The 57,671-nt window shown below is 45.0% G+C and carries 38 protein-coding genes, 2 tRNA genes and 1 pseudogene (2 of these 41 cut by a window edge); 27 read left to right on the forward strand and 14 right to left on the reverse strand.

Annotation, left to right across the window (positions count from 1 at the left end; translation table 11 throughout):
* The 4 genes from QUA90_RS02055 to QUA90_RS02070 form a co-directional block, all read left to right on the forward strand.
* Window positions 1-1,071, forward strand: the 3' portion of a protein-coding gene (locus tag QUA90_RS02055) for a Gfo/Idh/MocA family oxidoreductase (protein WP_333386197.1). Its footprint begins 69 nt before the window's first position; the window shows 1,071 of its 1,140 coding nt (coding positions 70-1,140); its start codon lies beyond the left edge, outside the window; its stop codon occupies window positions 1,069-1,071.
* 108 nt (window positions 1,072-1,179) lie between these two features.
* Complete coding sequence (locus QUA90_RS02060) at window positions 1,180-3,018, forward strand: CHAT domain-containing protein (RefSeq protein ID WP_333386194.1); 1,839 nt, start codon at window positions 1,180-1,182, stop codon at window positions 3,016-3,018.
* 166 nt (window positions 3,019-3,184) lie between these two features.
* Window positions 3,185-3,766, forward strand: coding sequence for a hypothetical protein (locus tag QUA90_RS02065; protein WP_333082234.1), 582 nt, complete (start codon window positions 3,185-3,187; stop codon window positions 3,764-3,766).
* Window positions 3,767-4,555: 789 nt separating this feature from the next.
* Window positions 4,556-7,057 (forward strand): glycosyltransferase family 2 protein, encoded by a 2,502-nt coding sequence (locus QUA90_RS02070; RefSeq protein WP_333443649.1) that lies wholly within the window; start codon window positions 4,556-4,558, stop codon window positions 7,055-7,057.
* 44 nt (window positions 7,058-7,101) lie between these two features.
* On the opposite strand, the pseudogene QUA90_RS02075 reads toward QUA90_RS02070, so the two are convergent.
* Together QUA90_RS02075 and QUA90_RS02080 are read right to left on the reverse strand one after the other, a co-directional pair.
* A pseudogene (locus QUA90_RS02075) lies at window positions 7,102-8,207 on the reverse strand (IS630 family transposase).
* Window positions 8,208-8,672: 465 nt separating this feature from the next.
* Window positions 8,673-9,026, reverse strand: coding sequence for an IS630 transposase-related protein (locus QUA90_RS02080; RefSeq protein WP_333326771.1), 354 nt, complete (start codon window positions 9,024-9,026; stop codon window positions 8,673-8,675).
* Between the two features lie 283 nt (window positions 9,027-9,309).
* Here QUA90_RS02080 and QUA90_RS02085 point away from each other — a divergent pair, with 283 nt between their 5' ends.
* The 7 genes from QUA90_RS02085 to QUA90_RS02115 all read left to right on the forward strand — a co-directional run bounded on the left by QUA90_RS02085 (window position 9,310) and on the right by QUA90_RS02115 (window position 23,281).
* Window positions 9,310-13,158 carry a glycosyltransferase gene (locus QUA90_RS02085; RefSeq protein ID WP_333443650.1) on the forward strand — a complete coding sequence of 1,283 codons (3,849 nt, stop codon included), beginning with the start codon at window positions 9,310-9,312 and terminating at the stop codon, window positions 13,156-13,158.
* Between the two features lie 295 nt (window positions 13,159-13,453).
* On the forward strand, window positions 13,454-14,203 hold the full coding sequence (locus tag QUA90_RS02090) for a peptidylprolyl isomerase (RefSeq protein ID WP_333158023.1): 750 nt from the start codon (window positions 13,454-13,456) through the stop codon (window positions 14,201-14,203).
* A gap of 132 nt (window positions 14,204-14,335) precedes the next feature.
* Window positions 14,336-17,353: a peptidase domain-containing ABC transporter gene (locus tag QUA90_RS02095; RefSeq protein WP_333326775.1), complete on the forward strand. Its 3,018-nt coding sequence runs from the start codon at window positions 14,336-14,338 to the stop codon at window positions 17,351-17,353.
* A 58-nt stretch (window positions 17,354-17,411) separates the two neighbouring features.
* Window positions 17,412-19,412, forward strand: coding sequence for a chromosome partitioning protein ParA (locus tag QUA90_RS02100; RefSeq protein ID WP_333443653.1), 2,001 nt, complete (start codon window positions 17,412-17,414; stop codon window positions 19,410-19,412).
* Between the two features lie 229 nt (window positions 19,413-19,641).
* Entirely contained in the window at window positions 19,642-21,459 is a 1,818-nt protein-coding gene (locus QUA90_RS02105) for a hypothetical protein (RefSeq protein ID WP_333443655.1), read from the forward strand.
* Window positions 21,460-21,462: 3 nt separating this feature from the next.
* The gene (locus QUA90_RS02110; RefSeq protein ID WP_333443657.1) at window positions 21,463-22,224 is read left to right on the forward strand and encodes a glycosyltransferase family 2 protein; all 762 of its coding nucleotides are present in this window, start codon (window positions 21,463-21,465) and stop codon (window positions 22,222-22,224) included.
* On the forward strand, window positions 22,217-23,281 hold the full coding sequence (locus QUA90_RS02115; RefSeq protein ID WP_333443659.1) for an NAD-dependent epimerase/dehydratase family protein: 1,065 nt from the start codon (window positions 22,217-22,219) through the stop codon (window positions 23,279-23,281). The genes QUA90_RS02110 and QUA90_RS02115 overlap by 8 nt, the downstream gene beginning before the upstream one ends.
* A gap of 84 nt (window positions 23,282-23,365) precedes the next feature.
* Here the strand turns inward: QUA90_RS02115 and QUA90_RS02120 are convergent, their stop codons facing one another.
* Window positions 23,366-24,055 carry a methyltransferase domain-containing protein gene (locus QUA90_RS02120; protein ID WP_333443661.1) on the reverse strand — a complete coding sequence of 230 codons (690 nt, stop codon included), beginning with the start codon at window positions 24,053-24,055 and terminating at the stop codon, window positions 23,366-23,368.
* A gap of 49 nt (window positions 24,056-24,104) precedes the next feature.
* Between QUA90_RS02120 and rfbC the strand changes: the two genes are divergently transcribed.
* The 4 genes from rfbC to QUA90_RS02140 all read left to right on the forward strand — a co-directional run bounded on the left by rfbC (window position 24,105) and on the right by QUA90_RS02140 (window position 28,598).
* Window positions 24,105-24,650, forward strand: a complete 546-nt coding sequence (rfbC, locus tag QUA90_RS02125) for a dTDP-4-dehydrorhamnose 3,5-epimerase (protein WP_333230962.1) — start codon at window positions 24,105-24,107, stop codon at window positions 24,648-24,650.
* 2 nt (window positions 24,651-24,652) lie between these two features.
* Window positions 24,653-25,525, forward strand: a complete 873-nt coding sequence (rfbD, locus tag QUA90_RS02130) for a dTDP-4-dehydrorhamnose reductase (protein ID WP_333443664.1) — start codon at window positions 24,653-24,655, stop codon at window positions 25,523-25,525.
* 197 nt (window positions 25,526-25,722) lie between these two features.
* Window positions 25,723-27,531 carry a hypothetical protein gene (locus QUA90_RS02135; RefSeq protein WP_333443666.1) on the forward strand — a complete coding sequence of 603 codons (1,809 nt, stop codon included), beginning with the start codon at window positions 25,723-25,725 and terminating at the stop codon, window positions 27,529-27,531.
* A 92-nt stretch (window positions 27,532-27,623) separates the two neighbouring features.
* A complete protein-coding gene (locus QUA90_RS02140) occupies window positions 27,624-28,598 on the forward strand; it encodes a glycosyltransferase family 2 protein (RefSeq protein ID WP_333443668.1) in 975 nt (324 codons plus the stop codon).
* 126 nt (window positions 28,599-28,724) lie between these two features.
* Here the strand turns inward: QUA90_RS02140 and QUA90_RS02145 are convergent, their stop codons facing one another.
* The 5 genes from QUA90_RS02145 to smc form a co-directional block, all read right to left on the reverse strand.
* Complete coding sequence (locus tag QUA90_RS02145; protein ID WP_333443670.1) at window positions 28,725-30,557, reverse strand: DUF6798 domain-containing protein; 1,833 nt, start codon at window positions 30,555-30,557, stop codon at window positions 28,725-28,727.
* Between the two features lie 12 nt (window positions 30,558-30,569).
* The gene (locus QUA90_RS02150; protein WP_333443672.1) at window positions 30,570-32,750 is read right to left on the reverse strand and encodes a hypothetical protein; all 2,181 of its coding nucleotides are present in this window, start codon (window positions 32,748-32,750) and stop codon (window positions 30,570-30,572) included.
* An 81-nt stretch (window positions 32,751-32,831) separates the two neighbouring features.
* Window positions 32,832-33,854, reverse strand: a complete 1,023-nt coding sequence (locus QUA90_RS02155; protein ID WP_333327719.1) for an SGNH/GDSL hydrolase family protein — start codon at window positions 33,852-33,854, stop codon at window positions 32,832-32,834.
* A 289-nt stretch (window positions 33,855-34,143) separates the two neighbouring features.
* Window positions 34,144-35,169 (reverse strand): PRC-barrel domain-containing protein, encoded by a 1,026-nt coding sequence (locus QUA90_RS02160; protein ID WP_333327722.1) that lies wholly within the window; start codon window positions 35,167-35,169, stop codon window positions 34,144-34,146.
* Window positions 35,170-35,237: 68 nt separating this feature from the next.
* Window positions 35,238-39,125 carry a chromosome segregation protein SMC gene (gene smc, locus QUA90_RS02165; protein ID WP_333443674.1) on the reverse strand — a complete coding sequence of 1,296 codons (3,888 nt, stop codon included), beginning with the start codon at window positions 39,123-39,125 and terminating at the stop codon, window positions 35,238-35,240.
* A gap of 365 nt (window positions 39,126-39,490) precedes the next feature.
* On the opposite strand from smc, the gene murA reads away from it, so the two are divergent.
* From murA to QUA90_RS02215, 10 genes are all read left to right on the forward strand, one after another.
* The gene (murA, locus tag QUA90_RS02170) at window positions 39,491-40,909 is read left to right on the forward strand and encodes a UDP-N-acetylglucosamine 1-carboxyvinyltransferase (protein WP_333443676.1); all 1,419 of its coding nucleotides are present in this window, start codon (window positions 39,491-39,493) and stop codon (window positions 40,907-40,909) included.
* Between the two features lie 136 nt (window positions 40,910-41,045).
* A complete protein-coding gene (locus QUA90_RS02175) occupies window positions 41,046-41,915 on the forward strand; it encodes a M48 family metallopeptidase (protein ID WP_333327732.1) in 870 nt (289 codons plus the stop codon).
* Window positions 41,894-41,975 (forward strand) — tRNA-Leu (locus tag QUA90_RS02180). Before QUA90_RS02175 ends, QUA90_RS02180 begins: the two co-directional genes overlap by 22 nt.
* A gap of 198 nt (window positions 41,976-42,173) precedes the next feature.
* Window positions 42,174-42,392: a hypothetical protein gene (locus tag QUA90_RS02185; protein WP_333327735.1), complete on the forward strand. Its 219-nt coding sequence runs from the start codon at window positions 42,174-42,176 to the stop codon at window positions 42,390-42,392.
* A 584-nt stretch (window positions 42,393-42,976) separates the two neighbouring features.
* A tRNA-Leu gene (locus QUA90_RS02190) sits at window positions 42,977-43,058 on the forward strand.
* 247 nt (window positions 43,059-43,305) lie between these two features.
* A complete protein-coding gene (locus tag QUA90_RS02195; protein WP_333443678.1) occupies window positions 43,306-46,626 on the forward strand; it encodes a hypothetical protein in 3,321 nt (1,106 codons plus the stop codon).
* 295 nt (window positions 46,627-46,921) lie between these two features.
* Window positions 46,922-47,797, forward strand: a complete 876-nt coding sequence (locus tag QUA90_RS02200) for a DMT family transporter (protein WP_333327882.1) — start codon at window positions 46,922-46,924, stop codon at window positions 47,795-47,797.
* A gap of 352 nt (window positions 47,798-48,149) precedes the next feature.
* Window positions 48,150-49,823 carry a methyltransferase domain-containing protein gene (locus QUA90_RS02205; RefSeq protein WP_333443681.1) on the forward strand — a complete coding sequence of 558 codons (1,674 nt, stop codon included), beginning with the start codon at window positions 48,150-48,152 and terminating at the stop codon, window positions 49,821-49,823.
* Between the two features lie 76 nt (window positions 49,824-49,899).
* On the forward strand, window positions 49,900-50,769 hold the full coding sequence (locus QUA90_RS02210) for a calcium-binding protein (protein ID WP_333327744.1): 870 nt from the start codon (window positions 49,900-49,902) through the stop codon (window positions 50,767-50,769).
* A gap of 40 nt (window positions 50,770-50,809) precedes the next feature.
* On the forward strand, window positions 50,810-51,637 hold the full coding sequence (locus QUA90_RS02215) for a Uma2 family endonuclease (protein WP_333443683.1): 828 nt from the start codon (window positions 50,810-50,812) through the stop codon (window positions 51,635-51,637).
* A gap of 12 nt (window positions 51,638-51,649) precedes the next feature.
* On the opposite strand, the gene QUA90_RS02220 is transcribed toward QUA90_RS02215, so the two are convergent.
* The 3 genes from QUA90_RS02220 to QUA90_RS02230 all read right to left on the reverse strand — a co-directional run bounded on the left by QUA90_RS02220 (window position 51,650) and on the right by QUA90_RS02230 (window position 53,786).
* Entirely contained in the window at window positions 51,650-52,456 is an 807-nt protein-coding gene (locus QUA90_RS02220; protein WP_333388835.1) for an MOSC domain-containing protein, read from the reverse strand.
* Between the two features lie 115 nt (window positions 52,457-52,571).
* Entirely contained in the window at window positions 52,572-52,871 is a 300-nt protein-coding gene (locus tag QUA90_RS02225) for a putative quinol monooxygenase (RefSeq protein WP_190656699.1), read from the reverse strand.
* A gap of 237 nt (window positions 52,872-53,108) precedes the next feature.
* Window positions 53,109-53,786 carry a hypothetical protein gene (locus QUA90_RS02230; protein ID WP_333081268.1) on the reverse strand — a complete coding sequence of 226 codons (678 nt, stop codon included), beginning with the start codon at window positions 53,784-53,786 and terminating at the stop codon, window positions 53,109-53,111.
* 142 nt (window positions 53,787-53,928) lie between these two features.
* Between QUA90_RS02230 and QUA90_RS02235 the strand changes: the two genes are divergently transcribed.
* Window positions 53,929-54,408 carry a hypothetical protein gene (locus QUA90_RS02235; protein ID WP_333388836.1) on the forward strand — a complete coding sequence of 160 codons (480 nt, stop codon included), beginning with the start codon at window positions 53,929-53,931 and terminating at the stop codon, window positions 54,406-54,408.
* A gap of 118 nt (window positions 54,409-54,526) precedes the next feature.
* Here the strand turns inward: QUA90_RS02235 and QUA90_RS02240 are convergent, their stop codons facing one another.
* Window positions 54,527-55,030, reverse strand: coding sequence for a hypothetical protein (locus tag QUA90_RS02240; protein ID WP_333388837.1), 504 nt, complete (start codon window positions 55,028-55,030; stop codon window positions 54,527-54,529).
* Between the two features lie 445 nt (window positions 55,031-55,475).
* On the opposite strand from QUA90_RS02240, the gene aroA reads away from it, so the two are divergent.
* On the forward strand, window positions 55,476-56,831 hold the full coding sequence (gene aroA, locus QUA90_RS02245) for a 3-phosphoshikimate 1-carboxyvinyltransferase (RefSeq protein WP_333443685.1): 1,356 nt from the start codon (window positions 55,476-55,478) through the stop codon (window positions 56,829-56,831).
* 113 nt (window positions 56,832-56,944) lie between these two features.
* Here aroA and QUA90_RS02250 read toward each other — a convergent pair whose 3' ends face one another.
* Window positions 56,945-57,382 carry a CAAD domain-containing protein gene (locus QUA90_RS02250; protein WP_333230982.1) on the reverse strand — a complete coding sequence of 146 codons (438 nt, stop codon included), beginning with the start codon at window positions 57,380-57,382 and terminating at the stop codon, window positions 56,945-56,947.
* Window positions 57,383-57,578: 196 nt separating this feature from the next.
* Window positions 57,579-57,671 carry the final stretch of a 2-hydroxyacid dehydrogenase gene (locus QUA90_RS02255; protein WP_333327766.1) on the reverse strand. Its footprint extends 915 nt past the window's final position, so 93 of the gene's 1,008 nt are visible here — the last part of the coding sequence; its start codon lies beyond the right edge, outside the window — the gene reads right to left on this strand; its stop codon occupies window positions 57,579-57,581.

The following is a 57,671-nucleotide window of genomic DNA, read 5'->3' on the forward strand; positions in this document are numbered from 1 at the left end:
GCCCATCACCGGACAGAGGTTGTGGCTGTTTATCACCGGAATTTAGACAAAGCAAAGGATCTCGCCTCTACCCACAATATCCCCTACGCTTGCGACTCGATCGCCGATATAGTAGCCATCCCAGAAGTGGCGGGCGTCAGCATTTCCACGCCGCCATTTTTGCATTTTGAAATGGCAAAAACCGTTTTGGAAGCAGGCAAGCATTTATTATTAGAAAAACCCACAGCCCTGACAGCAAATGAAGCCAGGGAACTTTACCGATTGGCAAACAACGAATCTCCAACCGATTTTAAAAATGGTGGTTCGAGAGCAATTGCCACAATGGACTTTGAGTTTCGCTTCATCCCCGCATGGCAAATGCTAGCAGAATTATTGGCAGCAGAATATGTGGGAGAGAAGCGTTTAATTAAGATTGATTGGCTGGTGTCGAGCCGCGCTGATGCTAATCGCCCCTGGAATTGGTACGCGCAAAAAGATCTAGGCGGCGGAGTTTTGGGCGCGACTGGTTCTCACGTTTTTGATTATATTAGCTGGCTGTTCGGCCCGCCCCAAAGGCTTTCTGGGCATTTGATTACAGGAATTTCGCGGCGGCCCGATCCGAATGATTCAGGAAATTTAAAATTAGTTGATGCAGATGATTCGTGCGCGTTGATGTTGGAATTAGCCGGGGGAACTCCTTGTCAAGTTTGTTTGAGTTCTGTTACTTATCAAGGGCGGGGACACTGGGTGGAAATATACGGAAGTAAGGGTACGTTGGTGTTAGGAAGCGACAACCAGCAAGATTACGTCCACGGATTTCGCTTGTGGGGTTCCCAAGGTGGAGAACCTTTAGCTGAAATCAAAATTCCTCAAAGATTGGAGTTTCCTCAAGTATATCCAGACGGGAGAATTGCACCGTTTATTCGAGTAGTAGATAGGTGGGTAGAAGCAATAGATGCCGGTAAATCTTTGATACCGTCCCTCAGAGAAGGGGTTTACTCACAGTTGTTGATGGATTTGACCCAGGAGTCGAATGCTACGGGAACTTGGGTAGATTTACCTAATATAGATAAATTTTTGGGCACTAAGTAAAAGTAAAAACTGCCAAAGCAATCTCACGCACTCGATCGCACCCCAAACCCGATAAACTACAAATAGAGAAACTCAATCCCACCCTATATCCAGAGTCGGTAGTTGTGAATGGCGCGCCCTGAAAGTCCTTGCCTCAGTATAGCGATCGCTCGCCTGAGAACCGCTGGGGCAAACCATTTTGCCACTTGGGTTCTACAAGCTCCTTATCCCAGCGGGTACGTTCACCACGACTGTATGTGGCCCGATACCCTCTCCCAATCTTGGAAAGCTTGGCAGGAAATGTTTTCGCCCTCCGGGACAATTCACGAATTGCCCCTAAATCCTGATGGAAGTTTCGTCTCGCCGGAAAACAACCAGAATATACTGGCAGAAACTGAACAACGAAGTCCTCAGTCGCTCCACCTCGCTCCAGCGACGCCCTCTGTTCCGCTCCACCTCGGTCAACAGGGGTGGGGCGACAAAGGGGATCAGCATCCGCCTCGGCCACCGGCAAGCTACAGCAGCCGCCTGATGCAGCATTTGGGGATTAATCTTTGGCAGTGGCTGTTTGAAGGGCCGATTCAGGGTAGTCTCCAGGAAAGTAAAGGTATCGCGATCGGGCAAAATCTACCTCTGCGAGTGCGCGTAGACTTGCGCGAACCGTATTTAATTGCTTTACCTTGGGAAATTATGCAGCCTCAAGCCGGTCAACCGGCAATTTCTCTGTCGCAGCAACTGCTGTTCAGCCGAACTACCAGCAATGTTGAACCTTTGCCACCCCTGCAGCCTGCGGAGTCGCTCAACATTTTGCTAGTTTTGGGACAAGCAGAACCCGGCGGCGGTGCTAATTCTCAATTTTCCAAGAGTAATAACGGTCATTTGCAGTTGGGAGAAGAAGCACTCGCCCTAGCTGGCGTTCTGGAAAGTGCTTTTCAAACCGACGACAGCGACAAATATTTTGACATCAGCGTTCCGACTCGCGTCGATACTCTGATCGAACCTACTCCGGCGGAACTCATTTCTCGGCTGGAAACGCAAGCTTACAACATTCTGTTTTACGCAGGCCACGGGATACCGGGCCCCGACGGCGGTTTGCTGTTTTTGGGGCCGGAAACGGCGATTAATGGCACTGAACTGGCTCAGGTTTTAGTTCGGTGCCGCGTGACTCTGGCGGTGTTTAATGCCTGCTGGGGAGCTCAGCCGGCGGTGGAGAGGCTGCACTCAACTAACGGTCAGCAACAGGCGATCGCCCGCAGCAGTTTGGCTGAGGTACTGATTCATCACGGGGTGCCTGCGGTGTTGGGGATGCGGGACTCGATCGCCGATCGCGAGGCCCGGAGTTTTATCCAAACTTTTGCCCAAGCTTTGGCCGGACGGATGTCGATCGATCGGGCAGTCGCCGTCGCCAGACAGCAGTTATTGACCCTCTACAAGTTCAATCAACCGGCTTGGACGCTGCCTGTGCTTTATATGCACCCTGAGTTTGACGGTCAGCTAACTGAGCCGGTAGATGACCTCAAAACAGAATTGCCTTTAAATTCTTCTACTTGGTTGGGACGGTTGCCGTCTTGTGCTTATTTGCGGGGGCGCGATCGACCAAATGCCAAATCCACCGAATCGATTAATCAGGTTTGGCCGATTCGCGCAGGTATGGTTCGAGTCGGACGCTGGGAAGAAAATGACGTAGTGATTCGAGAACAGTGGGTTTCTCAAAAACACGCCGAGATTTTCTGCCGGAACACTATCGGAGATAGCCGGGAAGAACCTAGCTACTTCCTGCGCGATTTTTCTCGCTACGGGACTCTAGTTTTGGGATCTGAGGGATGGCAGAGAGTTCACCACCAAGAATTTCTGCTACGCAGCGGGACTCAGCTAAAATTTGGCAGTTCTCAAGGTCAGATTTTTGAGTTCACTATTGAGGTTCCTAAAACTTCGGGGTACAGTGAGACTGATTGCGGAACGAATTAAGGTGCGGGTGTAGCTAATGAAGGCAAGCGGCTACTGGCACAGCAAAGTTCTGGGCGTTGAGTGTCCAGTCTGAATTTAAAAGAGTTACTCACCACTGATGGCTCGCAACTAGCTCTTGGCACAGTCCCCCTTCTGTCTTTTCCTTTTCCCACCTAGGTATTACATCATGGCTACCCAATCTACTGATTCTGAATATTTTCGCGACTCACAAACTCAAGCCCAGATGGAACTTCTCGCCACAATTGTTCAGACTGATGTTGCTTATCCCTGGAATCCTGCACAGCTTGAATCCGAATCTTATTTAGCTGCCCTAGAGCAGGAATTTGCGCTATCTGATTCCTTCAGCGACAGCGATATTGCCCTGAAGTCGCAAGTTTTATTCTCGCAATTAGAACAAGTTTGGCTGACGACTGCTCTGCAAAAGTCTTTGCGCGAGAAATTTGCTCGCGTTCCTCAAGATTTTCTGGCCAGCATCGCTCAAAGCGTGCAAAACGCCACTGTTAAGTATCAATCTTTAGCTGACCAAATGGTAGAGTGCGTCTTAGATATTTTGCCTCAGTGGGCTGAGGAAGATTTGCAGGTGTTGGCACGTCCTTTGGCTTATGCCATGCGAGATGTTGATTCGGAAGGGGGGGAATTAGTCATGGCTACTACAAGACCCTGGGCTCAATTGTCGGAAATAGAACAAGCCAGAGTTAGTTTGGCTGTCGCCCGCTATGCAATCTCGCAATTAGAAATGGCTGATTAGTTTTTGGATGGCTAAATTTTTGTGCTGCGATCGCGGTAATTTTTTTAAATTAATATAAAATTAATCTACCTTTAGTTAGATGTCAAATTCATCTAATTGCTAAACTTTCTGGATTGCTATAGTTTGATATAGCAATCCTATTTGATTTGTAGACAAGATATAGCCTTGCTCAGTAACATGAGGTCCACGCTTGATAAGCGGGCATAGACCTCCGGGGGCATAGGCCTCCGTGGGCATAGGGCATACCTCACCAAGATTGAGAACTGCTGTAATTTTTTTTGAACTATAGCAAGCGCGCCCGACGTTTATGACCCAGATGTGGCAGTATTTTCAATCAGCTTTTTATGGGCGGCGTCGCAGAAACGGCCCACAAGAATTATTTTTTATTATGGAATAGGCCCGAAAGCCTGTTGCCGACATTGCTGAAATCCTTGCCGAAGATTGCTTCTGATATCTTTTCCGGTTGAGTGGGAATGATAAAGTCAAGGTCAATAATTCCACATTCCCCCACTCCCCACTCCCCATCATTCCAGTGTTACCGGAATCCATATGACTTCTCTCCTGGGTAACTCAAACCTTCTTCCTTCTTCCTTCTGCTATATTTTGCCAGGTTTGGACTCGCTAAGCAGTTTGGCAACAGCAAGCAAGATGAATTATCATACAATGGTCAGAATGTTAAAAAATGTAAATATACTAATGGGGGTGTGTCGGAATTTTCCACAGAATTAAAAAGTGGACAGCAGCAAACCCTTACTGTTGCATGCACGATCGGGACTTTAAAATTATTTTATGACAACTTCAAGATTTGATCTTCAAGACTTGAAACGCCGCTTTGGGCGGATTTCGCGGGTGCCGATGGCAACGCTAGTCGTGTTGGGGGTGGTTGCTTTCGCAGGTGCGATCGCCGCAGCCTGGTTTGGCCGTGAAGGTACAGTCAGCGGTATTTTTGCCACAATCAACACTTGGCAGCAAAACCCGCCTGTGTGGCTGCAAGTGCCTGCTACGAGCAAGATGTATTTGTTAGTGCCGACTATCGTGCTTGTCTCCGTTGCTTTAGCTGCAATTAAAATTTCGCCTCAACCGCAGAAATGGTCGCGCGCTGTGGTAGTTGCAATTGTTCTGGCTTTAACCATTCGCTACGTTTTATGGCGATCACTCGCTACTCTAAATTTGACCGATCCCCTCAACGGTATCTTTAGTTTGGGGCTGTTTTTCCTAGAAATGTTACTGGTTTTCAACACCAGTATTCAACTGTATTTAATGCTGAGAATGAAAGACCGGCGTCGAGAAGCCGATCGCATGGCAGTTGCAGTTGAAGCTGGAAACTTCACCCCGCCAGTAGATATTTTCATCCCAACCTACAATGAACCGGCTTTCATTTTACGGCGCAGTGTAATCGGCTGTCAAGCATTAGATTATCCCAACAAAAAAGTATATTTGCTTGACGATACTAAGCGGTCTGAAATCAAGTTGCTGGCAAAAGAACTGGGATGCGAGTATATAACCAGACCAGATAATATTCACGCCAAAGCTGGAAACATTAATCATGCCACAGCCCTTACAAATGGAGAACTAATTGTAGTTTTCGATGCGGATTTTATTCCCACTAAAAACTTTTTAACTCGCACAGTTGGATTTTTTCAAAATCCCGAAATCGCCCTCGTTCAAACACCGCAAAGCTTTTACAATCACGACCCCATCTCTCGTAATTTAGGTTTAGAAAATGTGCTGGCGCCGGAAGAAGAAATCTTTTATCGGCAAATTGAAATCATCAAAGACAGCGCCGACAGCGTGGTTTGTTGCGGTACATCTTTTGTTGTGAGGCGGACTGCTTTAGAAGCAGCGGGAGGATTGGTCACAGATTCAATCTGCGAAGATTATTTTACCGGAATTCGGCTGTCAGCAACCGGATATCAATTAGTTTATTTAGATGAAAAATTGAGTGCTGGTTTGGCGGCTGAAAATATAGAAGCTCATCTAAATCAAAGGCTACGCTGGGCGCGAGGCACTCTTCAGGCATTTTTTATTGATTCCAATCCTTTAACAATTCGCGGTCTCAGATTCGTACAAAGGCTGTCTCATTTAGAAGGATTGCTGCACTGGTTTACCAGTTTAACCAAGGTTTTATATCTGTTGATACCTGTAGCTTATTCATTTTTCGGCATAATTCCTTTGCGGGCAAGTGCGCGGGAATTACTGTACTTTTTCCTGCCTTACTATTTGGTGCAACTTACTGTGTTTTCTTGGCTGAACCGCAGATCTGGATCGGCTTTGCTTTCCGATGTTTATTCGTTCGTCCAGTGTATTCCTTTAGCGGTGACGGTGGTGAGTTCCATGCTGAATCCCTTTGGGAAAGGGTTTCAGGTGACGCCAAAAGGAATGGCGAGCGATCGCTTTCGTTTTAACTGGAATTTGGGATGGCCTTTGATTGTATTGTTCGCAGCTACAGCAGTCAGTTTGTGGCACAATTTAAACATTAATTTAGTTAAAAATGTTGACACCGTACAGTCAATATCCGAAAGTGCACAGTTGTCAAAAGGAATGAGTTTGGGGTGGATTTGGAGCGGTTACAACCTGCTGATGATCGGGATTGCATTGCTGATTTTGGTGGATATTCCTAAGCCGGACATTTACGAATGGTTCAATTTACGCAGGGTTGTACAATTGAATATTGGCGGTAAAAGTTTTTGGGGTATAACCACTGTAATTTCGGAAAGTGGCGCGGAAGTTGCTTTGACGCAGTGGCCAAGTTTTGCGGTGAAAAATAAAGGCAGTAAAGAAAGTTTTACAGCAGCAGAGATGTCGCAAAAATATGCCTTTGAGACAAGTTTATCCCAGGGGAAAATGAAACCACTCTCTCCCAGTGCGGCAGTCAAACCAAGGAGCTCGGTAGCGCCGTCTGTTGTTGAGTTGGGCACAGAGCGTCGTTTAGCCAAAGGTTTAATTGATTGCGATTCTGCGACTCTGGAAATCATGGAAGAGAACTGTTTTATTCCTGTGGCTAAGATTGAGTTGGTGAGCGATAAATCTCAGTTGGAGTCAAGTTTTCGGGATGGAAAAGAGTGCAGTTTTGTGGAATTTCCAACTGTGCGAATTGCGTTCGATCGCCTGAACATTAGCCAGCACCGCTGTTTGATCGAAATGCTGTACTGTCGGCCGGGCCAGTGGCAGCGCCAGGAAACTCCCGGAGAATGGCGAGCGCTGTGGCTATTGTTGAGAATTGCTTTGAAACCGAGAGCTGTTTTTGAGAGGAATAGGTCAGTTAGACCGATCGCAGTTTCGCAACTTTAGCCATATCTCGCTGTTATAGCGATCGCAAATCATTCGTAAATTAATTAAGGGTTCGATCGAGCAGCAGTTCCATTGAGTGTTGGTTCAAAAATACCAAATTTGTGTAACTTGAGAAAGTCAAAGCTTTGTGACTGTATGGTAAAATTGAAAAACCATTTAACCAAGGCATTCATAACTGAGCCGATTCCCAAATTTTCTCACCCAAGTCTTGGCATGAAGCCAAATATCTTCGACTGGATTCTGCTGCCTAGCATTAGGAGCAAACAGGACACAAGTTAAAGGCCATTCATCCCGCTCTTTACCTTGATTAATTTCTTCTAGGTAAGCTTTCATTTCTTTATATTTGTGATAGCTGGCTCCATCCCCAATAATCAAATGTCTGGCTTCGGGATTTAAAGATTGTAAGTCTTTTAAGTAAGCCACTGTATTCTCAGAATTTGCCGTTGCATATTCTCGCAGAACAAACTGTTTTGTTAAATAATTTACTGCGTCATAATAAGTTTGTTTTTCTATCTGATTCACGCCTTGGTATTTCTATTCTCTCGTTGCGCCTTCTCCAAAGATAACCACAGACATCTTCCCACAATAGATGACACTCATCAATCAAATACACCACAAGCTTTCTCGCTTCTATAGCTGAGCGGTGTTCTTCCAGAATTTCACAGATTTCTTGGTGCTTTTTTTTGACGAGTTCTTCATCACGTTTTGGATTCTTTTTTTGAAATTTTTTCCAGCTAATTCCCGCTGAATTAAAAAGTTGGTAGTAGCTAGTTTTTGATTGAAATTCAATCTGATATCGCTCGGCTATATAATTTGACAATTCGGATAAATCCCACTGGTTTTTATTGGTTAACCATTGGATGACTTCCGCTCGTTCTTCAGGCTTAAGTTGTCCCCGCGAACCCTAATGATTTAAGCGCAACCCTTCAATTCCATGCAACGCATAATTGATTTTCCACTTACTGATAAATGGAGATGATACTCCCAATATCTTTTGAAGAGTTTCGCGGGGAACCCCTTCAATTAACATGCGGATAGAAGCAGCTTTTTTAAGTTCTCTTGGGTCGGGATTGCTGGCAATAAAATTTTCGAGTTACAATAAAGCTTGGACTTCATGCTCCACTTTTTGTGCCGATTTCTTTTGAGACATCTCAACTCCTACTGAGATTTACGTCCTCATTATTATACATGATTTGTGATTTACAATTCATTTGCGATCGCTATATATCCTGATTAAAACATCACAGTATGAATATTGGGGTAACATAAAGTTAGTTATTTTTCTCTAAATTAGCCAATCCATGAAACTCAACTCATCTTTGTTTTATAAAGCGGTTTTGGTGGCAAATTTGCTCCTAGCATCTGTCACCAGTGTGAGTGTCGGTGTTTAAGCCGAAACCAAATACCATCCTGAGAATTATCGCTCTAAATGCAGTTTTTAGGGACAGAATCAACGACAAGCACAAACAATAGGCTGTTCAGTCAAGCAGAATCCCAACAAAATTACAATAGTATCATCTAAAAACACACTCATTGTGTGGGTCGATATGCTTGACTTTTTCCCAATAATCTAACCTTAACTTCATGACTCTTTCTGTTCCGGCTTGGCTACTTCTCACTGTTTTTTTTTACGATTTAATCCCAACTTTTGTAAGGCGTTACACATGGCTGTTCTACCCACCCAATTTCCCGTCTTCTGGGCAAATAACTCACACAATTCTAGTAAGGTTGCATCGGGATGTGCTGCCACTATTTCTCTCAAAGAAGCTGTGGAATTATTCAAATGACTGTATCTCGGTTTCCCCCTGGGTTTCGGCTGTAAATTCCCCTCTATTTTTTGTTGCTTGACCAGTTTTTGAACTAAACTTTTACTGACGGAAAATATCGCTGCTGTTTTTCTGATCGACAGCTTCTGCTCGATATGGGCTGCTACTATTTTTGTTCGCAAATCTACTGAATATGCTTTCATTGGTGTATTTTTTTAATCTATTCTTATTGTACCTCATAACACCCGGAAGTGCTGTATATGGATTTCCTTTGGGAAAGAATGTTCGTGCCACAGTTGCTGTCATTTCTGGAATTGACGAGCAGTCGCGGGGATGAAGAGTCATAATAAATTATTTAATAGGCTGCGTGATTACACAATCATTCTGCCTATTCAGGACGGCGATGCCTGAGGGGTTTCACCCCTCAGACATTCGCCAACAGTCTCAAAAAATCCACACTACACTGTGCTAAATTCATTAGAAACTATGAACCCTAGTCTAGGAATAAACATCGCCGGCTACATTAACGGCGAATTTGGTATAGGAGAAGGTGTCAGAGCTAATATCAGAGCTGCAGAAGCCGCCGGGATGCCCTTCGCCATAAACAATTTTACCCGCAGTCCTCACCGCAAACAAGACACCACATATCAAAACTTTAGCCAAGACAATCCCCATCCCGTAAACTTAATTCAAGTCAACGCCGATCAAGTTGCAGCCTTTATCAAACATACAGGTTCCACCTATTTTGAAAACAAATACAATATCGGCTTTTGGGCCTGGGAACTTCCCGCATTTCCCCCAGAATGGCAGCCAGCATTTAATCACTTTCACGAAATATGGACTTACAGCAACTATTGCGCCGAGGCAATTTCTGCACTTGCGCCAATTCCTGTCATCAAAATCATGCCAAGTATTGATCTTCCCGCACGTTCCCTGAACAGAGAAGCACTGAATTTACCGAAAAATAAATTTATTTTCTTGTTTGTATTCGACTTTTCCAGCCGCATTGAGCGCAAAAATACTTTAGCGACAATTCAAGCATTTAAACAAGCTTTTGGCGAAGATGACCGCCTCTTGTTGATTATCAAATCTTCTAATTCAAACAAACATTTAGAGGAGCAAAATTTATTAAAATCTGCCATAGCTAATTCTTCAAATATCAAACATCTAGACGGGTATTTGTCCAAAAATAAACTTAACGGTTTGCTGTATAATTGCGACTGTTATGTATCCCTGCACCGCTGCGAAGGATTTGGATTAACAATGGCTGAAGCCATGTTTTACGGGAAACCCGTAATTGCCACCGGCTATTCATCAAATACAGAATTTATGAATGTCGGCAATAGCTATTTAGTCAAGTATAAGTTAATCCCAATTGAGCAAGATTGCGGGCCTTACAAAAAAGGCAATGTTTGGGCCGAAGCAGATGTCGAACACGCTGCAGATTTAATGCGGTACGTCTTTAACAATTACCGGGAAGCTCAACAAATGGGAGCGGTGGCGGCAGAAGAAATTAAGACTTTACTCAACCCGCAAGTTACAGGTAATAAAATTAGCAAACGTCTCGAATATATTGCCGAGATTACCGATAACTTTCAAAGCATACCTCTGTCAGGAACAGCCAAAGCGAAGTCGGCAAAAATTAGGGCTAACTTGCCACCATCACAGCAACAAAGTCAATTAAAAGGAGAACTGCCAAAGGAGCAGCCGAAGGTTAGCATTTGCATTCCGACATACAACGGAGAAGCATTTATTGGGGAAGCAATTCAAAGTGCTTTGGCCCAAACATACCCTAACATAGAACTGATTATATCCGATGACGGCTCCACAGACCGCACAATTGCGATCGCCCAATCATTCCAATTACAAACTTCAGTCGATTTCCGCATCGTACTGCACCGCAACTACGGTTTATCACAAAACTGGAACTTTTGCATATCTCAAGCAAAAGGTCAATACATTAAGTTTTTGTTTCAAGACGACTTGCTCGCGCCAGAATGTATTGAGAAAATGGTCGCAATCGCCCAACAAAACCCAGAAATAGGTATGGTTTTTTCCCCGCGCGGCATCACCATAGCTGACGATGAATCTAACCCGATTTTGCGCCTAGCTTCCCAATCAATTAAAGATTTGCATAAAAGTTGGTCGAATTTAAAATCTATTCAGCCCGGAAAAGAATTACTGGCTGATACTAACTGCTTGAGCAACCCCATAAATAAAATTGGCGAACCGAGTACCGTCTTAATTGCCGCGCGAGTTTTTGCAGAAATAGGATTATTTGATTCGGGATTATCTCAGTATGTAGACTTAGATATGTGGTGGCGAATCATGGGAAACTATCACATCGGATTTGTAGACGAAAAACTGTCGTCGCTGCGGATTCATCCCGAACAACAAACTTGGAAAAACTTCGCTGCTGGGGAAAATCATAAGGATGTAGTCAGATTTTACAAAAAACTACTAAATAGTCCTGATTACAGTTTCCTGGAGCAACAAATCAAACAGACAATCCGCCAAAAGTTGGCATTGAGAACCCAGCCGAGTTTATCGGAATTGTCACCACTGCTTGATCAATACAATAAATTTCCCTCAAAACAGCCTCTTCTCGCGCTGCGCCCATACCGCCAACAGCTAGCTGAATATTGGCTGAATTTGCCAGCGGAAAAATTAGAAACTGCTTACTCGAAAGATATGGGTAAAGCTCATAAATTGCTACTAGATAGCGCCCTCAAAAATGAAAGTTTAACTGAGTCAGAACAAAGTTTTGTTCAGCAGTTATCCTCGAAACTTGCTGAAGGAGGAGAAATTGCCGAGAAGATGCAATATCTCCTCGCAGCGATGCTGTACCGCGACGCTTATCAGTTGCCACTTGAATATAACAATGCAGCGATTCCCCAGTGGTTTTTTGACGATTTTCTGAAATTTATATTTCAGTCTCCCGGTTATTTTAAACAAAACTGGGAAGTAGAAAGGTACTCTGAATATTTCCAGCAGTTAATCAAATACGTCGCTGCTAATATCGCTAGTTTTCCCGATTCAGAAGTTTGGCGTTATTTGGGGGATTTTATTGCGAAAAATGTTAGATTCCAACCTTTGTATTTTAGCGAGGTCAATCTACTCCATATATTGAGTCAGCGAGCTGATATTCTGGAATTTCATTTGAAAAATATCGGCTGTCAAATAGAATGGAATTTTCCTCATAGAGAACCTGAAAGAACTAAAATACGAGTTGGCTTTTTGCTTGATAAAATTAGTGATGAATCCGAGACTCGTGCTGCCATTTCGAGTTTTGAATATTTAGACAGAAGCAAATTTGAAATAATCGTGTACTATTTCCAGGTACAAGACGAGCGACTGGGGAAATATTGCGAAAATTGCGCCGACAAACTGGTGCAACTGTCAGAAGATTTGCCCAATCAAGTTCGAGAAATGCGATCGCACGATTTAGATATTCTGCTAATCTGCACCAATACTAGCGACACTTCTCAACCAAGTGCCCTCCTGTGCCTGCACCGACTAGCGCGGGTGCAAATAGCTACCGGTGCATCAACCCCCGCAACCACCGGCACCCGAAATATCGATTATTTCATTGCTGGAGATTTGACATTGCGCGCAGGTGCAGCAGCAGAGTATCGCGAAAAATTAATTAGTTTAGAAGGGTCGGGAGTTTGTTTAAGCTATACTGTAGGATCAGCACCTGGCAGAGTTGAACCGACTCGCAGGAGTTGGGGAGCTACAGACGAATCTGTAGTGTTCATGTCCGGCGCTCCAGCTTTGACAATTATCCCAGAATTGAGAGAAACTTGGGCAAAAATTATTGCTGCCGTACCGAATTCTATTTTAGTTTTGTATCCCTTTAGTTCCCGCAATGGAAACTATCCGACGGTGCCTTTTTACAACCAAATTCGATCGCTCTTTGCCGAGTTTGGGATTGACAAAAAGCGCTTAGTTGTGATTAAGGCGCTGCCATCTCGCGCCGATTGCATAAAATGTCTGGAATTGGCTGATATATATTTAGACTCATATCCATACAGCAGTGCCTGCTCCTTAGCAGAACCTCTGTTGGTGGGGTTGCCTGTAGTGGTAAGAAAAGGGCAAACAACTCGATCGCGACAATCAGCCGCCGTGCTCGAAGAACTGCTACTTCCGGAACTGGTAGCAAACAGCGAGAACTCTTATTTAGAGCTGAGCACAGCACTGGGTACAAACCCAGAACTGCGTCGGCACTACCGCGAGCGAATCCAGCAAAAAATGGCGGCAAACCCCAAATATCTCGACAGTCGCGCTTGCTCGACCCAACTCGAAACACTCTTTGAAAGACTATTCCGAGAGTGAAGGAAGAAGGAAGTTCAGCAACTAAGCAGTGTACGGGATTTAACGGATGGATGTTGAGGGAAGAAGGAAGATGGCAGAAGTAAAGATTTTCCCACTCTCCCACTCTCGCATCCCGCTACCATTGTGAGACCCGCGGGGAACCCCTCGCTAGGCAGAGCGTCAAGAAATAGACAGCAATAGCGCTAGCCCACTGACGGTCTGCTATCATCGGGGAATCGAGGGGTTAGTGGTTGTCGCTCTTTTCCTGCCACAGCTAAATTAAAAGGGGAAGCGCAAGTCAGTTGGAGATAAAAAAATGACAGGACTTTTTCAAATAGGCGATAAATTATTGCAAGCTCAGGATATGCCATCGCTCCTGAAGCGGTATCAGTTGATGCCGCAATTCTTGCGCGGTGTAATAGTAGACCAAGCGATCGCATCCTTTAGTTGCAGCGACGAAGAACGAAAATCCGCCGTCCTTGACTTTCTGGCCCAACACCAACTGACAGCCCCCGAAGCCAAAGAAGCTTGGCTGCGCGGCCAAAATATGACGGAAGAAGAACTTCAAGAGATGGCCGTTAGGCCCTTGCTGATCGAAAAATTTAAGCAAGCCACTTGGAGACCTAAAGTAGATAATTATTTTTTAACCCGCAAAGCCAGCCTAGACCACGTAGTCTATTCCCTGGTACGCACCAAAAATCCAGCATTAGCAAACGAACTTTACTTTCGCATCCTCGAAGGGGAACAAACCTTTGCTGAAGTGGCCCGCGACTATTCCGAAGGGCCCGAGTCCAAGTCAGGTGGCTTGTTGGGCCCAGTACCCCTGAGCCAGCCCCACCCGGCAATCAGCAAACTTTTGTCCGTCAGCCAGCCAAATCAACTCTGGACGCCGCGTCCTCTGGCAGAATGGATGGTAATTATTCGACTAGAAAAGTTCATGCCGGCCCAGCTCGATGAATCGATGCGGCTGCACTTGATTAACGAACTCTTTGAAAGCTGGCTCGCCGAACAGATATCGCAAATAGGCCCGCTACAGCCCCTCTCCTCCGTGTCTTCAATATCATGACAATCCAGCAATTGGGTCAGGGGCCCCCGGATTTATCCGTGGAGACTTGAAAAAGCGTAGCATCCTGACAAAAACCCCCTGGATTCATCTGTGGATTCAATCTAAAATCTAAAATCTAAAATCTAAAATTGGATGACTTCTTCCGCTGTTTCCCTCTCCCAAATTCAGGATTTCCTAGCTCAAACACCTCCCTTTGACCGACTGTCAGAGACGGCTCTGACAGCCTTGGTGGCTAAATGCCAACTCCTTGGCTACCGGACGGGGCAACCCCTGTTTGAACGGGAAAAAATGCCGACTCAGGTGGCAATTATCTATCAAGGCCAGGCGCGGCTGCTGGGCTTTGACCAGCGCTCGCAGCGCCACGTAAGTTTGCGCTTGGTGCAGTCGAAGGAAATTCTCGGCTGGGCTGGGTTGCTCAGGGGGGTTCCCTGCGAAACAGCGATCGCCTCTACAGATGTGATCGCGATCGTCCTACCTGCCGAAGATTTCCTGAGCGTACTGGAAAAACAGCCGACTTTTGGAGAAGCCTTTCGCGAACACTGTTCGTTGAGCGAAGTATTTGAACTGTTGAGCCTGGAGTTGCAGCGCCAAGCCGACGGCACTTCTAATCTCAAGGAACTCACCCTGCAAGCTTGGCAAGATGCGACAGTTGTCAACGTACCAAACGGCAACAAAAAAACTCAAGACATCGCCAAAGAGCTAGATGCCGATCGAATTTGGCTCGTCAGCAGTGGCGTCTTGGGCGACTTTCCCACCGGCAGCCGCTTCTCTGTGGAGGAAAACGCAGCCAAATCCTTAAAAGTAGAAGGTCGCCTCGGCGCCCGCTTGGTCGGCTTCCGGGAACCCTCAGCATCACCACCAGAGCTAGAAGATCCCCCTATTGGCGGGACAGACACAGGAACAGGAGGCTCAGGGAAAAAGCCACCCATCATTTTTGAGGATGTACCCCCCGCCCCACCTACTCCCCCAGAACCCGCAAGGGACCAACCAAAGGATGCGGGCAGATATCCAGTTTTCCGCGCCAAAGGGCAGATTGACGCTCCGCTAGCTTGCTTCCAGATGTTGAGCAAGTATTTCGGCCTGAAATTTCGTCGAGATATCATCCGCAAAGTTCTAGAAAATCAGTTAAAAACCGCTGGTTCTATCAGTATGCAAGCCTGCGGGGCGATCGCCCAAAGCATCGGCCTCACGCCCCAATTGGCGCAAGTGCCAGCAGAAGCCATCAACCGCATCAAAGCCCCCGTAATGATTAAATGGCAAGATAGCTTTGCCATTATTTACAGCATCACCGAGCAAGAATTGGTGATGGCCACGCCCGAACAGGGGCTGATGCGGAAGCGGATACCTCAGTTTAAAGAAATCTGGGGCGAACAGGGAGAAGTCCTGCTCCTGCAAGCTCCGCAAGTCGAACAAAAAGAGCAGTTCAGCTTCTGGTGGTTTGTGCCGGCGCTGATGGAACACAAGACAGTGTTTTTTGAGGTGTTGCTCGCTTCGTTTTTTGTACAGTTATTTGGTCTTGCCAACCCATTAATCAGCCAAATAATTATTGATAAGGTCTTAGGTCAGCGTAGCATTGACACCTTGGATATTTTGGGTGCATTTCTGTTAGGTGTTGCTCTGTTTGAAGGACTGCTCAACGGTTTGCGTACCTTTTTGTTTATAGATACCTCAAACCGCATCGATGTCAAATTGAGTGCGGAGGTGATCGACCACTTGCTCCGGCTGCCCCAAAATTACTTTGACAACCGGCGCGTCGGAGATTTGGTCTACAAATTCAGCATGATGGGCCAGATTCGGGAATTCATGACGAGTACAGCTCTGACAGTGGTTCTTGATGCGGTATTTTCGGTGGTTTACGTCGCCGTTATGCTCTCCTACAGTGTGCAGCTAACGTTTGTATCTTTGGCAGTGGTACCGATACTGGGGCTGATGATTATTCTAATCAATCCGCTGGTGCTGCGCCTGATCAAACAAAGAAATATGCGTTTTGCTGACTCTCAATCTTATCTAGTAGAAGTAGTCAGCGGGATTCAAACTGTTAAGGCTCAAAATATTGAATTGAAATCCCGATGGGAGTGGTCGAGCCGCTACGCAAAATACATTACAGCCAGTTTTAAAACCATTATCACGGGGACTACGGCCGGTACGATTAGCGGCTTTTTAAACCAGGTGGGTAACTTAGCTCAGTTGTGGGTGGGAGCTTATTTGGTACTGGGAAATGAGATTACTTTGGGTCAGTTGATTGCTTTCCGAATTATTTCCGGGAACGTGACTGGTTCGCTGCTGCGTTTTGTGAGCGTCTGGCAAAGTTTCCAAGAAGTCTCAATGTCGATCGATATGCTTAAGGATGTGGTCGATACGCCGACGGAAACCAGCGATGAAGACCGGAGCAATATCCCGCTGCCGGCAATTCAAGGGCAGGTTACCTATGAGGAGGTTTCCTTCCGATTCCTAGAAAGCGGGGCACTGCAATTAGCTAATGTTAATTTGGAATTTCCTGCTGGCAGTTTTGTGGGAATCGTGGGGGGAAGCGGTTCCGGTAAAAGTACGGCGATGAAGCTGTTGCAGCGTCTTTATCCGCCGTTGTCGGGCCGGATTTTTATTGACGGATACGACATTTCTAAGGTGGAACTGTACTCGCTCCGCAGCCAACTTGGGGTGGTGTTGCAAGATACTTTGCTGTTTAACTGTACTGTGCAGGAAAATATTGCTCTGAGTAATCCCGATGCGAGTACGGATGAGATTGTGCGAGCTGCAAAATTAGCGGTAGCTCACGATTTTATTATGGGCTTACCTGCTGGCTACAATACGGTGGTGGGAGAGCGGGGTTCGTCGCTTTCTGGGGGTCAAAGGCAGCGTTTGGCGATCGCCCGGACGATTTTGCAAAACCCGAAACTGCTGATTTTGGACGAAGCTACAAGCGCTCTCGACTACCATTCCGAACGCCAAGTTTGCAATAACTTAGCAGAAGCTTTTGCCGGCCGCACGGTGTTTTTCATTACTCACCGCCTGACTACCATCCAAAACGCCGATGTAATTATTATGATGGATCAAGGTTCTGTAGTCGAGCGGGGAACTCATAAAGAATTAATGGCTCTTAAAGGGCGTTACTACTGCCTCTTCCAACAACAAGAGTCATCGAATACCTGATCTCTAACAACTCACAACTGATCACTAACGCTTAACAACTGAGAACTAACAAATGGCTATGAAATCGTTAATACTTTCTGAGCAACCAGTCATTCTCGAAAAACCAGCGATTTGGTCGCACTTGTTTTTGTGGATGATCATGCTGATGACCACTTCTGCTGTAGTTTGGGCTTATTTTGCTAGCGTAGAGCAAGCTGTCCCTGCTGTCGGCCAATTGGAACTCAAAGATGGTGCTAGAGACATCCAAGCACCTGCTACGGGCGCTGTGGTGAGACTTCACGTTGAAAATGGCGATCGCGTGGAAAAAAACCAGCCTCTGCTCACTTTCAACCCCATAGCACCCAGTGCCGATTTAACATCGATACAGAAAACTAAAGAAGCTCTGGAAAAGGAAAATAAATTTTACGAAGATGTTGTCAACGGCAAAATTCAAGGCGCTGTTCCTTCTAACCTAGAATCAACAATCAAGGACAGACAGAGCCTCACGGCACAAAATCAAGTGCTGCAAGCTTTGATTGACGAACTGTACCTCAATCGGGGAGCTAGCGGAAATTTTGATGCTGCTCAGCAAGGACTTTATGTTAATTATCGATCGGAATTTCTGTCTCGCGTCGCTGCTGCTCAAGGCCAAGTTCAGGAGTTAGAAAAACAACTGAAGCAAGCTCAGGATGCTGAGAAAGCCGCCGGCGATCAAATGACAGTGGCACAGCAACAATTGGGTTTTGCCCAAAACCAATTAAATTATGCCCAGCAGCAGTTAAGTTCTTCGCAAGAGCAAGTAAAATCCGCCCTGGCTCAGAGAGATTTGGCCCAAGAACAGTTAGCGAAATCCCAACAAGTATTGAAGTCGAATCAAAACATTCTAGGCAGACTCGCCCCCCTGGTAGAGGAAGGAGCCATCGCTGAACTGCAAAAAGAACGTCAAGAGCAAGATGTTTTCAGAGGCCAAAGCGACGTTCTCAAACAGCAAGATCAAATCAAGCAGCGCGAAGGTGAAATCAACTCTCGCAAAGGCGAAATTAACACACGCCTCGGTGAAATCAATACGCGCCGAGGCGAAATTAACGCGCGTCAAGGTGACATCCAAAAAATTAGTGCTGACATACAGCGCCAGCAAGGAGAGCAAGCGCGCATTCAGGAGTCTATCGCCCGCGCCCAAGAACAGTTAAAAAACACCAAGGATTCTTGGGCAAAAGAACTTTACAGCAAAATTGCTGAAAACGAGAAACAAATTGCCAGCAGCGATTCTCAGCTAAGCCGCTTCAAAGTGGAAAACCTGAAAAAGTTGTCCGAGGTGAACGCTCAGCTAGAAAAGGCTCAACAAAACCGCGACACTCAAGTGATGAAGGCTCCGGTATCGGGGGTAATCTTTGATTTGAAGCCTTCTACGAAGGAGAAAGCTAAGTTGGATATGGCGAAAGATCCGATATGCCAATCCATTATTAATACGGTGCTGAAACCGGGCGAACCGCGCCCAGCACGCTGCGAAGAAGCTTATTACGAAGCGCAGCAAACTGAAAAGCTGCTCAAAGTTTTGGATGACGACAACGGTCTGGAAGCAGTTGTTTACCTGGAAAACAGCAATGTGGCTCTGGTATTGGATGCTTTGAGACAGAAGCGGGCAAAATTGGAGCAGTATCACGGCAAGCAATTAGACGGAGAAAAGATTGACTGCGAAATAGGTAAAAGTTGCGTTTGTCCAGAGAAGGAAGTTAACAGAGAGAAACTGGGTTTGACGAAATACCAATGCGTGCCTGTGGAAGTGAATGTAGAAGCTTTCCCAGCGATGGAGTTTGGTACTGCTGAGGGTGAAGTGATAGAGATTAGCAGCGATGCTGAGCCTCCTACTGAACTGCGGAAATACTATGCTTTCAAAACCAAAATTAAGCTCAAAAATCAGAAGTTTGTTTTGAACAAGGACAAGGCAAATGAAGTGGAGGTTAACTTGCAGTCGGGAATGTCCGTGAGTTCTAATATCAATATTGGCAAGCGGACTGTTTTGCAGATGTTTATCAACCGATTTACTGGGAAAATGGATACGTTCAAGACTATTAAGTAGCGAAGAGTTGACTGTTGACGGTTTACTGTTGACGGTTTATTGTCAGTCGAAAAGCTGATGATATCATGTCCGTTCGAGCGACCGCGATTTTTGTCGGGGCGGGTTCAGCAACAATACCTGCGAATAATTGGCAATCTCAAAAACCCGCCCCGACCGGGATGTTATGGTTAATCGCTCGGACATGATATGACGAGAGTTTACAATTCCGATGCTACCGGATTGGATATTAATGAAAAAAATCATATTATTTACTTTATATCTAATTCCTGTCCTCTTATTAATCGGATTTGTAGCGAATTATAGCGTTAATGTTCCCGTTGATGACGAGTGGAGGTTAGCTAGCCTTTTTGAAAAAATAGCTGCGGGAAATGTAACTTTTAACGATTTTTGGGCTTTGCACAGCAACCACCGCATACTTTTCCCTAAAATAATTATTGCGATGCTGGCTTTTGCTTCCCGATGGAATATTAATTATCAGTTGTGTCTCAGCATAGGTTTGGCTGCGATAACTTTTATTGCTATGTACAAGTTATCCTCGATGCAAGTTAAGAATGTCGCGGATGATTTGTGGCATTTAGCTAATATTTTAACTTGTATTTTGCTTTTCTCGCTAGTTCAGCACGAAAACTGGCTTTGGGGATTTCAAGTGGCTTGGTTTTTTGTAAATTTATGTTTTGTAGCTGCGGTTTATGCGCTGGTTTCACATCACAAATTATTGCCTAATATTAGAATCTCTATTGCTGCTGTATTCTGCTTTTTTGCGAGTTTTTCGCTCGCTCAAGGCTTGCTGTCTTGGTTGGCGGCGATTCCGGCTGTGGTGGCTTTGGAGGGAAATGCAGCGCAGAAACGAAAAAGACTTATTGTCTGGATGCTGCTCTTTGTGGCAACTTGTGCTGTTTACTCAATAGATTATCATCCGAGTCGGAAAACAAGTATTATTTCATTGTTGAAAAAGCCGTTTGTGGTGATTGATTACTTTTTAAGTTTGCTGGGTTCGCCAATTGTGCGATCGCCTGGGGTTGCGGCATTTGTAGGATTGGTAATTTTTGCAAGTTTTATATTTTTTGTCGTTTATTTTGGCCAAAAGATGGTATCAAGTTCGGTAGCTTCATCTGTGAGTGCCAACTCAGAAAAGCAACCTCAAGTCCCGGCGATTCCTTCGTCCATCGCAATCACAGATAGGAAGGATATTGCTGAGAATTATCAGGCTTTACCTTGGCTGTCAATAGGTTTTTTTTCGGTTTTATCTGCTCTGTTTATTACCGCTGGAAGGGCTGAATTTGGGGCAATCCAGGCGATCGAATCGTCGAGATATACGACTAATTCGATTTTGCTGTTAATTGCTGTGGTTCAGCTATGGCAATTGTTTGTCCGAGGTAATTATCAAGAAAGAAAAGCAACGTTAAAGAGTAATTATAAATTTATTTATCGGGTAGTAGCAGGGCTGTTAATTGCTACACTTATTTTTAACTCTCAACAGGCGATCGCCAAAACTCGATCGGCAATTATTTACAAACAAGGCGCTCAAGATTGTTTGCAGTTAATTAACTATCTGGAACCCTCTGATTTTTTCAATAATTCACCGGAAAGCTGTTTGAGGGTGCTGAGTAAAAAAACTTGGCTGGTGAGAGAAGGCGCTGCAATAATCGAAAAAATAGGTTGGATAAAGTTCGCGAAAAATGTAGAGTTTATTTCTAATACCGAGAAAGTTTACGGTTATTTAGACAAATCTCAAACTAGCGATAAATCCTTGACTGTTAAGCAAAATGATGCTGTCAAGGCTGCTGGTTGGGCGGTTTTGCCAGAAAAATTGCCACAGCCGAATATTGTACTGCTATCTGTCGGCGATACACAATCTTTTTTTGCTAACGCTTATGTAAATTTGGACAGTCCCGACATCGCTAAGAGTTTAAAATCTGAGTTGTACAACAATGCCAGGTGGGCTGTTGATTTGTCGGATAATAATTTGCCGATCGCCCAAACCGAAATTAAAGCTTGGGTGTATAATCCTCTTGACAACCAGTTTGTCCAGTTGCGCGGAGGATGAGGAGTGAAAATTTCTGTGATAATACCAGCCCACAATGAGGAGGGCTGTTTGTACGGTACTGTGCGGGCGATCGCCCAGACGCTGGATTTAGAAGGCATTCCGCACGAAATTTTGATTGTGAATGACAACAGTGTCGATCGAACTCTTGATATTTGCCAGGAGTTGTCAGAGACTTTTCCCACAGTTAGATATATCAACAATCAACCTCCGAATGGTTTCGGATTTGCTGTGCGCCGGGGATTGGCGGAATTTGACGGAGATGCTGCAGCAATTGTGATGGCGGATGCTTCCGACGATCCGATGGATTTGGTAGCAGGATACCGCAAACTACAAGAAGGATATGATTGCGTTTTTGGTTCCCGCTTTATCAAAGGTGGCTTTATAGTTGATTATCCACTTCACAAGTTAGCAATTAACCGCTTAGCAAACTGGTTTGTCAAAAGTATTTTCGGCTTGCGCTACAGCGATGTCACTAATGCTTTTAAAATTTACCGCAGAGAAGTAATTGAAGGCGTACAACCGATTTTGAGCCATCATTTTAATTTGACAGTGGAACTGCCTTTAAAAGCAATAGTTCGGGGTTTTTCCTATACGGTGATTCCTCTGAGGTGGTACAATCGGACTGCTGGTATTTCTAAGCTGAAAATCAAAGAGATGGGCAGTCGATATTTGTTTATTGTCTTGTATGTCTGGCTGGAAAAACATCTCTCTCGCGGCGACTACCACCGGACTAGAAAGATAGCAAAATTAAAAGTGAATGCCTGAGAGAATTTTAATTGTTGGTGGTGCCGGTTTCATCGGCAGTTGTTTGGCAATTGGCCTGAAGAAACTGCACCCGGAATGGCAAATAATTTGTTTAGATAACCTGCGTCGCCGGGGCTCGGAATTGAATCTGCCTCGGCTTAAAAGTTGCGGTATTCAGTTTGTTTACGGGGATATTCGCACAGCGGCGGATTTAGATCCAGTTGCACTGAAGGCTGACTGCATTATAGATTGCGCTGCGGAGCCTTCTGTGCTGGCTGGTTTTAGTTCGCCTCAGTACGTTTTGCAGACGAATTTACTGGGCACTGTGAATGTTTTGGAGTTGGCAAGACAAACGGGTGCGAGTTTGCTGTTTTTGTCTACGAGTCGGGTTTATCCGATCGCCAGTGTCAAATCTGTTAAGCTGTTAGAGTTGCCGAATAGATTTGCGATCGCCCCTGAGCAAACTTTACCCGGTATATCCGAGTTGGGCATATCAGAAGACTTCCCATTAAAAGGACACCGTTCGCTTTACGGAGCAACTAAATTAGCTTCGGAATTGCTGATTGAGGAATACAGGGAAGCATACAATGTGCCTGCAATTATTAACCGCTGCGGGTTAATTACCGGTGCTTGGCAAATGGGTAAAGTAGATCAGGGAGTTTGCGGTTTGTGGGTGGCGGCTCACTATTTTCAAAAGTCGCTGAGTTATATCGGTTTTGGCGGCAACGGCAAGCAAGTTAGGGATTTGCTGCACGTTGAAGATTTGTTGAGGTTAGTTAATTATCAATTAGAACATTTCGCTGAATTTGACGGCGAAGTTTTTAATGTTGGCGGTGGTTTGAGCAACAGTCTTTCTTTGGTTGAGACAACTGATTTGTGCCAAAAGATTACCGGGAAATCGATTTCAATTAATCCTGTTTTGGAGGAACGCGCGGGGGATATTCCGATTTTTATTACTGATTCTTCTAGGGTGATGGAGAAAACAGGATGGTGGCCTGTTATTGGGCCGGAAGCGGCTTTGCAGGATATTTATGATTGGATTGCTGCTAATGAGGTGGTGTTAAGCTCGATTTTGTAGAGATTTTTTTACCCCAGATGCAGAGGGATAAACACGGATAAACGTAGATGTATCTCTCTGCCCGGATCTGACTGGGAATGCCTGTCATGAGTCTCTGCCTCTATTGTTTTTTTTCGATGCTTTAACAAACATTTGGCCTCCCAAAAATCCCCACAAAAAAGGTAATTTTAAGTAAACTTTTAAAAGCCAGGGCGATGCCGGTCTGCCTTTGGTCGAAAATGGTAAAAATCTCGGTATGATTAAGTCGATTTCAAACCCGACTGTTTGTAAAAGTTCTTGCAGCGATAAGTGGGTAATTGGTAATTGATGGTCGATAAAGTCGTAATACTCTTTGAAAGAATATTTAAAATTTGGTTGGACAACTAAGAGAGAACCCCCTGGCTTAAGTGCCTCAAAGCAAAATGAAATAATTTGGATTAGTTCTTCTTTATTGCGGAGATGTTCAAAAAAGTTAGAGATAAATATGCGGTCAAATTGTTCGCTAAAAGCTAGTTTGTCATCAAAACTTAAAACATCAATGTTCAGCACTTTCACATCAGGATTGGCAAATAAATTGGAATCGGGATTGATATCAATTAAACATTTTTTTTTAGCCAGAATTTGATTTATAAACTCGCAGTAACCGCCGCCAATATCTAAAATGGTAGATTCGGGAGGAACATAATCTTGTAAAAATTCGTCAATTAAAACTTTCCAGAGTGCCACCTTGGCTTGCAGTTGTCGGGAATCAAATCGATTGGCGTACAAGTTTTTGAGATATGCGTCGGCTTTCATAGTAAAATAGCAGAGACTGAGTATTAGTTTATCACTTTCACAGCTAACTATGAATGTTATATCTACCGAAATACCGGAAGTTCTGATAATTGAGCCGAAAATTTTCGGAGACGATCGCGGTTTCTTTTTTGAGAGTTTCAATCACAAAGCTTTTGTTGAACAAACAGGCGTTACCGCAGAATTTGTTCAAGACAATCATTCCAAATCTTCTAAAAATGTGCTGCGGGGTTTGCACTACCAAATTCAGCAGCCTCAAGGCAAATTGCTGCGGGTAGTTGCGGGAGAAATATTTGATGTAGCGGTGGATATTAGAAAAAGTTCGCCGACTTTTGGGCAGTGGGTTGGCTGTTTAGTGAGTGCAGAAAATAAACGGCAATTTTGGGTGCCGGCGGGATTTGCTCACGGTTTTTTAGTGGTTTCCGAGACGGCTGAAGTTTTGTACAAAACTACAGATTATTACGCACCGGCACACGAGCGGTGTATCCTGTGGAATGACCCCGATTTGGCGATCGACTGGCCACTAGATGGTGCCCAACCAATCTTATCAGCTAAAGACCAAGCTGGACAAACGTTGAAAAGAGCTCAAGTGTTTTGATCATGAAAATTTTACTCGCAGGCGGCAGCGGACAGCTAGCTCAAGAATTGCAGCCGATTTTATTATCTTTGGGAGAGGTTATTGCGCTCGATCGCACTCGCCTCGACTTATCCCAACCCGAAAGCATCCGTCAAGCAATGGCTGAAATTCAACCGGATTTAGTCATCAATTCGGGTGCTTACACTGCGGTAGACAAAGCCGAAAGTGAACCAGAATTAGCATATGCAGTCAACGCTATTGCCCCAGGAATTTTTGCCGAAGAATGCGAAAAACAGGGAGCAAGTTTGATTCACTTTTCTACTGATTATGTATTTGACGGCAGCCACGGTTCTGCTTATCTGGAAACAGATTCTACGAATCCACTGGGAACTTACGGCAAGTCGAAATTAGCAGGCGAGGCAGCAATTCTAAAATCGGGAAACCGACATATTATTATTAGAACTGCGTGGGTTTACGGCAACGGTGGCAAAAGTAATTTTGTCAAAACCATGCTGAGGTTGGGAAAGGAAAGGGAAGAAATTCGAGTAGTAGCCGATCAGATCGGAAGTCCTACTTGGACTGGGGATTTAGGCGCGGCGACTTCACAAATTATTCCTCTCCTTGGGCCAGAAACTTTTGGAACATACCAGTACACTAACAGCGGTGTTTGTAGTTGGTACGATTTTGCGATCGCCATTTTTGAGGAAGCAGCACAACTCGGCCTTCCCCTAAAAGTTCAGCGCGTAATTCCCATCACCACCGCCGAATATCCAACACCCGCAAAACGTCCGGCTTTTTCTGTCCTCTCTACGGTAAAAATATCAGCACTTCTAGGCACGTATCCTCCCCACTGGCGGCAAGGACTCAGAAAAATGCTGGCAAGAGAAGTGAAATGAAATAAGATTTACCCATAGAAATAAACCCGGTTTCAGCCCGCCATCTTTGGTTTGACGACTAGACAGACAGGAAGAAACCGGGTTTCTGGTTCTAGAGGAAAAATCAAAACGCGAGGTAGGGTTTTGTTCGTGAGTTACCTGTTATATTCTAAGTTGCTCGCCTTAACCCCCCCCTACCAATTAATAAAAATCTCCCCATGTCTGAATCCATGAAAGTCCAGCAACAATATATTTTAATTTCCGCATCAGTTCTCGGAATTCTAATACCAGCATCATATATTTTGTACTTGATATCGCAAGCGGGAGACTTGTCTAATTTTGATTATTGGTGGATGACATGGAATTTTTATTCAGTAGACGGTTTCTCTACAAATCCTTTTAATTGGATATTTCGGGCGAACGAGCATTTTGTCTTTATTCCTGCAATTATTTATGGCTTGAATATAGTTGTCACCCAAGGTTCAAATATTGGTTTGTGTTTAGTTGCATGGTTCTTGGCTTGGATTCAGTGCCACGTATTAATTGCTCTGCTGCCGTTAAATTTGAGGCGTTTTCCGCTGCAATTTATCTCGCTACTCCTGTGCATTTCTATTTTTAATTTTACTCCGGCGGCTGCTCACAATTGGATGCGGGGATTCAGCGGCGTTCACTGGATAATTGCTAATTTATTTGTGATTTGTTCGATATTTTGTTTGCAATCCTATGTGACAGTTTTGTCAAGTAAGAGGGAGGCGCAACCTCTGGATATTCATTCCCAGGGAGATCCTGGTAACGAGTGGGTAGGGGCGGTGCATCCGCATTTACAAAATAAGTGGGTAATTGGGAGCATTGTTTTTGGCGTTTTAGGCTGTATTAGTTACAGCACTCCTTTAGCTTTGTGGCCGATATTGTGTGCGGCTGCTGTTGTGCTGCGGTTTCCTCGGCAAATAACTTATTTGTATTTCATTGCTTCTATTGGAGTGATTGGCATTTATTTCTTAACTTATAAAACTCCATCTCATCACCCTTCTTTAACAAAAATTAACCCCCTCAAAACTCTCGAATATATTCCCACTTATCTCGGCGGAATATTTAGCGAAAATATTATTGTTGCTTCAATTATTGGTATAATTGGTTTGATTGCAGCGACGGGTTTTGTGGGTTATTGGCTATTTGTAAAAAAGGTCGCTCGCCCGGATTGGCTGCCTTGGCTATCAATCCAACTTTACACGCTGCAAACGGCGTTAATGGCCGCGGTTAGCCGATCGGGATTTGGCGTCGAACAGGCCACCGCTTCCCGCTACGCCACACTCCCAGCTTTGTTTTGGATGAGCACAATTGTGCTGACAGTATTGTGGGTGCGCGAGTTGCAGCCAACACCAAGAATTCAAGGGCGTTGGCTGACACCGCTGTTTGTAGTCGCCACAGTCGCCATTATTTTAATGTACGGGGTGGGAGGCGAAACTGCAATGGCGATCGCCCGCAGAGCAACCTATCAACCGTTAGTAGCATTATCACTGCAATTAGGCATCACCGACGTAACCCTAATTAAAGACCGCGTAGGCAACAAACCGGCAGCTTTTGTCGGGTTAATCGACGCCTTAAAAACTAACAATTTAGTGCCCTTTAACCGAGACATCAAAAAACACAATTTCTGTGCAGCATTAGACACAAAAATAGACCCGAATTTACTGTCAGCGCCCAAAGACGGAGTACCCGGATTTTTTGATACAGCCACCAAACTTGCACCAACAGCCTCCAGAGTAATTGGCTGGGTAGGAGACCCGGAAAACAATGTAAAATGTATTGCCATTCTCAACCAAGAAAATGTCGTTCGAGGTTTCGCCATGTCAGGATTTCCGCGCCCAGATTTAGTTAAATTGTTTGGCCCTTCCTACGAATTCGCAGCTTGGAGAGGATACATTCAAGCATCACCAACAGATAAATTATTGACAGCCTATGCCTCCTTTAAAAACCGCAAAAATTGGGTAGCCTTGCGAAACTCCCAAGTTATCAATAAAAACTAAAAAACCTCTCTTTCTCCTCCTCTGCGCCCTCTGCGCCCTCTGCGGTTAATAAAAAAATCTCATTGACAACACAAATGAAATAGAATATCCCTATGCCAAAACACCTCAGCTTCGTCATCCCAGTTCACAACGAAGAAGCCACCCTAAAATTGCTGTTTGAAAAAATCCAACTTGTCATGTTCCAAACAGGAATTGACAGTTACGAAGTCATCTTCATAGATGACGGTAGCCGCGATTATTCCTGGCAAGAAATCACAGATTTAGCCAGCCAACATCCCAAACTAATTAAAGCGATTAAAATGCGCCGCAACTTTGGCAAATCCGCCGCCCTTTCAGCAGGATTTCGCAATGCAGCAGGGATAATTATCTTTACTCTCGATGCTGACCTTCAGGATGACCCCGCTGAAATTCCCAAATTTTTACATCATTTAGAATCTGGATTTGACTTAGTTTCTGGTTGGCGAAAACAGCGGAACGACCCGCTTTCTAAAACTTTACCTTCCAAGCTATTTAATGCCGTTGCGTGTTTGCTGACTGGGGTGCAAATGCACGATATGAATTGCGGTTTTAAAGCTTATCGTAGGGAAGTTTTGCAGTCGATTAAGTTGTACGGGGAATTGCACCGCTACATTCCAGCTTTAGCAAACAATTTAGGGTTTAAAATTGGCGAAGTAGTTGTGGAACACCATCCGCGAAAGCACGGAAAATCTAATTACGGCTGGGAACGCTATGCGCGGGGATTTATTGATTTGTTGACGGTGTTAGCCACGACGCAATATTTGCACAAACCGGGTCATTTGTTTGGGGGTTTGGGATTGTGTTTTGGGTTGGTGGGAACTGTTTCGCTGAGTTATTTGATAGTTATTTGGTTTCTGAATTTGGCGGGGATGAATTTTGGGCCGATCGGGAATCGACCTTTGTTATTTTTTGGGATTTTGTGTACAATTTTGTCGGTGCAGTTGATTTCTTTGGGGATTTTGGCTGAGTTGATGGCGCGGAATGTGGATGCTGATTATGTGGATAAGCAGATTAGCGAAATTATTGATGATTCGGGTTTTGATATTTAACCGCAGATTAAGGCGGATTAACGCAGATAAACCGGATATTGAAATTGCTGACAGACAAGCCAACTCTGTCTCTGCAAACTAAGATAAAATTATAATTGGGATTTAACAAGTTTTACCAATTACCTATTACCTAATTTTAAACAGTATCCATTTGCCTTCTTGCTCTACTATTTCTCCGTCAATATTTGGATGCCAATCGCTGCGAGTGAGGATATAATCGGCATGATAGTTTCTGGCTACTTTGACTAAATCCGCACTGCTGCGGCGGATGAAAAAGTCATTTCCTCCCCAAATCATTTGCGGGTTTAAGGGAACCCCTAAAACAGCTTCCATGCGATTTTGCCATTCTTGGATGCCTTTTTCGGTAAAGGGGAAGTTCTTGAAGTTGACGACAATCGCTCTTTCGGAAAAAAACTGGAAGCTGGTAACTGAAGGTGGAATTAATACGAGTGAATCGCGGCTGCTACTTTGCGAAAATCGCACAGCTAATTTGCTTAAGTCGTCACTGGAAAGGGCATTGATATTAACTCTTGTTTGAAATACATTTAATATAGATTTGGGCAGAATTCCTGCTACTCCCAAAACTAAGGTGGCGGTAGTTATTAAGGCTAATGTGTGAGTTATAGTCTGTTTTATAGATTTAGCAACGGATGTTTTTTCTAAAATGAATGGGAAGGCGAGGATTGAGAAAAGGACTGGGATGCTAATTATTCGATCGCCCATTATTTCCCATGAATCAGTTACCGGATATATCAAGCTGAAAATTACCGTTCCTACTGCTAAAATCCACAACAATATATTACATCGTTTGGGCAATACGTAATTTTTTGTTTGCCAAACTGATAACCCTAAGAAAATGATGCCCCTAAAAGGCAAAGTTAGTACAGCTAACAGCAACAAGCTAATAGCTCTTTTTTTTTCTCTGTAAAGTTGCTCGACCGTCAAAGCAACAGCAATAAATATAATTAATTGAGCAAAAGGTACGGTTCTAGCTAACTGTAGTTTGGCGATAAAAGCCAAAGGGTAAACTTCGACAAATACGTAATTTAGAAATAGTCCAAAAATTGATGTGCCCACAATTACAGAAAAATTAATCTTGTCTTTTTTTGGCAATAAATCGGAGTTTTTGATGCACAGCAAGCCACCAATTATGAAACATATAAAGTTGAACCAATTCCCGACATCCCAATTTGACGGGAGGATGTGGTGGGGGTTGCGGACTTTGGCGTGAATGTAGACAAACTCGGCGTTGTCGATAGTGTGAGTGCTGGTAGTACCTGTTAATAACATCGGTAAGTAAACGATACTTGCCATTGCTGCTAAAAGTGCGATCGCCAAAATCAATGTTTTAAACTTCCGCTGTTTTACCGATTCAATAAATAAAACGGGAACCATCATTAATCCCGGCAACAAACCAACTAAAAATTGCAGCAAACAACCCAGCCCAAAAAAGAAATATCCAGTCAGCCATTTCTGGCGCAAACTAAAGTAAATTCCCCAGATTGCGAAGGCCATCGCGAAGGTACTGGGGACTGATTTGGTGGAAAATATCAGGGTGTTACCAACATCTGTAAATGAAGCGGCTATACATAAAAAAGCCATCGCTGCGGCCGGCAGTTTAGAATTAGTATAGATATTGATAATTGCGTAGCAAGCTAGGATAAATGAACCAAAGGCTAGGAATTGATAAATAAAGTGTGCTAGAGGAATGCTGGTTCCTAAGTTGGCTAGCAAATAAATGATATAATAATAGTAATATCTCGGATTAAATTTAACCATTTCCTGGACGTAATAATCATTTTTATACAGTTCAGGATTTAACATAAATTGAATAGGGGGAACTTCGGGAAAATTGCCTCCAATGGGGAAAATATAGCCAGTTGCCATCAGGGAGCCGATGATGACAAAAGTATAGAGAGATAGAGTAAAATACCAGTGGGATTTTTGATGTTTTTGCATTGACGGTTCAACTTACCTACTGACAGCCAAATTGTTAATCTCTAGTTGGCATTGGTTTGTTAAATCCTGTTTGCTGCTACTCAATACCTCAAGCAGCAGATAAGTGGGATTTTTGCCCTCAACTAATAGATTTAAGCCGATCGCACTTTTTTGACTATAAGCCATCTCTGCTGAGTCTACTAATTTACCTTGCTTGTCCCACAAAGTCAAGCGCAGGGCAACTCCCGGACATTTTGTGTTAGGTAAATTGAGTTTGCCGGTAACTTTCGCTTTGTCTGAGATGGAACCTAAATACAGGAAAGATGTATCGAGTTTCTTGCTGTTTTTAATTGGATGAGTTACAATATTATATAGGTTGTCGGATTCTTGACGGACTGAATAATTGGCACTTGTGTAGATTGATTGATGCAAACTAATCCAATCTAACTGCGTGCCTGGTCGATCGACTATTTGCCGCTGCATCGCCTCCAGAGTCTTAACTGCCGTTGCTGTATCAGTCGGCCGCATCCTCCGGTAAACGCTGACAGTCACGCCGTTTTCTAGCTGAAACTGTTCCGGTAGCAATTGGAAATCGCGGGCAATTTCCCAGTTTTGAGTAAAGGCATCGTACACAACTTTAACAACATCTTGTTCGTGCGATCGCAAAACTTGTTCGTCACTCGGTAACACCTGCTGAAAAGGTGTAGCAACCACCGCATATTGTGACTGCAACAACTCCGGTAGCGGGTAAGTATCGCGCGAGTCAATTTGCGGCCTCCCGATTGTATTTAATTTCCACCAACCCTCCGGCGGGTTTAATTTCCTGTTGGCTTGTCTGAGTATATTAGCATTGAAATTGTTAGAAGCACCGGCAATATAAATTGGTTCTTCGTTGGGTGCTAATTTTCGCAGAAACTCTACTAATTTTACAACTTCGTCGTAGTCCGATCGCACTAATGGCGGAAAATTACCCACAAACAGTCTTGGTAAATCAATTTTGAGAGGAATTAACCCGACGGCGGCATTTACAACCAGGTACAAACCCGCCACGCCCAGCATCAAATACCGGACTTTTCCCTTGAGTGTCAGCCAAGTTGTCCAGAAAAATGTGGATAGTCCTAAAAGTGCGATCGGTGTAATATGAATTGTATAGTGCAAGTAGCCGTAACGCAACACTAACAGCCATTCAATCAGCGACAAAACCCCAAACAACGAAACAAAAATAGCCGCCGCCGGAACCAGCATTCGGGTGAGAATTCCCGCAGAAAAACCAATCAGTACCAGCAGCCAAGTTCCCAAACCGTAAAAATCCGCATAACGAGTTAAAATATCACTTACAGGCAAACTCCAAGCGACATACAAATTGCGGTAGTCAACCGTCAGAGCACTGCGAGTAAAATCTCCCGCTACCAACATTAAAATACTCAAGCTAGTTACAGCTATCAAGCCCAATTTTACACCGGATTCAAACAAGCATCTGTAGGCAAACGGCGCTGCCGCGTCCTTGTCTTTTGGAGACGACAATGCCGTTTTTTTACGGTATATTAGTACAATAAACTCGATGAAAGCCTGTAAAGTCGCTGCACCCAAAAAGGCGATCGCACTATAAGCAAAATGGCGTCTCAACAGAATCGCCGCCGCCAGCAAAAACCCAATTAACGGGATTTTCCACCAAGATTTCAGCTTAACATCCTGCAAATAAACCCAAATTGCCAAGGCTACAAACACACAGCCGCCAGTATCCAGATATCCCCGCAGAGTCGGTATCCAACTCATCGGAATTAATAAACTCAGCAGCACAGTTGACCAAAACACCCGGCGCGGATAAACTGGAATTAGCTTTGCAGAAATTGCCCCCAGCAACAGGCGAAACGGCAGCACATAAATCAGGGATATACTGAGAATGTAACTCAGCCGAGATTCGCCAAATAAGAGAATAAATGGCACTAACGGCAAAGAGATTAATAGATTTTTTTCCTTAGATAGCGATTCTATAACTCCGCGCCATGCTTTATCGGGCGAGTCTCGAAATAAATTGGCCGTGTTGACTGTAGCGGTGTTGTAGCCCGCGTAATCCCACCAATAAAAAGTATGTTCGCTGGATACATAGATTGATGTTACTGCAACTGTTACAAGAACAAGTAAAAACAGAAAAAAGCCATCAATCAAACTCTTGCGAGGCAATTTAAAAGAAACCAAATCCAATAATCCCATCACTCTCGCAACCCTAAATAACTTATAAACTTCCTCTTTCTCTATTCCTTCGCGCCCTTTGCGCCTTCGCGGTTCATTAACTTACCTTAAAACAGTACCTTGCAAAAAAACTTCCAACTTTTCTGCATATTGCCGATTGGCGATCGCACTTGGATGAAGGTCATGAGGTAAATTATTATTGGCAGGTACTTTCAAATCAACCGAAATATCCGCCGTAGCAATTCCCTCCTGACTTAACTCCGCCAACATCTTAGCAGAACCCGCATTAATTCCTGCCACGACTAACTTAACGCCATTAGCCTCAGCCACACGGTGAAACTCTTCAATAATTGCCTTAGAAACCTCATGGCTTCTATATAATCCCTCTTCAAATTGATTGTAATTAACCTCCAAAAAATGGCTTAATGCAGAAACCCGCATCAGGGGGAACTCGTGATATTCAAGCTTTGCCATCTTGTAGGTAAAATTATTTTCTCCATTCAGCCTAGCATCGGGCTGGAATAAAATACCCAGTTTATTCCAAGCAGCCATTTGCTTTCTTCTCGCTCTTAACAAAGTATTGCGGCGGTCGTGAAAACCCGCATAAGCAATCACCGCAATTTGGGGTTTATTTGCTTGTTTGAGTGCTTCTTTGAATTGAATCAACGAGTGCAGCGTGCCGTAGCCGTTAACCCCGAAATTCACTATTTCATATTTGGGTAATTTCTCTTGCAGCAACCAAGCATAAGTTTCGCTATCATTCAATGACCAACCGTAGGTAAAAGAACAGCCAAAAATCCAAATTTCAGGTTTTTTTGAGGATTGATTGTAAGTATTGAGGGGATGAGTTATTCTTAAACTATTATTTAGATGAGTGGCATTAAATGAGTAATTGCCGTTAAGTGTCACCTTGAATTTACCCGGCAAATGCTTGTAGCCTAGTTCTGAGTCTTTGGTAAAAAAGTTACCTTTTGGTTCGACTGCAACATCAACATTTTCTATTTGCCAGGGTTTGTATCCCGCAACTCGCAAGACAATTTCAGCCGTGGTGGTGGATAAAAAAACGGGAAAAATTAGATAAGTTATTAATCTGAAAATAGAGGTTTTAATAAAGTTTTTTTTCATAATTTAGCGTAGGGGCGGGTTTTACAAACAATATTTGAGGTTCACCAACAATTTAGATAAACCCGCCCCCACACAGCCGATAATCTAGATTAACCTGATGTTCGAGATAGTCCAAAAAAATGTAGATTCCGATTATTCGTTGGGCGGGAGCGGGTTTATTATATTGTTGGTTTTACGCCGATATGCTTGGTAAAACCCGCCCCTACAGGCCATTGTAGGGGCGGATTTCACAACTATCTATGTCTAAAACAAACAATCTCGTAAACCCGCCCAACCAATTGATTAATTTCTAATAACCAGGCTCCTCCTCATACTCAGGAGTCTTAGTTTTCTCAGGGATATTCACCCGAGGAGCCTGGTAAGGCTTCGGTGCCTCATCGTCAGCCCAAGCATCGGCCTCCACATCATCCTCGTACTCGTACTGCACCACCGGCTGCTTGGGGCGAGAAATCTCAGGGCGAGTGTATTGCGGCTTCTCCTCGTACTCCTCCTCTTCGTAATCGTCCTCCTCGCCACCCCAATTATCCTCTTCGTAATCCTCGTAATCGTCGATGGGCTGCGGCTGTGCCTGCACCGCGCGCATCGGCGGCTGGCGAACCGCAGGCCGATTCCACTCTAAATCCTCATCCCAAGGAACTTCCTCCACCGCAGGCGCAGCTACCCGGCTCCGCATTTCCGGTGCAGGTATCCGCACGCCCGGGCCCAATTGATTTCCCGTAGCCACGGGTTTAGGATAATAACCTGCCTCGTCCTCTTCTCGTTCCCAAGGTGCTTGACCCAAACCAACGCGCTCCAGCAAACCCACACTAAGCTGCCTGAGCCTTTCCTCGGAACCTTCAAACACAATCAAGCGATTCGGGCCGCTGCTGACAATTTCTTCAATCCCCAACTCGTAAGTGCTGAGAACTTGGTCGGGGATTTGGGGGATTCCCAAGGAAGCGATAATTATAGAAACTAACTTACCGTCTTCGGGGTCGAACCTAAAGCCCCGCACCCTACCCAAAAGTTCGCCAGTTTCGGTAATAACTTCGCTGTTAATCAAAATGCTGTAGACTTCAACATCAACATCGTCTTCGAGCGCGCTCTCATCTTCCACCAACAGCACGTCGCCGATTTCACTAACATTGCTGAGGAACATAAACTTCGGCATTCCAGCGACCGCAAATATATTATCACGCAGACCGATCGCCACAACTTCCCGCCGATCGATGTCCACCCACAATTGACTAACCACCCCCAAGCGTTTACCTCTGTCGCGGGTGATGACCTGAGTGCCTAGAATGTCTGAGCGTTGGCAGATTTGTTCGGATGTCATTCTAACTTTAATCCTGATTTATTAAGTACATATATCACTCAACACGAGCGTTAACAGAAACTCCGGGACTACAACTTCAGCCCTATGACTTGAGTATAAGCTCCCCGTGCTTGAGTAACACCAATTGTACGCTCAGCCGATTGAATCATAGGTCGCCGCAAACTCACAACAATAAACTGGGCTTGTTCAGACTGTCGTTTTATCATTCTAGCTAATCGCTCCACATTTGCCCCATCCAGAAACATATCCACTTCATCAAAAGCGTAGAACGTAGACGGGCGGTAGCGTTGCAGCGCAAAAATAAAACTCAGCGCCGTCAATGACTTTTCGCCTCCAGACATGGAAGCCAGCCGCTGTACGGGTTTGCCCTTCGGGTGAGCCACCAAATTCAAGCCACTGCTGAAGGGGTCTTCCTGGTCATCTAGCTGGAGATAGCCATCGCCTTCGGAAAGTTCCGCAAAGATAGTCTGGAAGTTCTCGTTAACCGCGTCAAAAGCTTCCTTAAAAGCGCGCCGCCTCAGTGTGGTAAAATTTTCGATTCTCAACAGCAGTTCAGTGCGTTCTCCTTCCAATGTCGTCAATTTTTGACTCAATTCTTGAAGGCGTTCTTGAGTGCGGTTGTACTCTTCCAAGGCTAGCATATTGACAGGTTCTAAAGCTTGAATGCGTTTGGCGATCGCCTTTACTTCTTGCTGCAATTCCGTTAAATTGGCTTTCTCGACATTTTCAGGAATCGACGGCACGGGGTCGGGCATTTCCGCCCGCTGCGCTTCCAATAGAGTACGGATTGCGGCCAATTGTTCCCGGCGTTCTTGCTGGGTTTCGTGGAGTTTTTGCAACTGCCATTGTAACTGTTGTTTGGCTAAATGCTGTTCTCGCAGTTGAGATTCCGCCCGATCGCGCTCTCCTTTCTGCACGCCCAATTTTTCCTCAATTTCCCCCAAAGCCGCCTTAGCTTCGGCAATTTGCCGATCAAGTTCTAACTGCTGCGAAACAATGCGATCGAGTGCCTCCGCCCCCGCATTTTGCTGCACTTGCCATTCCTGCAACTTCTCGCTGCCTTCCTTAATTTTGTCTTCCAAACGCCCGAATTGATTTTCCAAGTCTACAAGGCGCTGCTGGACGTTTCTCAGAGCCAATTCTCGCTCTTGGAGTTGCGCTTCCAGAGCGCGCAAACTCGATTGCATTTGCTGCCATTCGCTGTGACTGTTGGACTCTTCCAACTGCGCCAAAGTTTGGCGGTATTGCTGCAATTGAGTTTCCTGGGCGGGCAATTCTCTCTCCAGCAACTGCAATCTCGATCGCGAATTAGTTAATTCCTGTGTATTTTTCGCAATTTGCGATCGCACTTGTTCCTGTTGCGCTTGCAAATTCTTAATTTCTGACTCCAACTGTTCCAAGCGCAACTGATGTTCGCGCAAATTTTGTTTCGCTTCCATCAATTCTTGGCTGCGAGTTTTGACTGCAACAGAAGCGCGATCGATCGCAATTTTGCACCGTTCCAAAATCCGCTCAATTTCCTCCAACCTTTCTTGCAGAGATGCGATCGTCCTGGCTTCACTAGCAGCCTCACTAGCCTCAACCGTGCCAAAATGCAAAGTAGATCTATTAGTAGAACTTCCCCCAGTCATCGCCCCGCTAGTTTCCAAAATTTCCCCGTCCAAAGTGACAATCCGGTACTGTCCCAAATAGCGGCGGGCGTCGCTGAGGTTACTAAACACAACCGTACTGCCAAAAACGTAAGCAAAAATTTCCTGATACCGGGAATCGCAATCAATCAAATTAACAGCCGCATCCACAAACCCAGCCGCGCGCCGCAAATTTTCATTCACCGAATACCTGCCACCTCTAATCTTATTCAAAGGCAAAAACGTCATCCTTCCCGCCCGTTTTTGTTTCAACAATTCGATCGCAGCAGCAGCCACGCTGTCATCTTCCACCACCATATTTCCCATGCGCCCGCCCGCCGCTATTTCCAGCGCCAATTGATAGCGCGGTTCGACCCTGCCGAGTTGAGCCACCAAGCCGCAAACTCCGCCAATTGCGCTTTGCGCGACAATTTTTGCAGTAAACGTTCCCGTCGCTTCTTGCAGTGCTTGAAACTGCACTTCTAGCTTGTCTAATTTGCGCTGTCTTTCCCGCTGTTCTTCCAACAAACGAGTTTGAGTTTCCTGTTGCAGTTGCAATTCTTGTTCGGCTTCGACTAAAATCTGATTTAGCGATTCTACTTGCAAAGATGCAACGCCTTTGGTTTCCACAAGGCGAGATTGCTGCTCTTTTTTCGCTGCAATTTCCTGTTCCAATACTTGCAGCGATTGGTTTTGTTCTTGAATTTGGCTGTGCAGGCGATCGGCTCTTTCGCCAATGGTAGCTTGTTCTGTACGCTGCGGTTCCAAAGTTTGTTGAATTGTTTCGATTTGGCGGTGCAATTCCGTTTGCTGCTGTACCCAAACTTCGGCCGTCGACGCGATCGCATTTGCAACTTCCCGATTTTCATCTAAACTTTGCTGCGCTGCATCCCGCTGTTCCTGCAAAGTTCCTATTTGAGACTTAACATAAGATATTTCAATCTCAATTTGCTCCAAACTTTGCCGGAATTGGCGAACTTCTTCCTCGGTTTGTGCTATGTTAGCCGCCATTTGCCCAGCAGTTTTTTCCAAATCTTGTTTGCGGTTTTGCAGTTGCCGCCGTTCCGCTTCCTGAGTCGCAATCGTCGCTTGCAAAGCCAACAATTCCGACTCTCCCAAAGCTTTAACGCGGGCATTCAGCGCATCAAGTTCGGCGGTTGCTGCTTGAATTTGGGTACTAATTGCTTGCAGTTGTTCGGTGAGAGATGCCGAAGTGCGATCGCCCGCTTCGATTTGTTCGCGCAGTTTCCATTCTTGCTTTTGCAACTGTCGGAATTTCAGCACAATTTCCCACTGCGACTTTTCTTGAAATTCCGCCCGCAATTTTTGATATTTTTCCGCTTTTGTGCGATCGGAAGCAAGTCTATCGCGCTGAGAAATCAGCTCTTTTTCTACAATGCGGCTGCGTTCTTCCACCTCCTTAACTTCATCCAACTTCTGCCTAGCTAAAGAGATTTTGCGATCGAACTGAGCCACACCAGCCAATTCGTCAATGATTTCTCTGCGTTCCTTGGAATTCATCGAAATAATGCTGGTAACGTCTCCTTGCAGCACGACGTTATAGCCTTCGGGATAAATTCGCAAGCGGTTGAGTTGTTCGTGAAGTTGAGTCAGGGTGCAAGGTGCGCCGTTAATGTAATAAGTTGAAGTGTAAGTACCTTGGCGAGTTACCCGAAGTTTGCGGGTCACACTCCACTCATCCGGTTTTGGATTTTGGATTTTGGATTTTTTATTAGTAGCGAGTAGTTGTCCGTTGTTGTCTTGAGTTGCTGCGATTTCAATTTCTTCTACGTCTTCAACAGATAACTCATCCGATTTTCGATTTTCGATTTTCGATTTTCGATTGACAGATGATTGGCTGTTGTTGTCTAGAGTTTCGGTAGTTTCTATCCCTGCGGCTTCTTCAACAGATAGAGGCGATTTTAGATTGACAGGAGATGATTGTTCGTTGTTGTCTTGAGTTTCGGCAATTTCTATCCCTTCAACTTCCTCTGCTTCAACAGATAACTCATCTGCTGCATTTTCCTCCTCATCTTCATCGCGGGCAAACCATTCCTCTCCCACATCTTCCAGCGCAAAAGTCGCAGTCACGCTAGCTTCGATCGTACCGCGTTTGTTTTGGGCGCTGTTCACCAAATCCGGCAAACGTTCAGCCCGCATTCCCTTAGAACTCGAAAGCCCGAGACAAAACAGCAAAGCGTCGAGGATGTTGGACTTCCCAGAACCGTTGGGCCCGGAAACCACAGTAAAACCGGGTAGCACGGGAATGGCCGTCGTGCCGCCAAAAGATTTAAAGTTAGTCAGTTCGATCCGTTTAATGTGAACCATATGCTAGGAGTAGCTTTGGCTCTAGGTTGTTGTCACAGGGTAGCACAGGCAATGGGGCGATCGACAATGTGTTAACTTTCTAGCATTGTCGATCGAACCGATATCTTACACCTTTGTCAACAACAGAGTCTGCTTTTACTTAAAAAGATCGTTGACAAAGGTACAACATCTGAGATCCGAGCGAACGCTACAAATGAACGTAAATTTTGATACAGATAACTTCATGAGACTCGATCGACATTATTTGTACGCTCAAACCTGAAAGCCTTGCCCCGACTGAAGCTTGGCAAATATAATGCCAAGAATTCCTAATGTTACCCCTAGACATATAAAAACTTTCCGGTAAAATCGAACCAAAATTAATAATGTATAAAGTAACGAAGCGCATTATGGAGGGCAAACCCATTACACCAGCTCAGAACTCATCAAACCTGCCAGCTTCACCTGAAAGCGACGAACAACAAGTATTACAAATTTGGGGTCGCCAGCCCCTTAAAGGACACGTCAAAATCAGCGGCGCCAAAAACTCGGCCTTAGTCGTCATGGCAGGAACCCTGCTATGCCCAGAGGATTGCCGTCTCCGCAACGTTCCCGGTCTAGTCGATGTCGCCCGCATGGGGCAAATTCTCTCGGCTGTAGGAGTCAAATTACAGCAGAACGGGGACGTTTTAGACATCAACGCCAGCAACCTCATAGATGCTCAAGCCCCCTACGAATTAGTCAGCCAACTGCGGGCGAGCTTCTTCATCATCGGCCCACTGCTAGCGCGTTTGGGATTTGCCAAAGTGCCCTTGCCCGGTGGGTGTGCCATCGGTGCCCGACCCGTTGAACTCCACGTTCGTGGTCTGCAAGCCCTCGGTGCCGAAGTCCACATTGACCACGGTACCGTTCACGCTTACGTCAAAGGGCCAAACCGCCGCCTGAAAGGAGCCAAAATTTATTTGGACTACCCCAGCGTCGGCGCAACTGAAACTTTGATGATGGCGGCGACTCTGGCTGAAGGAGAAACCGTGATTGAAAATGCGGCTCAAGAGCCGGAAGTCGCAGATTTGGCGAATTTCTGCCGCGCCATGGGAGCAAAAATTCAAGGCGCTGGCACGAATACGATCGTCATTTCGGGAGTTCCTAAGCTGCACGCGGTAGACTATTCAATTATTCCCGATCGCATTGAAGCCGGAACATTTTTAGTAGCCGGAGCCATCACTCACTCCGAAATCAGTTTGTCGCCGGTAATTCCCGACCACCTGACCGCAGTCATTGCCAAATTGAAGACAATTGGGGCGAAAATTATTGCAGAATCCCCCGACATTTTGCGGATAGTTCCCGGCCAAACTCACTCGGCCACAGACATCGAAACTCTGCCTTACCCTGGTTTCCCCACAGATATGCAAGCTCAGTTTATGGCTTTGCTGACGCTGAGCGAAGGCGACAGCTTGATCAAAGAAACCGTGTTTGAGAATCGCTTGCGCCACGTAGCAGAGCTCAACCGCATGGGCGCCGACATTCGCCTGAAAGGCAATGTAGCGATTGTGCGCGGAGTCTCGCGGCTGTCGGGTGCGCCGGTAGTGGCAACAGATTTGCGAGCTTCGGCGGCGTTAGTGTTAGCGGGACTTGCAGCCGATGGTGTCACCACCATCAGCAGCTTGCAGCACTTAGACCGCGGCTATGAGCAGTTAGAGGTGAAACTGCAAAAATTGGGAGCTAACTTGCGGCGGGTCAAAGAGGGTACAGACCCGGCGACTGCTGAGGCTCCTGTCAATCCCGTGCGATCGGGTTTAAAGTAGTCAGAAGGAAGAAGGAAGAAGGAAGAAGGAAGAAGGAAGAGGAAAAAAGGAAGAAGCAAAAGAATTCCCCATGCCCAATTCCCCATGCCCCATGCCCAATTCCCAATTCCCCATTCCCCATTCCCAACTGACTAAAATGTCAAACATACCGCTCATAGGTTTAAAAGCAGACCAGTTTCGCCACCCGCTAGACTTGGAAGCTACCAGCACTCTCAAACAACTGCCCGGCCTGGATTTGATGGTGCGGCAGTTGCTGGGACAACTGGGCGAACAGTTTTTCATGCTGGAAAATCTGGCTTCCAGCGTCCAAGTCGGCGAAAATCAATTGCCGCACCTGCATCAATTGCTAGTGGATGCCTGCAAAACTCTGGATTTGGAGGTGCCGCAGCTTTATGTCCGCCAGCATCCGATGCCAAATGCTTACACCTTTGCGATGCGGGGAAAACAGCCTTTTGTGGTGATGCACACTTCTCTGATTGATTTGCTCACAGACGAGGAAGTTAAGGCAGTAATTGCTCACGAGTTGGGGCATTTGAAGTGCGAGCACGGAGTTTACCTGACTCTGGCTAATTTAATTGTGTTGGCCGCCGGCCAAATTTCGCCTGTGGGAGCCGTGCTGGCGCAGGGTTTGCAGGCGCAAATGTTGGAATGGTTGCGGTGTGCGGAATTTACGTGCGATCGCGCCGCCTTGCTCGCGACTCAAGACCCAAGAGTGGTAGCATCACTGTTGATGAAACTGGCCGGAGGTTCGCCGACTTTAGCTCCCAAACTGAATGTCGATGCGTTTCTGGCGCAGGCGCGATCCTACGACGACCTCAGCAGCACTCAACTGGGAGAAATGCTCAAACAAGCTCAGACGGCTCAGTTGTCCCATCCTGTACCAGTATTGCGCGCCAGAGAGATCGATCGCTGGGCAAGTTCAAAAGATTATGAATCTTTGCTTGCAAGAAATCGATCGGTGTGTTATGATGGTGAAACGAAAAAGGGCGGGTGGCGAAATTGGTAGACGCATCAGACTCAAAATCTGACACCGAAAGGTATGAGAGTTCGATTCTCTCCCCGCCCACTGCTAAAGAAGCTAGTGATGTATTAATAAAAAACTGTGTGCTAGGTAGCCCAGTAGCTCCCAGTGCATATCTCATCACTTGATATCCCCCTTGCTGGTGGCTGTGGTTGGTAGCCGAGTATTTTCCGAACTTCAGTTGAAATAACTCATGACCAACCGCACTATCGTCTGCTTTTTATGTAATAAAAACAGAAAAAGATGAGTAAGGAGGCAAGCAATATACCTTCTTTGGATTTAGCTATCGTTCCAGGCACAGTTTATATCCAAGATTGTGTCTGGAATCAGTTAAGTAAACTGTATACTCTTGATTTAGCCACAGGTAAAGCAACATTCATCGGTGAGATCATTACAGAAGTGTATGATATTGCCTTTGTTGATTCACAACTCTATGGCATGGAGCGAGTACGAGTTCGATAAAATGCTCGTTGCTGCTGACTTCGCACCAGTGAAAGATGAGAAAGATGTATCCGCTCAATAATTCGGGGCGGACTACCCACTCAGGAACGATTTTGCGTCATTTGAGGTGCATCGTTGAGCGATTTATCCCGGATAATTGAGCGGATACAGAAAGATGTTACGCTTTATTACTAAAAAAAAAATTATCTACCCTTCTAGATAGACTAATAGTCATCCCCAGATCGGGCAAACTTGCGACCAATTCTAGCAGATGCTGAGTTATCAGCACTAACGGAAATACCGTCATCAGCAACCTCGATTATGATTTCTTAAAAGTTTTGCAAAACAAGTCTAATAGCATATATCACATTAAGTGATTACCAAAAACTGAATGTAGATGCGTTTTTGGCGCAGGCGCGATCCTACGACGACCTCAGAACCACTCAACTGGGAGATATGCTCAAACAAGCTCAGACGGCTCATTTGTCCCATCCTGTACCAGTATAGCGCGCCAGAGAGATCGATCGCTGAGCAAGTTCAAAAGATTATGAATCTTTGCTGGCAGGAAATGGATCGGTGTGTTATTAGGGTGAAACCAACACAAAGGGCGGGTGGCGAAATTGGTAGACGCATCAGACTCAAAATCTGACACCGAAAGGTATGAGAGTTCGATTCTCTCCCCGCCCACTGCGAGGAAAGCTAGTGATGTCTTAATAAAGCGCTCTGTGCTCAATAGCCAAGCAGCTCCAACTGCATCTCTGATCACTTTATCTCGCACTCGCTGGTGGCTGTCGTTGCTAGCCGAGTATTTTCCCAAAATCAGTTGAAATAACTGATGACCAACCGCACTGTTACTTTCATCTGCTTTTTTATGTAATAAAAACAGAAAAAGATGAGTAATCAGGCAAGCAATAGATCTTCTTTGGATTTAGCTATGGTTCCAGGGACAGTGTATATCCAAGATTGTGTCTCAAATCAGTTAAGTAAACTGTATACTCTTGATTTAGCCACAGGTAAAGCAACATTCATCGGTGAGATCATTACAGAAGTGTATGATATTGCCTTTGTTGATTCACAGCTCTATGGCATCGATCGAGAAGGCGACACAACGCAGCTCGTAAAAATTGACATCAAAACGGGCGATACGGCTGTCATTGGGGATACGGGCTTTGCTACAGCCGGCTTGGCTTATAATGCCCAACGTCAAACCCTTTATGCCACCACAGCTAAACAACTGATTGCCCTTGATATCAAAACAGGAAAAGGTACACCAGTAGCTACCGTAGCTAATAAAGACTACAACTGTGGTGAAGTTGCCTTTGATAGCAATGGCATAGCATATATCACATTAATTGGCTACCAAAAGAAGAAATTACTTGCTAGATGCAATCTCGATACTAGCGAAGTTAAAACTATTGGTGATACCGGATTTCCTGGTATTGGCAGTATGGAATTTGTTGGCAATGTCCTTTATGGCGTTACTGGCAGATTTTTTAACTTGGGAAAAGACGGTCAATTAATCCGCATTAATACCCAGACCGGTAAAGGCACATTAGTGGCTCAAACCAAGCCTAGCGGTCGTTGGGCAGGAATTGCGGTTTATCAACCAGCAGCAGAAGTGAGCGCAACCATCACTTCAAAAGTTAACACTGAAGCTACACAAGCGGCACAAACAACTACTACAACTAGGGAGGCAACTATGAAACTGTTAACAATTGATACCAAAGAAAACTGTTACGTTATCAATACCGATCAGATGAATAACTTGCAACAAAATGTTGCTAAGTCTCTGACATTAAACAAAGGAACTTTTGACATCCAAATTACCAGTGGTACTTACAGTTATAGTGCCAACAATACCGTTGGTGAGCCTTTTGTTTTTCTCTGGATTTATGGACTTGATGGCAGTACCTTTATCAACACAAAGACAGGTGTTGAGACAGGTGGAACTTGGGCAACTTTAAACGGCTATAACGACAAATTGCAGTTTGAGATCAAAGAAAAAGCTGTAGTCTGTGCTTTATTCTTTGATACCTATAGTGATGATAATGAAGGCCAAGTAACTGTTTCAATCACTGGCAATCAACAGAATCCCCAAACTTTAACCGTTGATAGCGAGACGAACTGCTATCCGCTTGATGGCAATTATCTCTCAACTCTTAAAAAAGCCAATGCTAATTCTATCGAGTTAGCCCCAGGGAACTATCGCGTCAAAATTCGGGAAAGCAATGCCACTTATGGAGCAGAAGCCAAAAATTTCCAATTAGAACCTTGGGCGTTACTGTTGATTCAAGGGGGAAAATTTATCTCCAAGTTGACAGGAATTGAACTTAGCGAAAGTTGGTGTTCCTTAAATGGCTTCAAAGATGAAGTTATTTTTGAAGTCAAACAAAAAACCACCCTCTCCGGCTTCTTTTTTGATACATACATAGAAGATAACGAAGGGCAAGTTGTTTTAGAAATCAATAACATCAGTGATCTAGAAGTAGCCCAAGAATATGCACAGTCATCAGTAAAGCCTGGTACGGGCAGCAGCGACAGCACTGTTAGTGGCAGCAGCGACAGCACTGTTAGTGTAGTGGGTGGTGGTAGCGCAACTAGCTCTGGTGGTAGCGCAACTAGCTCTGGTGGTACAACTAGCTCTAGTGGTGTATCAGTTACCACTGGTGGTACAACTAGCTCTGGTGGTATACCAGTTACCACTGGTGGTACAACTAGCTCGGGGACTGAAAATATCAATATTGGCAGTGGATTTAACTTCACTTTTGACCAAGATCAGATGGAACAAATGTGGCAGCAAATGGCAGCCCAAATCAATACTTCCATCACAGTAACAGGTGACCCGAACGAGAAAAAAGAAGCTTATTGGGACAATTTGGAAAAATGGCTGCTTAAAGGCTATCAAACTCAAGCTAAAGACTTAGCGATGAAGGTAGCACGGCTGGAGTTTATGCTTAAAACTCTTACCCAACAAATGGAAGTTAGTTTTAATCAGAATTTCCACAATTGGTCGGGATACTTCAACAAAAATCTCAACGACTTATTTATTTCCCGAATCCCCCGCATTGTTAGCGAGCAGGTGAATTTAAGAATCTCTGAACAAACCCAAGAGATTAAAAGCTTAGTGCTGCAACAAATGCAAACCGAACTCAATGAGCGTGTTGAGGCCGTCGTTAATCTCAAAGTGGCTAATCAGACTCAAGAAGTTAAGAACCTCGTAGTTCAGCAAATGCAAACTGAACTTGAGCAACGGATTGAGAATGTAGTTAACATCAAAGTTGCAAATCAGTCTACAGAGATTAATACCCAGGTAATTAATCAAATATCGACTGATATTGATGAGCGCATTAGTAACTCCGTTAATGTCCAAATCGCCAATCAATCTCAAGAGATCACTAATCAGGTAATTCAGCAACTCCAACATACTATTGATCAGCGTGTTGAGAATGTGGTGAGCATCAAGATTTCTGATCAAACCCAGAATGTGAAGAACCTGGTGATTCAGCAGATGCAAACTTACATCGATCAACGCATCGATAATGTCGTGAACCTGAAAGTGTCTAATCTATCTCAAGATATTAACACTCAAATTGTTCAGCAAATTCAACACGACATGGATCAGCGGATTAATGCGGTAGTTAATCTCAAAATTGCTGACCAAAGCCAAAACATTAAAAATCTGGTCATTCAGCAGATTGAATCTAACATTGATGCTCGCATCAATACGGCTGTTAATCAATCTAGCACTAGCAACGTGCAGTTAGTGACTAATAATATTGTCAACGATCTTGACAATCGCATTAATGTTAGCTTGGATAACAAGATTCTCAACTTCCGTAATGATGTCTCTACTATCGTCAAAAATGAGCTGAACCAAAACTTCACGCAGAACCTCAAAAATACGATTTTTGCAGATTTGAAACAGCAACAATTCTACCTGGATATGAACTTGATCAAGGCAGAAGTTGAGAACTTCTACTCTAATCTGGCACAGTTTGAGAATCAGTTCTATTTACGCATTGAACAAGGGGACACTCAACTGTATAACTGGACGCTGGAACAACTTATTGCTCTCCAAGGTTGCTTAACAGATCGTCAGGCGTTAGTCGATATGTTTGAATCTTTCGCCACTAAACTCAAAGACGAATTAGATAATGCTGAATGCGTTCGTCCCGATCGTTTTGGTTCTTGGGTAAGAACAGATATGCGGTCACAATTTCAACCTACCCAACCTCCGCAATTACCACAACGTTAATCAGTAGGTAGACATATATATTGGGTGTCCGAAGAAAGGAACGAAGCAATCCCAAACCGCAAGCGAATTGCTTCTTTCCTCTATTCGGACATGATGGTATTGATTTATGTTCACCGCCCACTGCTAAAAAAGCTTAATAAACCTAGGGTTCCAGGTAGGCCACCGGGAACCCTAATTTATATGGCATCGGGAATCGGGCATAGGGAATTGCGAATTGGTAACTAATGACAACAGTCAACAGTTAACAGTCAACAGTCAACAGTCAACAGTCAACAGTCAACATTCAACAGATTTTATGGGTGAAATCGCCGCTTTAGGCGCTGCATTTGTCTGGGCTCTATCTTCCACCATCTGGCAGCGAGTAGGACAGCAAATCCCCGCCGTGGTGCTAAACTTGCTCAAAGGTGCGATCGCCCTTTTCATGATCCTTGCCACTGTACTAATTTTAGGAAAATCTTTACCCGCAATCAACCCTAATATTTTAGCAATGCTGCTGATTAGCGGCGGCCTAGGAATTGGCATCGGAGACACCGCTTTCTTTATCGTCTTAAAATATTTAGGGGCGAGGCGAACGCTACTTTTAGAAACCCTATCTCCCCCTTTAACAGCTTTATTGGGCTTAATATTTTTGCAAGAAAAGTTATCGCCCATTGCTTGTACTGGCATTCTTTTAACAATCTGTGGCGTAGCTTGGGTAATTGCCGAACGAACAGCCGAAACAACCTTATCATCAAAACATCTTTGGCAGGGATTAGGTATTAGTTTATTAGGACAAACAACCCACGCCGTTGGAGCAATTTTATCCCGCGCTGCCTTCACTCAAATAGATATTGATCCCCTGTGGACAGCCGCCTTGCGTTTGAGCGGTGGTATGGCAGTCATGTTGTGCTTTTTTAAGCCAACAAACCTTGACAGTTTCAAACAACTAAAATCCTCACAAATATTAGGTGCCATAATTCTGGCAGCTTTTTTAGGAACCTATCTCGGAATTTTCCTGCAACAGACTTCGCTGAAATATGCACCCGCAGCAATCGCTCAAACACTCAGTTCTACCAGTCCCCTGTTTATACTGCCTTTAGCCGTGCTGGCGGGCGAAAAAGTCAGCATTCGGGCTGTTTTGGGGGTAGTTGGTGCGATCGGCGGAATCGCCTTATTATTAGGTTTGAAGTGATGAGATGTGAGACAGAAGTGTTGGGGCTTGCTAAAAAATAAAAAAATAGGCGGCTTCGTACTTACTGTCCTTAAATATTAGTTTAAGTATCCAAAAACGGGTCTTCCATACTTAGTATGCTCAAATATAGCAATCCTTGTAGGATTGGTGAATAAGATTTAAAGGAAACGCTCTTAACGCAGACCAAGAGAATAGAAAATAAAAAAAGTTCGCAAGTGAGAATTTAAGGCTTGACAAATGTGCCGATCGCCATTGTATACTGGCATCGCAATGCTAACCTTCGGCTGGTTGTCTGTCGGCATGGGTTGCTCTGTTTTATTTTACGATCAACTAATCAGGAATTTTAGACAAAGTGATCGATCGCGCCAACCACGACTTCTTGAAGCTGCTACCGCCGGATGCTAAAGTCATTGTTGAAATTGGCTGCGGTACGGGATCGACGGGCGAACAGTACAAGCTGATCAATCCCCATTGTCAGTATATTGGCATTGAATGCGATCGAGAAAAAGCTAAAATAGCAGTCGATCGGCTAAACTGGGTGACGGTGGCCGATATTGAAGAAATTGCTCTCGAAAGTCTCGACATCGCCCCAGGAACCGTCGATTGTTTGGTTTTTGGCGACTTGCTACCCTACCTCAAAAACCCTTGGGAAGTCCTCAAGCAGTACAGTAGTTTGCTGAATCCAGAGGGGCAAATTCTCGCTAGAATCCCTAATGTTCAATACTGGCGGCGAATTGTCAATCTGTTGCGGGGACAGTGGGAGAATCCCGACAACAAGATGCAGCACTGGTTTACCCTAGAAAGTATTAAATCACTATTTGCTCAAGCCGGATTGCAGGTTTATGAATTTCAAGGGAAGGGACACAAAACCGAAAATTTTGTCCACTTTCAAGAATTACTGCATCCAATGGTAAAGGCTTTAGAGCTCACATCGAGCAGTTTTGCTACGGAAACCGGTGCTGAACATTATATCGTGCGATCGACCAAATCGACCGTACCTGCGCGCAGACTGCTGATTCAGACTATCATTATGGCTCCTACAGGGTGCGATCGTGTGCGAGTTTTGGAACCGGACAAATTTAGCGCTACAATTCCCGGTGTCCGCACCGTATCCGGCGTGAAAAAAGCAGAGTTAATTCCGCCGCTGTCTGGAGAAGAAAAAGTCTTCATCTGGCAGCGGACAATCATGCAATATCCCGGCTATATTCCCCAACTCAAAGAACTGCTGCAACAAGGCTATTTAATAGTAGCTGAAATTGACGACAATCCCATCCGCCGCCGCGAATATGCAGATAATAATTACCTCAGCTATCGCGGCTGTCATTGCGTTCAAACTTCTACAGAACCCCTCGCAAAAATTTTGCGCCAATACAATCCAAATGTTGCTGTATTTCCCAATCAATTAGCTTATCTACCTCCGCCGCGAGTTTATCCCGCAGAAGATACAGTCACAATCTTTTTTGGTGCACTCAACCGCGAAAAAGATTGGCAGCCGATTATGGCAGCACTCAATCGAGTTTTAGTTGCCCACAAGCACCGGATTAGAGTTAAAGTAATCCACGACAGAAAATTTTTTGAATCCTTGAAAATACCGCAAAAAGAATTTGAACCGTTTTGCAGTTACGAACGGTATCAAGAAATCATGTATAGTTGCGATATAGCTTTGCTGCCGCTTGTTTCCAGCCCGGTTAACGAAACGAAATCCGACTTAAAATTTATTGAATGTGCAGCGCGGGGAGTAGCGGTGCTGGCCAGTCCCACTGTTTACGAACATTCGATTGTCGAAGGTGAAACAGGATTGATTTATAGATATGAAAAAGAGTTTGAAACCAAACTAAATTCGCTGATTTCTGACACTTCTCGGCGCCGGAAAATAGCCGCGAATGCTTACGAATGGGTGCGGGACAACCGCTTGCTGTGCGGACACTACCGACAGCGGCGAGATTGGTACTTACAGATGCGGGACGAGTTGCCACGTTTAAATGCTGAGTTGCGCGATCGCCTGCCGGAGTTATTTGGTGACTAAATGCGGTAAGATTTATACGGGTTATTGTGCGATCGTTCTGTTTTATTGTTTAATTTCTAATAGTTACTCCACACCAATGCGAATTCTATTCACTATTGCTCACTTTTACAATCCCAGCGGCGACGGGAAACACGCTTCCCAACGAAATGATCCGCAACCACGACTAAATGCTTTAACCGCTTGCGTGACATCGCTGCAAGCTTTGTACGGCAAATCTCAGTCCATGATTGACATTAGCGAATGTGCAACTATCCCAGCCAATCAATCTCAACAGCACGAAATTGACATTGTTGTTTGCACTACTCAAGGTTATCATCTGTTGCCTCAACTGCCAGTGCAGCCCAGATGTTTTATGCACCATGCTACAAAATGCGAACCGCTGCTGTTGGGGTTTGAGTGTCAAGCAGTTTTGCGAGCGTGTCTTAACAAATACGATTATTTCTGTTATTTGGAAGATGATTTAGTGCTGCATGATCCGTGGTTTTTTAGTAAACTAAAGTGGTTTACGCATCACGGAGGAAATGGCAATTTGCTGCAACCTAATCGCTATGAAATATCGCCTAAAGGCGCGGTTTTTAAAGCATATGTTGATGGTGATTTAGCAGACTCAGCGACTTCTCCATTTCAAAATGTAGAGGAGCAGCGGCAGTTAATGGGAAAAATCATGGAACAAACAGTCGCTTTTGAGCGGGCGTTGAATCCTCATTCCGGCTGCTATTTTTTGAATGCGGAACAAATGGCACATTGGGCTAAGCAGTCTCATTTTTTGGATAGGGATACTAGCTTTATCGGCCCGCTGGAAAGTGCCGCGACTTTAGGAATTATGCGGACTTTTAGAGTTTACAAGTCAACTCCTGCTTATGCTAATTTTTTGGAGGTTCAACATTTTGGAACGAGTTTTCTGAACTTAATTGGTAATAAGGTGAGAGTGCCGGAAGCAGGATGAGTTAAGATATTCAGGTAAGCTGCAATACTTGAGAGGTAGCATGACCCAGGCAACCGAAAAAATTGTCCTTCCCTCTCCTTTCCCCGACCACACTCAACTGCCAGAGGAAGACGGCACTTTTGTGAAGAATTTTCAGGAGCATCCCCAGAGCATTCTTTTGACTGATTCTATCGGGTCGGTATTGCAACGGCTTCATCCCGATGGGCAATATGCTATAGGGCAAGACTGCGGCATCTACTGGCGAGAAACTGACCCGCTTGAAAAGGGAGCAGAAGCTCCAGACTGGTTCTACGTGCCCAATGTGCCACCAACACTAGGAAATCAGATTCGTCGCTCTTACGTGCTGTGGCGGGAATTTATGGCTCCGATGATTGCTTTGGAGTTCGCATCAGGAGATGGTTCAGAAGAGCGGGACACCACCCCACTATCCTACTCGGAAGTTGGAGCGGCGCAAAGACCTGGGAAGTTTTGGGTATATGAGCGGATCATGCGGATTCCGTTTTATGGCATCTATGAAATCAATACTGGCAGGCTGGAGGTTTACAACCTGAACAATGGGTTTTACCAGCAGTTGCTGCCGAACTCGCGCGGTCATTATCCGATCGCGCCCATGGGCGTAGAATTAGGACTGTGGCAAGGCAGTTATCAAAACCAGACAATGCTGTGGCTGCGGTGGTGGGACAGCGAGGGCAATTTGCTGCTGACAGGTACAGAACGAGCTTCCTTAGCAGAGCAGGCTTTGAGTGCAGAAGCCCAAGCGCGGCGGGATGCCATCCCTCGGTTGTTGGCAATGGGATTGAATACAGAGCAAGTGGCAGAATCACTGAGTTTACCCGTAGAAGAAGTTAGGCAGCATTCACCATCTTGATATCGCTTTTTATTAATAAGAAGTCAAAACATCGCCGATTTTAACTGTGCCGCTATTGATAATTTTGGCTAAAACTCCAGTCTGTGCGTGACCGAATTCCTTTTGGAGTAAACTGAGTAGGGAAATATCTCGATCGCCTGTTTCTGGATTCACTTCTATATTGACACAGCGACCGATTCGTGCTGTAACTTCTATGCGCGCCGTGCCTAATTGAAACTGTTTTCCAATCAACTCAAATTCTGACCAAGCTGCCATACCTTCTAGCACAATGTTCGGACGAAATCGGCCCACGTCAATGTTTTGAACAGCAATTTCTGTTAATTGGTCTAATGTGGCTTGACTGAGTAAAGAGATGTGTACGGGTTCTCGATCGGGATAACGAGTTTCGCCGCTGCTGTCGCCGACTAAGTGCAAAGGTGCAAACTGCGGGTGTCTCGCTTCTTTTGTGGGTTCAATTGCCGCCAAATATTCTGTGAAAAAACTGCCGATGCGATCGCGCCCCGCTGCTGTGTTCGTTTCTGCCGATAACACTGCAACTCCTTCACGCTTGACTGTTAAAATCGTCGTTTCCGGTTGATAATCGCATTCTAAAGCTGCTAACAAAGGCCAATCATTTTGAACAGCAAAATGTTTTTTGCTCATCCAAGGCACATTTTGGGCTGGCATCTTTGCAGCTTCCCGATTATCTGCAAACATGAGGGCAAAAGCTCGATCGCCCTTAATTCCGTGCCCGGCTGTTAAAGCAAACTCCGACATTGCTTGGGGTGTCAGCCCTTTAATTGGATAAATAAATAACTGTTTTATTGTTGCTACTGTCATAATTTTTTTAGCTCTGCTTCAATTTAAACTGAACTCTTGTCCCCCCCTTACTAAGAGGGGCTAGGGGGGTCGAAGCTAATTCACAAACATTAATCAAATTGCTATAAAAACCAGATTAAGCTAGCAATTCATAGCGACGGATATCTGGAGGTCCAACGGCCAAACCGTCTAATTTCTGCACGGCGTCTTGAATGTGAGTTGAACCGAGATGTAGTTCGAGCAAATCTGCACTTTCCCACTCTTCAACGAAGGTAAAATCTGTGGGATCGGCTTGATTTTGCAGGAGTTCGTATTTGATACAGCCTTTTTCTTTGCGAGTGGGCTCCATAATGCTCAGCAGCAGAGATTTAAGTTCTGCTACTTTGTCAGGAAAGGCAGCGAGGCGGGCGACTACTCGCAAGGTTGTTTTGGACATAGGAGAAAAAAGTCACAGATAGGACGATCGAATTTACCGATTTTTATTTGGCAGACTCAGCAAAACACGATTTTACTTAAAATAACCTAAAGAGGTTGCTCGGTCAACGGCAGTACAATTAGTCCAGGACGCGCTCATCTCTCAGAAACCCGCTTTCTTCCCAAATTCTTGGTTACTAACCGCAGAGCGTCGTATAAACCGGGTTTCTTGATATATTTTGGCGAAGACCGGAGAAACTCAATCTTTGGGATAAAATCGCTTGTTTTCTGTAGAATATTCCCAGGCGAGATCCTCCGGGTCTTTTTCGCGGCTCCACTGAGCAAACTCCGGCTTAAGTTTCCACTTGCCGATCGTAGTTGCGTGGACTTTGAACCTGCGGGAGAGTTCCGTCTGGGTAAAAGAGATTTTGGGCTTTTGAGGAGTCTTGGTTTGAGCAAGGGGGAATAAATTTGGTTTTTTATCTTGTGCTTTTTCCCGATTTGTGGGAGGCTCTTGAACAGCTATTCCCGCATTAGCTGTTTCGCTTTGATTGACAGGTGGAGCTATTTGAAAATAATACAAAATTCCGCCTTGTTCCGTCACTTCAAAATCTGCGGCAAACTCAGAAGCTCGTTCGTCGAGATACTCTTGAACTTTTTCTCCGGGGAGTTTCGCATTCATCGCCAAATCCAAAGCCGTAACTCGCCCTTGATTTTCCTTGATCAACTTATAGAAAACCGAGTCTAAATGAGCGAGTTTATGTTTTTGCTGCTGGTGGTAGAGTTTGTAAGCCCAAGCAATGCCCGCTGTGGTGGCGATCGCCCAAAACATCCTTCCCGACTCGAAACTGGCAACCGCCGTCAAGGAAATAGGCAAAAGCAGGGTAAGATATCCCCAAATGCTTCCCTTCTTTAGGTTATTGCTGTTTTTGACCATAGTTCCTAAACAGGTACGTAGTTTAGCTTAGTAGAGCGTGTCTGAATGTCGCGAAAGTTTTTCGACAGTCGATATATCGGCTAATCGCTGACGCACTCTACGACAAAATCCCAGAATCTACTTTTTTTGCAACCGAGGGTTCATGTACTTTTTTCGCAAACAGATTGCCATCCTGTTGATAGTTGTTGCTTGCTGTACGCTGACGATTAGTTGCAGCGATAGCCGAGCTGTCCAGTGTACTAAATTTACTGAAATTGTCAACAAAGGCAACGCTCTCCTTGAGGTTGATAAAGACAGCAACGATGCTACAACGACCGACAATTTAGCTAAAAATTTGAACCTGATAGCGAATGAACTTGAGGATCTGCGAATAACAGATCCAACCCTCAAAGAAATTCAGCAGCCATCGGTTAAATCATTCCAGGAAATTAGTCAAGCACTCGGCGACATAAGCAAAAGTCTTCAGGCTGGAAATCTCGCTTCTACAAGTATAGAAGGTCGAGAGCAAATCCAAACCGCTCAAGCAGATATTATTAGAGCCGGCCAACAGGCGAATCAAGCAGCCGCAAATCAAGACGCTTTGACTAGCAAACTGATTAATTATTGTAAGGGCGATCGCTAAAGGCTAAGAGTTTTGAGTTTTGAGATGGCCACGCGAACCCCAACAAACCACGGGGGGTGAATGAATTTGAGGAATGCGTCGCCTTCACCTACTATCTACCCCTTTGCAATTACCCAATTTAGTGATGAATTTCTAGATTCAAAATATAGCGACCGAGTTGTACTTTCTCCGACCACAACTCGTATTCTAACCGCAAGTGATCCGGTTCCGGCTTTCCTGTCAGCGTCAAGTTGCGAGTGAAGTTGCGGAGTCGCAACTGTTCGGGAGTCGCCAGCGATTCGCCCTGAAGCCAATAACGGCTCAGGCCGTACATTCCTCGTTCCCAGCAGTGGCGGTAGCTGTATTTGCCGTTTCCTTGCATGGTCATAATGACTCGATAGGGCGAAACTTCTAGCCAGAGCAACCGGGGTTTTGTAGTTAGGGGCAAGATTGTAACTTGCTCCCCAGATGCGTCGGAACCGTCGGAAAATTCGCGATCGATTATTGCTGGTTCGTGTAACAACAAGTGAAAGCGATCCCGGTCTTTTTGATAAACCGTAGCAGCGGTTTCAACGACTGACCACAAAGGTAAATCTGTGGATACCAGCGATAAACTTACAGGCTTGCGGTGATGGGTCAGCATAAATAAAAGTTTAGGAGTTGTGGTGGATCGGGCAGTTTGAGATTTGAAATTGTAGGCTTGAGATTTTAGATTTTAGATTGGCTGGGTTCCAAATTCCGGAGCTTTTGCTTAAAAAAATGAAAAACCTACAACTCGCAATCGAAAATCTAAAATTGTTCAGTCAAAATTCAATCATCTGGTCGATAACTGATAGCAGGACATGAAATCTACGCAGATACACGGATAATATTTGTGAAATTAAGGTGAAATTAATGTGAAATCCGTGCCGTTGCGTCCGCACTCCTGTGTCTTCGAGAACTGACAGCGGAGTCTCCGGGCGAGTTTAATCAGCCTTTAAGTTAACCGGACACATTGGGGAAAAACCCGCAGCCCGTACAAAAGACGACTGACTTAGGACTGGGAAAAAGGTAGGATAGCTAACGCCATCCAATCCTAGTTTATCTCAATGCAAGCTGACATTATCACTACTACGCTTCTTGACAAAAGCCAAACTTTAAGCATTAAAAAACCGGCCTCGGGCTTGTCACTGGTGGGCAGGATTCGAGTTCCGGGCGATAAGTCGATTTCTCACCGAGCTTTGATGTTGGGTGCGATCGCCCAAGGTGAAACTACTATTGAGGGACTACTCCTAGGGGAAGACCCCCGCAGCACGGCTAAATGTTTCTCGCTCCTGGGGGCCAAAGTTTCTGAACTCAACGCGGAACGGGTGACAGTCACGGGCGTCGGAATTGGCGAGTTAGAGGAGCCTGTAGAAGTCTTGGACGCTGGCAATTCCGGCACAACGATGCGGCTAATGTTGGGAATTTTAGCGTCTCATCCGGGGCGTTTTTTTGCGCTAACGGGTGACAGTTCTCTGCGATCGCGCCCCATGTCGCGCGTCATTAAACCGCTGCAACTTATGGGAGCGCAAATTTGGGGTCGAAAGAGCAATTCTTTAGCTCCCTTAGCGATACTAGGACAGCAGTTAAAACCGATTCACTACCATTCTCCGATCGCCTCGGCTCAAGTTAAATCTTGCATTTTGCTCGCCGGTTTGATGGCGGAGGGAGAAACTACAGTCACAGAACCCGCTCTGTCGCGGGATCACAGCGAACGGATGCTGCGAGCGTTTGGAGCCCAATTGAGCGTCGATCCAGAAACTTGTAGCGTGACAGTTACTGGGCCGACACAACTGCAAGGGCAGAATGTGATTGTACCGGGGGATATTAGTTCGGCGGCATTTTGGCTAGTTGCTGGGGCGATCGTCCCGGGTTCGGAACTCCTAGTCGAAAATGTCGGCGTCAACCCAACTCGTACAGGCATTTTGGAAGCTTTGGAAATGATGGGGGCCGATATTGAACTGCAAAATCAGCGAGAGGCCGCCGGAGAACCTGTAGCGGATATTTTGGTTCGCAGTTCCGGCCAATTGCGGGGATGCACCATTGCGGGCGACTTAATTCCCCGACTGATTGACGAAATCCCGATTTTGGCAGTAGCGGCGATCTTTGCGTCGGGTACTACAATAATTCGAGATGCGGCCGAGTTGCGAGTCAAAGAGAGCGATCGGCTGGCCGTGACTGCTGCCGAACTCAACCGCATGGGAGCCCAAATTTCCGAGTTACCCGACGGTTTAGAAATTACCGGGGGAACTCCTTTGACCGGTGCGGATGTTGACAGCTACACCGACCACAGAATAGCGATGAGTTTGGCGATCGCAGCCCTCAACGCCACAGGTACTACTAACATTCACCGGGCAGAAGCTGCTGCCATTTCCTACCCCGAATTTACCGCCACTTTGCAACAAGTTTGCCATCCAAATTAAGATTGGACATTGGGCATTGGGCATTGGGCATTGGTTGCTGGTTACTTGTTATCGGTTATTGGTATAGCCTCACAAATAACAAATAACCACTAACTAATGACTAATGACTTCCTCTAAGAATCTTTCCCTACAACTTGTTCTTTTAAAGAATCAATTTCCGTTAACAACTCTTGGCGATTAGAAGCCTTGAGCAGATACCGGTAAACAAACCAACCCGTATATCCCATGCCAATCAACTCAAAAATTGGAGCTACCAAAGGGACATCATTAAGAGCACCTAAAACTCCCAGCATTACCTTAATACTAATACCGCCTGCCAGAATTAAACCAACAGTTATGAGGGGCTTTTGGTAGTCAGCAAAAAAATTAGAGAGATAGGCTGGGAGTTCCGACAAAATTGTAATAACTTGGTCTTTAATATCTTGGAACTGGCTCGCCGTTGTTTCCGTGGTTGTCACTGTAGTCATTACCCCCGGTTTGTCCTCCACCAGGTCTACTGTGACGACTTCAGTAACTGTTTGTGTCTCGTCCGAAAAGTTAGCTTGTGTCATTGGATACTTCCTCCGTTGTCAGGTAAAATTGCAGGCTGTGAATTGCTGCCAGTATAATTCTCCGGCAATTAGCACAGCATTCGCGCTGCAGGGACTAATTGATGAGACTAAGGCAGAGCTTCACAAATTGCAAGCAAAAATAAGGATAAGACTTGATTGTAAACAATTCCCCTCGTTGCTAAATCGGTCTTTTGACTCATTTTTTCACTTGATCGAGGTCAATTTGATTCGGGCAAGGGCGTCCTTGTTCAAAATCGGTGATATTGCCGATCGTGGTTTCGGCGATATT

The sequence above is a fragment of the Microcoleus sp. D3_18_C4 genome, assembly GCF_036702355.1.
In the GTDB taxonomy this organism is placed as follows: Bacteria; Cyanobacteriota; Cyanobacteriia; order Cyanobacteriales; family Microcoleaceae; genus Microcoleus.

What these genes read in the sequence shown, in the direction of transcription:
- QUA90_RS02060 (WP_333386194.1), top strand. Translation starts at nt 1,180, where the DNA reads ATGGCGCGCCCTGAAAGTCCTTGCCTCAGTATAGCGATCGCTCGCCTG.
- QUA90_RS02065 (WP_333082234.1), top strand. Translation starts at nt 3,185, where the DNA reads ATGGCTACCCAATCTACTGATTCTGAATATTTTCGCGACTCACAAACT.
- QUA90_RS02070 (WP_333443649.1), top strand. Translation starts at nt 4,556, where the DNA reads ATGACAACTTCAAGATTTGATCTTCAAGACTTGAAACGCCGCTTTGGG.
- QUA90_RS02080 (WP_333326771.1), bottom strand. Translation starts at nt 9,026, where the DNA reads ATGAAAGCATATTCAGTAGATTTGCGAACAAAAATAGTAGCAGCCCAT.
- QUA90_RS02085 (WP_333443650.1), top strand. Translation starts at nt 9,310, where the DNA reads ATGAACCCTAGTCTAGGAATAAACATCGCCGGCTACATTAACGGCGAA.
- QUA90_RS02090 (WP_333158023.1), top strand. Translation starts at nt 13,454, where the DNA reads ATGACAGGACTTTTTCAAATAGGCGATAAATTATTGCAAGCTCAGGAT.
- QUA90_RS02095 (WP_333326775.1), top strand. Translation starts at nt 14,336, where the DNA reads ATGACTTCTTCCGCTGTTTCCCTCTCCCAAATTCAGGATTTCCTAGCT.
- QUA90_RS02100 (WP_333443653.1), top strand. Translation starts at nt 17,412, where the DNA reads ATGAAATCGTTAATACTTTCTGAGCAACCAGTCATTCTCGAAAAACCA.
- QUA90_RS02105 (WP_333443655.1), top strand. Translation starts at nt 19,642, where the DNA reads ATGAAAAAAATCATATTATTTACTTTATATCTAATTCCTGTCCTCTTA.
- QUA90_RS02115 (WP_333443659.1), top strand. Translation starts at nt 22,217, where the DNA reads ATGCCTGAGAGAATTTTAATTGTTGGTGGTGCCGGTTTCATCGGCAGT.
- QUA90_RS02120 (WP_333443661.1), bottom strand. Translation starts at nt 24,055, where the DNA reads ATGAAAGCCGACGCATATCTCAAAAACTTGTACGCCAATCGATTTGAT.
- rfbC (WP_333230962.1), top strand. Translation starts at nt 24,105, where the DNA reads ATGAATGTTATATCTACCGAAATACCGGAAGTTCTGATAATTGAGCCG.
- rfbD (WP_333443664.1), top strand. Translation starts at nt 24,653, where the DNA reads ATGAAAATTTTACTCGCAGGCGGCAGCGGACAGCTAGCTCAAGAATTG.
- QUA90_RS02135 (WP_333443666.1), top strand. Translation starts at nt 25,723, where the DNA reads ATGTCTGAATCCATGAAAGTCCAGCAACAATATATTTTAATTTCCGCA.
- QUA90_RS02140 (WP_333443668.1), top strand. Translation starts at nt 27,624, where the DNA reads ATGCCAAAACACCTCAGCTTCGTCATCCCAGTTCACAACGAAGAAGCC.
- QUA90_RS02145 (WP_333443670.1), bottom strand. Translation starts at nt 30,557, where the DNA reads ATGCAAAAACATCAAAAATCCCACTGGTATTTTACTCTATCTCTCTAT.
- QUA90_RS02150 (WP_333443672.1), bottom strand. Translation starts at nt 32,750, where the DNA reads ATGGGATTATTGGATTTGGTTTCTTTTAAATTGCCTCGCAAGAGTTTG.
- QUA90_RS02155 (WP_333327719.1), bottom strand. Translation starts at nt 33,854, where the DNA reads ATGAAAAAAAACTTTATTAAAACCTCTATTTTCAGATTAATAACTTAT.
- QUA90_RS02160 (WP_333327722.1), bottom strand. Translation starts at nt 35,169, where the DNA reads ATGACATCCGAACAAATCTGCCAACGCTCAGACATTCTAGGCACTCAG.
- smc (WP_333443674.1), bottom strand. Translation starts at nt 39,125, where the DNA reads ATGGTTCACATTAAACGGATCGAACTGACTAACTTTAAATCTTTTGGC.
- murA (WP_333443676.1), top strand. Translation starts at nt 39,491, where the DNA reads ATGTATAAAGTAACGAAGCGCATTATGGAGGGCAAACCCATTACACCA.
- QUA90_RS02175 (WP_333327732.1), top strand. Translation starts at nt 41,046, where the DNA reads ATGTCAAACATACCGCTCATAGGTTTAAAAGCAGACCAGTTTCGCCAC.
- QUA90_RS02185 (WP_333327735.1), top strand. Translation starts at nt 42,174, where the DNA reads ATGAGTAAGGAGGCAAGCAATATACCTTCTTTGGATTTAGCTATCGTT.
- QUA90_RS02195 (WP_333443678.1), top strand. Translation starts at nt 43,306, where the DNA reads ATGGTTCCAGGGACAGTGTATATCCAAGATTGTGTCTCAAATCAGTTA.
- QUA90_RS02200 (WP_333327882.1), top strand. Translation starts at nt 46,922, where the DNA reads ATGGGTGAAATCGCCGCTTTAGGCGCTGCATTTGTCTGGGCTCTATCT.
- QUA90_RS02210 (WP_333327744.1), top strand. Translation starts at nt 49,900, where the DNA reads ATGCGAATTCTATTCACTATTGCTCACTTTTACAATCCCAGCGGCGAC.
- QUA90_RS02215 (WP_333443683.1), top strand. Translation starts at nt 50,810, where the DNA reads ATGACCCAGGCAACCGAAAAAATTGTCCTTCCCTCTCCTTTCCCCGAC.
- QUA90_RS02220 (WP_333388835.1), bottom strand. Translation starts at nt 52,456, where the DNA reads ATGACAGTAGCAACAATAAAACAGTTATTTATTTATCCAATTAAAGGG.
- QUA90_RS02225 (WP_190656699.1), bottom strand. Translation starts at nt 52,871, where the DNA reads ATGTCCAAAACAACCTTGCGAGTAGTCGCCCGCCTCGCTGCCTTTCCT.
- QUA90_RS02230 (WP_333081268.1), bottom strand. Translation starts at nt 53,786, where the DNA reads ATGGTCAAAAACAGCAATAACCTAAAGAAGGGAAGCATTTGGGGATAT.
- QUA90_RS02235 (WP_333388836.1), top strand. Translation starts at nt 53,929, where the DNA reads ATGTACTTTTTTCGCAAACAGATTGCCATCCTGTTGATAGTTGTTGCT.
- QUA90_RS02240 (WP_333388837.1), bottom strand. Translation starts at nt 55,030, where the DNA reads ATGCTGACCCATCACCGCAAGCCTGTAAGTTTATCGCTGGTATCCACA.
- aroA (WP_333443685.1), top strand. Translation starts at nt 55,476, where the DNA reads ATGCAAGCTGACATTATCACTACTACGCTTCTTGACAAAAGCCAAACT.
- QUA90_RS02250 (WP_333230982.1), bottom strand. Translation starts at nt 57,382, where the DNA reads ATGACACAAGCTAACTTTTCGGACGAGACACAAACAGTTACTGAAGTC.